The organism is Mycobacterium sp. Panama NTM2 (genome assembly GCF_054355555.1).
Genome location: NZ_CM135953.1, coordinates 2446909 through 2503406 on the forward strand (window position 1 = coordinate 2446909; position 56498 = coordinate 2503406).

The 56498-nt window shown below is 69.3% G+C and carries 54 protein-coding genes and 1 pseudogene (1 of these 55 running past the window's edge); 37 read left to right on the forward strand and 18 right to left on the reverse strand.

Annotation, left to right across the window (positions count from 1 at the left end):
* Positions 1-255 carry the 3' end of an esterase/beta-lactamase LipL gene (lipL, locus tag ACXYX3_RS11730; RefSeq protein ID WP_458611784.1) on the forward strand. Its footprint begins 1014 nt before the window's first position, so 255 of the gene's 1269 nt are visible here — the last part of the coding sequence; its start codon lies beyond the left edge, outside the window; it ends in the stop codon at positions 253-255.
* A gap of 308 nt (positions 256-563) precedes the next feature.
* Positions 564-1715 carry an MEDS domain-containing protein gene (locus ACXYX3_RS11735; protein ID WP_458611785.1) on the forward strand — a complete coding sequence of 384 codons (1152 nt, stop codon included), beginning with the start codon at positions 564-566 and terminating at the stop codon, positions 1713-1715.
* Here ACXYX3_RS11735 and ACXYX3_RS11740 read toward each other — a convergent pair.
* Both ACXYX3_RS11740 and ACXYX3_RS11745 read right to left on the reverse strand, forming a co-directional pair.
* The gene (locus ACXYX3_RS11740) at positions 1696-2430 is read right to left on the reverse strand and encodes a hypothetical protein (protein ID WP_458611786.1); all 735 of its coding nucleotides are present in this window, start codon (positions 2428-2430) and stop codon (positions 1696-1698) included. The genes ACXYX3_RS11735 and ACXYX3_RS11740 overlap by 20 nt on opposite strands.
* A gap of 12 nt (positions 2431-2442) precedes the next feature.
* Positions 2443-2814, reverse strand: a complete 372-nt coding sequence (locus ACXYX3_RS11745) for an XRE family transcriptional regulator (protein WP_458611787.1) — start codon at positions 2812-2814, stop codon at positions 2443-2445.
* Positions 2815-2950: 136 nt separating this feature from the next.
* Here ACXYX3_RS11745 and ACXYX3_RS11750 point away from each other — a divergent pair, with 136 nt between their 5' ends.
* A complete protein-coding gene (locus ACXYX3_RS11750) occupies positions 2951-3559 on the forward strand; it encodes a hypothetical protein (protein ID WP_458611788.1) in 609 nt (202 codons plus the stop codon).
* Positions 3560-3777: 218 nt separating this feature from the next.
* Positions 3778-6894 carry an isoleucine--tRNA ligase gene (gene ileS, locus ACXYX3_RS11755; protein ID WP_458611789.1) on the forward strand — a complete coding sequence of 1039 codons (3117 nt, stop codon included), beginning with the start codon at positions 3778-3780 and terminating at the stop codon, positions 6892-6894.
* A gap of 3 nt (positions 6895-6897) precedes the next feature.
* Here ileS and ACXYX3_RS11760 read toward each other — a convergent pair whose 3' ends face one another.
* On the reverse strand, positions 6898-7104 hold the full coding sequence (locus ACXYX3_RS11760) for an RNA-binding S4 domain-containing protein (protein WP_241203684.1): 207 nt from the start codon (positions 7102-7104) through the stop codon (positions 6898-6900).
* A 32-nt stretch (positions 7105-7136) separates the two neighbouring features.
* Between ACXYX3_RS11760 and ACXYX3_RS11765 the strand changes: the two genes are divergently transcribed.
* Positions 7137-8525 (forward strand): DNA polymerase IV, encoded by a 1389-nt coding sequence (locus ACXYX3_RS11765; RefSeq protein WP_458611790.1) that lies wholly within the window; start codon positions 7137-7139, stop codon positions 8523-8525.
* Here ACXYX3_RS11765 and ACXYX3_RS11770 read toward each other — a convergent pair.
* A complete protein-coding gene (locus ACXYX3_RS11770) occupies positions 8490-9374 on the reverse strand; it encodes an asparaginase (protein WP_458611791.1) in 885 nt (294 codons plus the stop codon). The genes ACXYX3_RS11765 and ACXYX3_RS11770 overlap by 36 nt on opposite strands.
* Positions 9375-9407: 33 nt before the next feature.
* Here ACXYX3_RS11770 and lspA point away from each other — a divergent pair, with 33 nt between their 5' ends.
* From lspA to dnaE, 5 genes are all read left to right on the forward strand, one after another.
* Positions 9408-10004, forward strand: a complete 597-nt coding sequence (lspA, locus tag ACXYX3_RS11775; protein WP_374238318.1) for a signal peptidase II — start codon at positions 9408-9410, stop codon at positions 10002-10004.
* Positions 10001-10930, forward strand: a complete 930-nt coding sequence (locus tag ACXYX3_RS11780) for an RluA family pseudouridine synthase (protein ID WP_458611792.1) — start codon at positions 10001-10003, stop codon at positions 10928-10930. Before lspA ends, ACXYX3_RS11780 begins: the two co-directional genes overlap by 4 nt.
* A complete protein-coding gene (gene rarD, locus ACXYX3_RS11785; protein ID WP_241203679.1) occupies positions 10927-11817 on the forward strand; it encodes an EamA family transporter RarD in 891 nt (296 codons plus the stop codon). The genes ACXYX3_RS11780 and rarD overlap by 4 nt, the downstream gene beginning before the upstream one ends.
* Before the next feature lie 52 nt (positions 11818-11869).
* On the forward strand, positions 11870-12493 hold the full coding sequence (locus ACXYX3_RS11790; RefSeq protein ID WP_458611793.1) for a TetR/AcrR family transcriptional regulator: 624 nt from the start codon (positions 11870-11872) through the stop codon (positions 12491-12493).
* A 92-nt stretch (positions 12494-12585) separates the two neighbouring features.
* Positions 12586-16122 (forward strand): DNA polymerase III subunit alpha, encoded by a 3537-nt coding sequence (gene dnaE, locus ACXYX3_RS11795; protein WP_458611794.1) that lies wholly within the window; start codon positions 12586-12588, stop codon positions 16120-16122.
* 19 nt (positions 16123-16141) lie between these two features.
* Here the strand turns inward: dnaE and ACXYX3_RS11800 are convergent, their stop codons facing one another.
* Entirely contained in the window at positions 16142-16372 is a 231-nt protein-coding gene (locus tag ACXYX3_RS11800; RefSeq protein WP_458611795.1) for a hypothetical protein, read from the reverse strand.
* 79 nt (positions 16373-16451) lie between these two features.
* Between ACXYX3_RS11800 and ACXYX3_RS11805 the strand changes: the two genes are divergently transcribed.
* The gene (locus ACXYX3_RS11805; protein WP_458611796.1) at positions 16452-17432 is read left to right on the forward strand and encodes a GlxA family transcriptional regulator; all 981 of its coding nucleotides are present in this window, start codon (positions 16452-16454) and stop codon (positions 17430-17432) included.
* On the opposite strand, the gene ACXYX3_RS11810 is transcribed toward ACXYX3_RS11805, so the two are convergent.
* The 3 genes from ACXYX3_RS11810 to ACXYX3_RS11820 are packed head-to-tail and all read right to left on the reverse strand — an operon-like array spanning position 17407 to position 19434.
* Positions 17407-17799, reverse strand: a complete 393-nt coding sequence (locus ACXYX3_RS11810) for a cupin domain-containing protein (protein ID WP_458611797.1) — start codon at positions 17797-17799, stop codon at positions 17407-17409. The two genes, ACXYX3_RS11805 and ACXYX3_RS11810, sit on opposite strands and share 26 nt — an antisense overlap.
* A 29-nt stretch (positions 17800-17828) precedes the next feature.
* Positions 17829-18746 (reverse strand): NADP-dependent oxidoreductase, encoded by a 918-nt coding sequence (locus ACXYX3_RS11815; RefSeq protein ID WP_458612058.1) that lies wholly within the window; start codon positions 18744-18746, stop codon positions 17829-17831.
* Positions 18747-18795: 49 nt separating this feature from the next.
* Complete coding sequence (locus ACXYX3_RS11820) at positions 18796-19434, reverse strand: HD domain-containing protein (protein WP_458611798.1); 639 nt, start codon at positions 19432-19434, stop codon at positions 18796-18798.
* A 173-nt stretch (positions 19435-19607) separates the two neighbouring features.
* Between ACXYX3_RS11820 and ilvA the strand changes: the two genes are divergently transcribed.
* On the forward strand, positions 19608-20900 hold the full coding sequence (gene ilvA, locus ACXYX3_RS11825) for a threonine ammonia-lyase IlvA (RefSeq protein WP_241203864.1): 1293 nt from the start codon (positions 19608-19610) through the stop codon (positions 20898-20900).
* On the opposite strand, the gene treZ is transcribed toward ilvA, so the two are convergent.
* The 4 genes from treZ to ACXYX3_RS11845 are packed head-to-tail and all read right to left on the reverse strand — an operon-like array spanning position 20888 to position 29208.
* Positions 20888-22621 (reverse strand): malto-oligosyltrehalose trehalohydrolase, encoded by a 1734-nt coding sequence (treZ, locus tag ACXYX3_RS11830; RefSeq protein ID WP_458611799.1) that lies wholly within the window; start codon positions 22619-22621, stop codon positions 20888-20890. The genes ilvA and treZ overlap by 13 nt on opposite strands.
* Entirely contained in the window at positions 22614-24908 is a 2295-nt protein-coding gene (gene treY / locus ACXYX3_RS11835) for a malto-oligosyltrehalose synthase (RefSeq protein WP_458611800.1), read from the reverse strand. Before treY ends, treZ begins: the two co-directional genes overlap by 8 nt.
* Positions 24908-27049: a glycogen debranching protein GlgX gene (gene glgX, locus ACXYX3_RS11840; protein WP_458611801.1), complete on the reverse strand. Its 2142-nt coding sequence runs from the start codon at positions 27047-27049 to the stop codon at positions 24908-24910. Before glgX ends, treY begins: the two co-directional genes overlap by 1 nt.
* On the reverse strand, positions 27031-29208 hold the full coding sequence (locus ACXYX3_RS11845; RefSeq protein WP_458611802.1) for an acyltransferase family protein: 2178 nt from the start codon (positions 29206-29208) through the stop codon (positions 27031-27033). The genes glgX and ACXYX3_RS11845 overlap by 19 nt, the downstream gene beginning before the upstream one ends.
* 32 nt (positions 29209-29240) lie before the next feature.
* Here ACXYX3_RS11845 and ACXYX3_RS11850 point away from each other — a divergent pair, with 32 nt between their 5' ends.
* From ACXYX3_RS11850 to ACXYX3_RS11865, 4 genes are read left to right on the forward strand one after another with little or no spacing between them, the layout of a single operon-like run.
* Positions 29241-30533: an adenosylmethionine--8-amino-7-oxononanoate transaminase gene (locus ACXYX3_RS11850; protein WP_458611803.1), complete on the forward strand. Its 1293-nt coding sequence runs from the start codon at positions 29241-29243 to the stop codon at positions 30531-30533.
* 35 nt (positions 30534-30568) lie between these two features.
* Positions 30569-31711, forward strand: a complete 1143-nt coding sequence (locus ACXYX3_RS11855; protein ID WP_458611804.1) for an 8-amino-7-oxononanoate synthase — start codon at positions 30569-30571, stop codon at positions 31709-31711.
* On the forward strand, positions 31708-32385 hold the full coding sequence (gene bioD / locus ACXYX3_RS11860; RefSeq protein WP_241203666.1) for a dethiobiotin synthase: 678 nt from the start codon (positions 31708-31710) through the stop codon (positions 32383-32385). Before ACXYX3_RS11855 ends, bioD begins: the two co-directional genes overlap by 4 nt.
* Entirely contained in the window at positions 32385-32906 is a 522-nt protein-coding gene (locus tag ACXYX3_RS11865; protein ID WP_458611805.1) for a 2'-5' RNA ligase family protein, read from the forward strand. The genes bioD and ACXYX3_RS11865 overlap by 1 nt, the downstream gene beginning before the upstream one ends.
* On the opposite strand, the gene ACXYX3_RS11870 is transcribed toward ACXYX3_RS11865, so the two are convergent.
* Entirely contained in the window at positions 32903-33478 is a 576-nt protein-coding gene (locus ACXYX3_RS11870) for a TetR/AcrR family transcriptional regulator (RefSeq protein WP_458611806.1), read from the reverse strand. The two genes, ACXYX3_RS11865 and ACXYX3_RS11870, sit on opposite strands and share 4 nt — an antisense overlap.
* A 76-nt stretch (positions 33479-33554) precedes the next feature.
* Here ACXYX3_RS11870 and bioB point away from each other — a divergent pair, with 76 nt between their 5' ends.
* Genes bioB through ACXYX3_RS11885 form a run of 3 tightly spaced genes read left to right on the forward strand, consistent with a single transcriptional unit; the run spans position 33555 to position 35400 of the window.
* Positions 33555-34550, forward strand: a complete 996-nt coding sequence (bioB, locus tag ACXYX3_RS11875; RefSeq protein ID WP_458611807.1) for a biotin synthase BioB — start codon at positions 33555-33557, stop codon at positions 34548-34550.
* Entirely contained in the window at positions 34550-34777 is a 228-nt protein-coding gene (gene bsaP / locus ACXYX3_RS11880; RefSeq protein ID WP_241203863.1) for a biotin synthase auxiliary protein BsaP, read from the forward strand. The genes bioB and bsaP overlap by 1 nt, the downstream gene beginning before the upstream one ends.
* Positions 34774-35400 carry a DUF2567 domain-containing protein gene (locus tag ACXYX3_RS11885; protein WP_458611809.1) on the forward strand — a complete coding sequence of 209 codons (627 nt, stop codon included), beginning with the start codon at positions 34774-34776 and terminating at the stop codon, positions 35398-35400. Before bsaP ends, ACXYX3_RS11885 begins: the two co-directional genes overlap by 4 nt.
* On the opposite strand, the gene ACXYX3_RS11890 is transcribed toward ACXYX3_RS11885, so the two are convergent.
* Together ACXYX3_RS11890 and ACXYX3_RS11895 are read right to left on the reverse strand one after the other, a co-directional pair.
* On the reverse strand, positions 35336-36688 hold the full coding sequence (locus ACXYX3_RS11890) for a lipase family protein (RefSeq protein ID WP_458611810.1): 1353 nt from the start codon (positions 36686-36688) through the stop codon (positions 35336-35338). The two genes, ACXYX3_RS11885 and ACXYX3_RS11890, sit on opposite strands and share 65 nt — an antisense overlap.
* A 42-nt stretch (positions 36689-36730) precedes the next feature.
* A complete protein-coding gene (locus ACXYX3_RS11895) occupies positions 36731-37408 on the reverse strand; it encodes an NUDIX hydrolase (protein WP_458611811.1) in 678 nt (225 codons plus the stop codon).
* A 47-nt stretch (positions 37409-37455) separates the two neighbouring features.
* Between ACXYX3_RS11895 and nadA the strand changes: the two genes are divergently transcribed.
* From nadA to ACXYX3_RS11915, 4 genes are read left to right on the forward strand one after another with little or no spacing between them, the layout of a single operon-like run.
* The gene (nadA, locus tag ACXYX3_RS11900) at positions 37456-38487 is read left to right on the forward strand and encodes a quinolinate synthase NadA (protein WP_458611812.1); all 1032 of its coding nucleotides are present in this window, start codon (positions 37456-37458) and stop codon (positions 38485-38487) included.
* A complete protein-coding gene (locus ACXYX3_RS11905; RefSeq protein ID WP_458611813.1) occupies positions 38484-40061 on the forward strand; it encodes an L-aspartate oxidase in 1578 nt (525 codons plus the stop codon). Before nadA ends, ACXYX3_RS11905 begins: the two co-directional genes overlap by 4 nt.
* Positions 40061-40924 (forward strand): carboxylating nicotinate-nucleotide diphosphorylase, encoded by an 864-nt coding sequence (nadC, locus tag ACXYX3_RS11910; RefSeq protein ID WP_241203657.1) that lies wholly within the window; start codon positions 40061-40063, stop codon positions 40922-40924. Before ACXYX3_RS11905 ends, nadC begins: the two co-directional genes overlap by 1 nt.
* A gap of 3 nt (positions 40925-40927) precedes the next feature.
* Positions 40928-41377, forward strand: a complete 450-nt coding sequence (locus ACXYX3_RS11915; RefSeq protein WP_458611814.1) for a hypothetical protein — start codon at positions 40928-40930, stop codon at positions 41375-41377.
* Positions 41378-41380: 3 nt separating this feature from the next.
* Here the strand turns inward: ACXYX3_RS11915 and ACXYX3_RS11920 are convergent, their stop codons facing one another.
* Complete coding sequence (locus ACXYX3_RS11920; protein WP_241203655.1) at positions 41381-42019, reverse strand: LysE family transporter; 639 nt, start codon at positions 42017-42019, stop codon at positions 41381-41383.
* On the reverse strand, positions 42016-42441 hold the full coding sequence (locus tag ACXYX3_RS11925) for a nitroreductase family deazaflavin-dependent oxidoreductase (RefSeq protein ID WP_458611815.1): 426 nt from the start codon (positions 42439-42441) through the stop codon (positions 42016-42018). Before ACXYX3_RS11925 ends, ACXYX3_RS11920 begins: the two co-directional genes overlap by 4 nt.
* Positions 42442-42504: 63 nt before the next feature.
* Here ACXYX3_RS11925 and hisD point away from each other — a divergent pair, with 63 nt between their 5' ends.
* The 8 genes from hisD to hisI are packed head-to-tail and all read left to right on the forward strand — an operon-like array spanning position 42505 to position 48859.
* Complete coding sequence (hisD, locus tag ACXYX3_RS11930; protein ID WP_458612059.1) at positions 42505-43821, forward strand: histidinol dehydrogenase; 1317 nt, start codon at positions 42505-42507, stop codon at positions 43819-43821.
* Positions 43818-44924 carry a histidinol-phosphate transaminase gene (locus ACXYX3_RS11935; protein ID WP_458611816.1) on the forward strand — a complete coding sequence of 369 codons (1107 nt, stop codon included), beginning with the start codon at positions 43818-43820 and terminating at the stop codon, positions 44922-44924. Before hisD ends, ACXYX3_RS11935 begins: the two co-directional genes overlap by 4 nt.
* Positions 44921-45538: an imidazoleglycerol-phosphate dehydratase HisB gene (gene hisB, locus ACXYX3_RS11940; protein ID WP_241203652.1), complete on the forward strand. Its 618-nt coding sequence runs from the start codon at positions 44921-44923 to the stop codon at positions 45536-45538. Before ACXYX3_RS11935 ends, hisB begins: the two co-directional genes overlap by 4 nt.
* Positions 45539-45548: 10 nt before the next feature.
* Positions 45549-46169 carry an imidazole glycerol phosphate synthase subunit HisH gene (hisH, locus tag ACXYX3_RS11945; protein WP_458611817.1) on the forward strand — a complete coding sequence of 207 codons (621 nt, stop codon included), beginning with the start codon at positions 45549-45551 and terminating at the stop codon, positions 46167-46169.
* A 20-nt stretch (positions 46170-46189) separates the two neighbouring features.
* Entirely contained in the window at positions 46190-46918 is a 729-nt protein-coding gene (gene priA, locus ACXYX3_RS11950) for a bifunctional 1-(5-phosphoribosyl)-5-((5-phosphoribosylamino)methylideneamino)imidazole-4-carboxamide isomerase/phosphoribosylanthranilate isomerase PriA (RefSeq protein WP_241203861.1), read from the forward strand.
* The gene (locus ACXYX3_RS11955) at positions 46915-47733 is read left to right on the forward strand and encodes an inositol monophosphatase family protein (protein ID WP_458611818.1); all 819 of its coding nucleotides are present in this window, start codon (positions 46915-46917) and stop codon (positions 47731-47733) included. The genes priA and ACXYX3_RS11955 overlap by 4 nt, the downstream gene beginning before the upstream one ends.
* On the forward strand, positions 47730-48515 hold the full coding sequence (gene hisF, locus ACXYX3_RS11960) for an imidazole glycerol phosphate synthase subunit HisF (protein ID WP_458611819.1): 786 nt from the start codon (positions 47730-47732) through the stop codon (positions 48513-48515). Before ACXYX3_RS11955 ends, hisF begins: the two co-directional genes overlap by 4 nt.
* The gene (gene hisI, locus ACXYX3_RS11965; RefSeq protein ID WP_458611820.1) at positions 48512-48859 is read left to right on the forward strand and encodes a phosphoribosyl-AMP cyclohydrolase; all 348 of its coding nucleotides are present in this window, start codon (positions 48512-48514) and stop codon (positions 48857-48859) included. The genes hisF and hisI overlap by 4 nt, the downstream gene beginning before the upstream one ends.
* On the opposite strand, the gene ACXYX3_RS11970 is transcribed toward hisI, so the two are convergent.
* Entirely contained in the window at positions 48847-49320 is a 474-nt protein-coding gene (locus ACXYX3_RS11970) for a peroxiredoxin (protein ID WP_458611821.1), read from the reverse strand. The genes hisI and ACXYX3_RS11970 overlap by 13 nt on opposite strands.
* Positions 49321-49352: 32 nt before the next feature.
* Between ACXYX3_RS11970 and ACXYX3_RS11975 the strand changes: the two genes are divergently transcribed.
* The 6 genes and pseudogenes from ACXYX3_RS11975 to lgt all read left to right on the forward strand — a co-directional run.
* Positions 49353-50879 carry an anthranilate synthase component I gene (locus ACXYX3_RS11975; protein ID WP_458611822.1) on the forward strand — a complete coding sequence of 509 codons (1527 nt, stop codon included), beginning with the start codon at positions 49353-49355 and terminating at the stop codon, positions 50877-50879.
* Positions 50876-51454: a TIGR02234 family membrane protein gene (locus ACXYX3_RS11980; RefSeq protein WP_241203646.1), complete on the forward strand. Its 579-nt coding sequence runs from the start codon at positions 50876-50878 to the stop codon at positions 51452-51454. The genes ACXYX3_RS11975 and ACXYX3_RS11980 overlap by 4 nt, the downstream gene beginning before the upstream one ends.
* Positions 51455-51526: 72 nt before the next feature.
* The gene (trpC, locus tag ACXYX3_RS11985) at positions 51527-52345 is read left to right on the forward strand and encodes an indole-3-glycerol phosphate synthase TrpC (protein WP_458611823.1); all 819 of its coding nucleotides are present in this window, start codon (positions 51527-51529) and stop codon (positions 52343-52345) included.
* Entirely contained in the window at positions 52346-53608 is a 1263-nt protein-coding gene (trpB, locus tag ACXYX3_RS11990; protein WP_458611824.1) for a tryptophan synthase subunit beta, read from the forward strand. It begins immediately after the preceding gene.
* Positions 53605-54393, forward strand: a complete 789-nt coding sequence (gene trpA / locus ACXYX3_RS11995) for a tryptophan synthase subunit alpha (protein ID WP_241203643.1) — start codon at positions 53605-53607, stop codon at positions 54391-54393. Before trpB ends, trpA begins: the two co-directional genes overlap by 4 nt.
* A gap of 8 nt (positions 54394-54401) precedes the next feature.
* A pseudogene (gene lgt / locus ACXYX3_RS12000) lies at positions 54402-55250 on the forward strand (prolipoprotein diacylglyceryl transferase); the annotation flags it as partial.
* Positions 55251-56498 lie beyond the last annotated feature (1248 nt).

Here is a 56498-nt window from a genome sequence, read left to right on the forward strand (position 1 = left end):
CTGTTCGGCATCCTGCCCGGATTCGGCCACGTGGGTCTGGGCGGCTCACTGGGCTGGGCGGACCCGGAGCGGGGGCTGGCGTTCGGCTTCGTCCACAACCGGCTGCTCACCCCGTTCGTGGTCAGCGACCAGGCCGGCTTCGTGACCACGGCGGCCCTGATCCGGCGGGGTGCGGCGGTGGCCCGAACCAGGGGGTACCGGCCCGTGCCGGACTTCGGGGCACCTTTCGAGGACGTGACTGCGACGGCCGTCTGAGTTTCGTCGCTGGGGTGGCGACTCGGGTCAGTGCTGTTTGCTGAACACTGCAATCGCGGTCCACGTCGTCGCCGGGCGGCGGAGCAGAAGCGACCATTCCCCGTCCGGCGCCCGAGCCATGGTATCGCTGGTTTCGCTCAGCGGATAGAGGACAGGCCGGTGCAAGCGTCATTTTTGACGTTACCGTCGCGATTTGCCGACACATGGCGCGGCTCGCACATGGCTGCCTCCACGGTCGCCGAATGGGGAAGGGGGGCCCAGGGGGCGGGCGTAGGGTTTCCCCTGGATCGCGCGAATGGGGTGAGGTGATGACCAGCCGGCTTCACGGTGTCGTCGGGTCAGCGGCCGGCCTGCTCCCGTTCGGTCACCTCGGCTGGGGATATCGCGACCGGCGCGACTTCCATCACCGCGCCGCGGAGTACCTCACCGACGGGATACGGCAGGGCCAGTTGGTGGTGTTCGTCGGCGGCGGGAGCTCCCGATCGCTGACCGCAGAACTGGCCGCGGTGCGAAACACCATGAGTACAGACGTCGCCGACGCACCCGTGACCGTCATCCCCGCAGACCGGTTCTACAGCTTCGTTCCCGGCACCGACATGGTCGACCCTGAGACGTCGGTAGCCGAGCGGGTGGCCGCGACCCAACGGGCCGTCGCCGACGGTCACACCGGCTTCCGAGCGGTGGTGGACGCCACCCCGGTCGCACGCACCGAAACCCAGCGTCGGGCGTTCGCACGTTTCGAGATTCTGGTGGACCAACAGATGGCGCGCTTTCCCGTCTCTGCGTTGTGCGCCTACGACCTGTCTGGACTGGACGGCGCGGCTGACCTGGTGTGCTTGCATCCCTTCGTCAATCACGACGGTGGCGCCTACCGTGTTTTCGCCGCCCCGGACGCCGATGTCGCGGTCGCCGGTGTGGTGGACGCCGAGCACGCCACCGCCGTCGTCGACGCGGTGCGGACGGCTTTGCCGCCGCCGAGTTCGACGTCGGTGACCGTGGACGCCGGTGGTGCGGACCACCTGTCCGCCGAGTTCGTGTCGGGTCTGGACCGCGCCGCTCGGTGCGACGGCCGGTCGATCACCCTGCTGGTCCGGGCGTCGGCGGTCGAATCGATCGATGACCGTCTGTCGCACGTGCGCATCGGGCCGGTGGTGGTGCCGGGTCCCGATCCCGTGGTGATCGCCGAACTGCAGGCCAAGATGAGTCAGCTGAACAACCGGTTGGCCAGCCAGCCGGCCATCGAGCAGTGCAAGGGCATGCTGATGTCGGCCTTCGGACTGACCGCCGACGACGCATTCGAACTGATGAAGTCGTTGTCCCAGAACGGCAACTTGAAGCTGCGCGAGGTCGCTCACGCGATAGTCGACGAATGGCGTACTGACGGGCCGCGGCCCGACTACGACAAGACGACCGAGTTCCTGCTCCGTGCCCGTGACGCCGTCAGGCGCCCGCGCGGGTGAACCACTTCGTACGCAGGCGCCACGAGTGTGCCGACGTCAGCGCGAAACCGGCACCGCAGGCGCACGCGAAGAACCACACCAGCGTGCTGCCCTGGACCGTCTGAAGGTCGGGGACGAGCGCGGTCACGATCCGTACCAGGCACGCGATGATCCCCATCGCCGAGGCGAACAGGTAGATGTTGGCGATGTGGCGGGATCGCGGATCGCTGCGCAGGATCAGGAGTGCGCGCGACCCGTAGCTCAGCAGGTAGATCAGCATTCCGCACAGCAGCAGCCAGTACAGGTTCAGCCACAGGTCGGTGGGCACCTCGAAGAAGTCCGGGCGGTAGATCGCCGCACCGTTCCCGAGCCAGAACGCGGCGAGCAGCAATGGAATGCACAGCGTCGCGGGCCGCTCGACGAACTGCTTGAACCTCTGGTGCATGGCGTGGTCGGTCTCGAGCCGGCCGAGCGTGTTGTAGACCACCGCGGATGCGGCCACGATGTAGGCATCGTGGCCGAGGTAATCCTCCAGGTTCCACTTGCCGGTCAGTGAATACAGCCAGTGGCCGACCGTTTCGGAGGCCCACGGCGACATCAGTACCACCGCGATGCCTTGCAGCGCGATGTTCAGCGTCGCGGCCACCTCCCAGCGGCACGACCACGTGACACGCCGTATCCACAAGCTCCATGCGATACACAGCAGCGTGATCGCGATGAGGGACGCCAGGGCCATCGGGACCGTCTCTTACAGGGGCGGGGCGTCGAGCCGCGGCGTCAGCTCCGACAACCGAGGCCGACGCGGGGTCTGCGCAGCCACCGCCGGTGCCGAGGTCTGGCGGGTCGCCACCGAGGCGCGGGCCGACTCGACGTAGGTGAACACTTCTTGCCGGGTCATCAGACCGAACTGGATCTGCAGATCCGGATAGCTGAGGTCGAAGCGATCGGCGACCCGGCGGAGCTCTTCGGCGTTCGGGTAGTCGTGCTCCTTGATGCGTCGGTAATACGTGCTGCTGGACGTGCCGAGGGCGTCGTAGATGTCCTTCGCGTCGATCTCCCCGTCGAGCAGGTAGTCGAGCAACGCCTTGAGCTGTCTGCCGTTCTCGTCGGTCCTGGGCACCTGAACACTGTAAACCGGGAACGGCCGCCAGGTCAGCCCTGGCGGCAAACAGATCAGACTTTTCTTAATTGACACGGCCGTCACAGTTTTGGGAGCAGTCTCCCAATTCTGGGACATCCGCGCTACGGTTAGCTGCATGGTCGCTCCCTTCCTGCCTGACGAGGTCAAGCACGCCTTGGCCATTGCGGCGCCGATAGCGTTGGACATCTTCGACCGGGGGGCGGCGCCGTCGGCCCCTGCCCAGTTGGTCACCCACGCGAGCGCTGCATCGAGCGAACTCGCCGCCGAACTCGACGGAGCGGCGGAGTGGCTCGGTGTACGGGCTGAGGAGATCCTGCTCGCCGCCCTCGGGCGCACGCTGGGCCGCACCCGCGGGGACGGCGCTGTCGCGGTGGCCGTCCGCAGCAAGGCCTTCGGATCGCCTCGTGCGGTGACGCTGCTGTGCGCGGCCGGCATGCCGATGGGGCCCAGTGAGATGCTGCAGGGGGCGCACAATGCACTCTCTGACGCCCTGTCTGAGGCCGTCTCCGATGCACCCGCCGACATCGCTCTGTTGCTCGACGGAGCCGTCGACGCCTCGGACACCGCCGCCCTGCAGATCCACGTCCGACGCACGGCTGACGCCCTGCAGGTCGACTGGACCTATGACGCCGCCCGGTTCGACGCCTACTCGGTCGAGGAGCTGGCCGAACAGTTCGGCCTCGCGCTGATCGAGATCACCTCCGACGCCGGCGCGCCGCTGTAACCGTCCCCGCTAGACTGGCGGCACTGGCGTCGATCCGGCCATCACCGGGGAGCCTTCGGAAGAACGGCGCGCCGAGCGCTCACTAGACCCGAACGGGTGGGCCCGTCACAGCCTGCGAACGAGCGGCGCACCGCAGGTGCGCAAGCGGGGTGGTACCGCGGCGCTCGCGCACCGCGCGACGTCGTCCCCGTGCCTGGAAGTGGCACAGGAGACAGACGGTGAGTGCGTACCCCAAGCCGGCGAGTGGATCGCCCGACTTCCCGAGCCTGGAACTCGGCGTCCTCGACTACTGGGACCGTGACGACACGTTCCGTGCGAGCATCGCCCAGCGCGACGATGCGCCGGAGTACGTGTTCTACGACGGGCCGCCCTTCGCCAACGGTCTGCCGCACTACGGTCATCTGCTCACCGGCTACGTCAAGGACATCGTGCCGCGCTATCGGACGATGCGCGGCTACAAGGTCGAGCGGCGGTTCGGCTGGGACACCCACGGCCTGCCCGCCGAACTGGAGGTGCAGCGTCAGCTGGGCATCACCAGCAAGGCGCAGATCGAGGAACTCGGCATCGAGAAGTTCAACGACGCCTGCCGCGCGTCCGTGCTGAAGTACACCGACGAGTGGCGCAGCTATGTCACCCGCCAGGCCCGCTGGGTCGACTTCGACAACGACTACAAGACCCTGGATCTGGGGTTCATGGAGTCCGTGCTGTGGGCGTTCAAGCAGCTGTGGGACAAGGGGCTGGCCTACGAGGGCTACCGGGTACTGCCGTACTGCTGGAATGACGAGACCCCGCTGTCGAGCCACGAGCTGCGAATGGACGACGACGTCTACCAGAGCCGGCAGGACCCGGCGCTGACCGTCGGCTTCCGCATCACCGGGGGTCCCCAGCCGGACCTGATCGGCGCCCATCTGCTGATCTGGACCACCACGCCGTGGACCCTGCCGTCGAACCAGGCCGTGGCGGTCAACCCCGACGTGACCTACGTCGTCGTCGAGCAGGACGGACGGCGCTACGTGATCGCCGAAGCCCGGCTCGGCTCCTACGCGCGGGAGCTGGGCGAGGAGCCCACGGTGGTCGCCACCTACGCCGGTCGCGACCTTCTCGAGGTCACCTACGCCCCGCCGTTCCCGTATTTCATGACCTCGCCCAATGCCTTTCGCGTATTGCCCGCCGATTTCGTCAGCACCGAGGACGGCACCGGCCTGGTGCACATGTCACCGGCCTACGGCGAGGACGACATGACGACCGCGTCGGCCGGCGGGATCGAGGCCGTCACCCCCGTCGACGCGCGGGGCCGCTTCGACGCGACCGTGCCCGACTACCAGGGTCAGCACGTCTTCGAGGCGAACCCGCACATCATCCGCGACCTGAAGAACGGCACCGGCCCGGCGGCTGCCAACGGGGCGGTGCTGCTGCGTCACGACACCTATGAGCACTCCTATCCGCACTGCTGGCGGTGCCGCAATCCGCTGATCTACCGCGCGGTGTCGTCGTGGTTCATCAAGGTCACCGAAATCCGGGATCGGATGGTCGAGCTCAACCAGGAGATCACCTGGTATCCCGAGCACGTCAAGGACGGGCAGTTCGGCAAGTGGTTGGCCGGCGCCCGCGACTGGTCCATCTCTCGAAATCGCTACTGGGGCAGTCCGATTCCGGTCTGGAAGTCCGACGACCCGGCCTATCCTCGAGTCGACGTCTACGGCAGCCTCGACGAACTCGAACGTGACTTCGGGGTACGCCCGGACAACCTGCACCGGCCCTACATCGACGAGCTGACCCGGCCCAATCCCGACGATCCGACCGGCCGTTCGACGATGCGGCGCATCGAGGACGTCTTCGACGTGTGGTTCGACTCGGGCTCGATGCCCTACGGGCAGGTGCACTATCCGTTCGAGAACCAGCAGTGGTTCGAGTCGCACTTCCCCGGCGACTTCATCGTCGAGTACATCGGTCAGACCCGCGGCTGGTTCTACACGCTGCACGTGCTGGCCACCGCCCTGTTCGACCGCCCGGCGTTCCGCACGTGCGTGAGCCACGGCATCGTGCTGGGCAACGACGGGCAGAAGATGAGCAAGTCGCTGCGCAACTATCCCGATGTCACCGAGGTGTTCGACCGGGACGGCTCCGATGCGATGCGCTGGTTCCTGATGGCATCGCCGATCCTGCGCGGCGGCAACCTGGTGGTCACCGAGCAGGGCATCCGCGAAGGCGTGCGGCAGGTGCTCCTCCCGCTGTGGAACGCGTACTCCTTCCTTGCGCTCTACGCCCCGCAGAAAGGGACCTGGCGCACCGACTCCACCCATGTGCTGGACCGCTACATCCTGGCCAAGCTCGCGGTGCTGCGTGACGAGCTGACGGAGTCGATGGACGTCTGCGACATCTCGATGGCCTGCGACCAGCTCCGCCAGTTCACCGAGGCGCTGACGAACTGGTATGTGCGGCGGTCGCGTTCGCGGTTCTGGGAGGAGGACCGCGACGCCATCGACACCCTGCACACCGTGCTGGAGGTGACGTGCCGGCTCGCCGCGCCGCTGCTGCCCCTGGCCACCGAGCGGATCTGGCGCGACCTCACCGGCGAACGATCGGTGCATTTGACCGACTGGCCGGAACCCGACACCCTGCCCGCCGATCCCCAGCTGGTCGCCGACATGGACCTGGTGCGCGAGGTGGCCTCGGTGGGCTCGTCGCTACGTAAGGCCAAGAAGCTGCGGGTGCGCCTACCTCTACCGAAACTCGTTGTTGCCGTTGATGATCCGAATCGGTTGACGGCGTATCGAGAGTTGCTGGCCGACGAGCTCAACGTCAAGGCGGTCGAGCTGACCGACGACATCGCCGCGCACGGCCGGTTCGAGCTGGCCGTCAACGCCCGTGCGGCCGGCCCGCGGATCGGCAAGGACGTGCAGGCCGCGATCAAGGCGGTCAAGGCGGGGGAGGGCGTGCTCAACGCCGATGGCACCTTGACCGCCGGACCCGCGGTGCTGCTGCCCGAGGAATTCACGTCCCGGCTGGTCGCGGCCGATCCGCAGTGGACCGCGGCGCTGCCCGACGGTGCCGGTCTGGTGGTGCTCGACGGCACGCTGACCCCGGAACTGGAGGCCGAAGGCTGGGCCAAGGACCGCGTCCGTGAGCTGCAGGAGTTGCGAAAGACCTCGGGACTCGACGTCTCCGATCGCATCCGGGTCGTGATGTCCGTACCCGCCGACAAACAGCCGTGGGCGCATGCGCACGCCGGGCTGATCGCGGGGGAGATCCTCGCGACGGACTTCTCGTTCGGCGAGCCCGTCGACGGTGCCGAGATCGGTGACGGGGTCCGGGTCAGCCTCCAGAAGGTCTGACGGTCAGCCGACCCGCGCGCTCTGTCCGCCGAAGCTGACGACGTCCCCGGCCCTGAGTTGACGGCCGCGCCGCGTCTCGACGACGTCGTTGACGGCGACCAGTCCGTCGGAGATCACGCCCTTGGCGTCGGCGCCGCTGTCGATCAGGTTCGCCAGCTTCAGGAACTGGCCGAGGCGGATCGTCTCGTCGCGGATCGGTACGTCGTGCACGCCGCCCACGCTAGCCGCCTACAGTCAGCGGTGTGGGCGCGCGATGGGTCCTGCACCTGGACATGGACGCGTTCTTCGCGTCGGTGGAGCAGCTGACGCGGCCCACGCTGCGTGGCAGGCCGGTGCTCGTCGGCGGTCTGGGTGGCCGGGGCGTGGTGGCTGGGGCCAGCTACGAGGCACGCCGGTTCGGGGCGCGGTCGGCGATGCCGATGCACCAGGCACGTCGTCTGGTGGGCGCCGGCGCGGTGGTACTGCCGCCCCGCGGCGTGGTCTACGGGCTGGCCAGCCGCCGGGTCTTCGACACGGTGCGGGCGAGAGTGCCGGTGCTCGAACAGCTTTCCTACGACGAAGCCTTCGAGGAACCGGTCGAGCTGGCGGGTGCGAGTGCCGGCGAGGTCGAGGCGTTCTGCGAGCGGTTACGGGCCGACGTGCGGGAGGCGACCGGCCTGGTGGCCTCGGTGGGAGCCGGGTCGGGCAAGCAGATCGCCAAGATCGCGTCGGGCCTGGCCAAGCCCGACGGCGTGCGGGTGGTCGACCGTGACGAGGAGGTGCCGCTGCTGGCCGGTCTGCCCGTCCGGCGGCTGTGGGGGATCGGCCCGGTGGCCGAGGACAGGCTGCACCGGCTCGGCATCGAGACGATCGGCGCGCTGGCCGCGCTCACCGAAGCGGAGGTGGCCGACGTCCTGGGCGCCACGGTCGGACCGGCACTGCACCGGCTGGCCCGCGGTGTCGACGACCGGCCGGTCGCCGAGAACGCCCCGGCCAAGCAGATCAGCGCCGAGTCGACGTTCGCCGAGGACCTGATCACGCTGGCGCAGCTGCGCGAGGCGATCGGGCCGATCGGCGATCACGCGCACCGCCGGCTGGAGAAGGACGGCCGCGGGGCGCGCACCATCACGGTCAAGCTCAAGCGCTCGGACATGAGCACGCTGACCCGGTCGGCCACGTTGCCGTACGCGACCACCGAGGCGGCGACGCTCATCGGCACCGCGCGCAAGCTGCTGCTCGACCCGGTGGAGATCGGCCCGGTTCGTCTTGTCGGCGTGGGGTTCTCGGGGCTGACCGAGGTGCGGCAGGAGCCGTTGTTCGCCGATCCCGGGCTCATCGCCGCGTCCCAGACCTCCGACGCGGGGGTGCCGGACACGGTGACCGACGTCGCGGCGACCGCACCGGCCTGGCGGATCGGCGACGACGTGGCCCATACCGGGTACGGGCACGGCTGGGTGCAGGGCGCCGGGCACGGCGTGCTGACGGTGCGGTTCGAGACCCGGGCACACGGCCCCGGCATCGCCCGCACGTTCTCCGGCGACGACCCTGCGCTGTCACGGGCCAATCCCGTCGACAGCCTGGATTGGCCGGAGTTCGTCGATCAGCTCGGCGCGGAGTCAACCCCAGCGGGCGAAGACATCGTCGACCGGTGAGCCGGCGGCCAGCGCCGCCATCAGCAGCACGCGTGCCTGCGGCGGCCGCACCGTGGGCACCAGCACCGCACCCGCGGTCACCAGGTCATGGCCGGGGCCGTAGCCGGCGGTGACCCGGCCGCCGGGCACCCGCGTCGACACCACCACCGCGACGCCGGCCGCGCAGTGCCGCCGCACCCCCTCGATCAGCGCGGTGCCCACGTTGCCGGCGCCCATCGCCTCGACCACGACACCGCGGGCCCCGGCCGCTGCGCAGGCGTCCAGCGCGGCGCTGTCCGCGCCGGGATACGCGGCGACGATGTCGACCCGCGGTGCGTCGGCCGCACGCAGCGCACCGAGGTGCGGGCGTCCTCCGGGCGTGCGCCCCGCGAAGCTCTGGTCGCTGTCCGTACTCACCTTGGTGAGCCCGAGCGCTGCGAAAACCTCACCGGCGAACGCCACCACCACATTGCCGCACATCGTCGGATCGGCCGCCACGGCGAGCGCGTGGCGCAGATTGGCCGGGCCGTCGGCGTCCGGGGCATCCGCGCTGCGCTGCGCACCGGTCAGCACCACCGGCACCGCTCCCGAGTATGTGAGCGCCAGCCAGAGCGCGGTCTCCTCGAGGGAGTCGGTGCCGTGGGTGACGACGATCCCGTCGGCACTCTCGGCCGCCTCGTGCACGGCGGCGGCGATGACGTCCCAGTCGGCGGGCACCAGCTGGGAGCTGTCGGTGCGCAAGGCTTCGACGACCTCGACGTCGAGACCGGCGGTCAGCTCGGCACCCGACCGGGTGGGACGCTTGACGCCGTCGGCATCGGCACTGGTGGAGATGGTGCCGCCGGTGGCGATCACGACGAGGCGGGCCATGGCTGGATTCTTCCCCATCGCCGCTTTGCGATGATGGACGGCGTGACTGACGAATCCTCCAGCCCGGCCGAACCGGCGACCGGCGATGCCGCGGACCCGCCGGCAGCCGATTCCGGGGCCGAGACCCCGCGCCGGCGGCTGCGCCTGCTCCTGGGGGTCGCCGCCGTGGTGCTGGTGGTCGACATCGTCACCAAGATCCTCGCGGTCGAACTGCTGACCCCCGGACAGCCCGTCTCCATCATCGGCGACACCGTGACGTGGACGCTGGTCCGCAACTCCGGGGCGGCGTTCTCGATGGCGACCGGTTACACCTGGGTGCTGACCTTGGTGGCCATCGGCGTGGTGGTGGGCATCATCTGGATGGGGCGCCGGCTCGTCTCGCCGTGGTGGGCGCTCGGGCTGGGCATGATCCTGGGCGGCGCGATGGGCAATCTCGTGGACCGGTTCTTCCGCTCGCCCGGCCCGCTGCGCGGCCACGTCGTCGACTTCCTGTCGATCGGATGGTGGCCCGTCTTCAACGTCGCGGACCCGTCGGTGGTGGGCGGGGCGATCCTGCTGGTGGCCCTCTCGCTGTTCGGGTTCGACTTCGACAGGCCCGGCCGGCGCCGCGCCGGCGACACCGAGCAATGACCACACGGTCCATGCCGGTGCCCGAGGGCCTCGCGGGCATGCGGGTCGACGCGGGTCTCGCGCGGCTGCTGGGGCTGTCCCGGACGGCGGCCGCGACGCTGGCCGAAGAGGGCGGGGTGGAACTCGACGGGGCGCCGGCGGGCAAGTCCGACAAGCTCATCGCGGGCGCATGGCTCGAGGTGCGGCTGCCCGAGGCGCCGCCGCCGGTCGAGAACGTGCCCGAGGACATCGAGGGCATGGCCATCCTGTACTCCGACGACGACATCGTCGCCGTCGACAAACCCCCGGGGGTGGCCGCACACGCGACCGTCGGCTGGCACGGCCCGACGGTGCTCGGGGGACTGGCCGCCGCCGGATTCCGGATCAGCACCTCGGGCATCCATGAACGACAGGGCATCGTGCACCGGCTCGACGTCGGCACGTCCGGTGTGATGGTGGTGGCGCTGTCCGAACGTGCCTATACGGTGCTCAAGCGGGCCTTCAAGCAGCGCACGGTCGACAAGCGCTACCACGCGCTGGTGCAGGGCCACCCCGATCCGTCCAGCGGCACGATCGACGCGCCGATCGGGCGTCACCGCGGTCACGACTGGAAGTTCGCGGTGGTCGAGGGCGGCCGCAACAGCGTCACCCACTACGACACGCTCGAAGCCCACCAGGCCGCCAGCCTGCTCGACATCCACCTCGAGACCGGCCGTACCCACCAGATCCGCGTGCATTTCGCCGCGCTGCACCACCCCTGCTGCGGGGACCTGACCTACGGCGCGGATCCGACGCTGGCTGCCCGCCTGGGGCTGACCCGGCAGTGGCTGCACGCCCGCTCGCTGGCGTTCGCCCATCCCGCCGACGGCAGGCAGATCGAGATCACCAGCCCGTACCCCGCCGATCTGCAGCACGCCCTGGACGTCTTGCGCGGTCCCGGACGGTGAGATCGGGCCTGCTGTTCGGCGCCGGCGCCTACGGCATGTGGGGACTGTTCCCCGCGTTCTTTCCGCTGCTCAAGCCGGCCGGCGCGGTGGAGGTGCTGGCGCACCGCATCATCTGGAGCTTCCTGCTGATGGTGGTGGTGGTCGCCGTCGTGCGCCGCCTCGGCGATCTCCGGCGGATCACCGGACGGGTGTGGCTGCTGCTGACCGCCGCGGCCGCGCTGATCTCGATGAACTGGCTGATCTATGTCTACGCGGTCAACAACGGACACGTCGTCGACGCCGCACTCGGGTACTTCATCAACCCACTGGTGTCCATCGCGCTGGGGATGCTCATCTTCCGGGAACGGCTGAACCGCTGGCAGATCGGGGCGCTGACGATCGCGGTGGTCGCGGTCGTGGTGTTGACCGTCGAGGTCGGTTCGCCGCCGCTGATCGGGCTGGGGCTGGCGCTGTCGTTCGGCCTCTACGGCGCGGTGAAGAAGCTGGTGCCGACCGATCCCCGCGTCAGCGTGGGGGTGGAAGCCGGGCTGGCGACGCCGTTCGCGCTGGCGTACGTGGTCGTGCTGACCCTGTCCGGTCATGCGACGTTCGGCGATCACGGAGCGCCGCACGCGTTGCTGCTGGTGCTCTCGGGTCTGCTGACGGCGCTGCCGTTGCTGCTGTTCGCCGCCGCCGCCCAACGGCTGCCGATGGTGACGCTGGGGCTGTTGTTCTATCTGACACCGGCGATGCAGCTGTCCTGGGGGGTGCTCGTCGGCCACGAACCGATGCCGCCGGCACGCTGGTTGGGCTTCGCGTTGATCTGGGTGGCGCTCGCGGTGTTCACCCTCGACGCGGTGCGGCGCGCCCGCGCCGAACGCCGGGTCCAGGATCCGTGTGCCGCCTAGTTTTGCCGGTTTACTGATTGACCCGCTGGCAGCAATGTCCTAACGTTTGCTCGTGGACTCCGCGACCAGCACGAGGGGCCGCGGCCGCCCCGTGGGTGCGGATTCCGAGCGGACCCGGCAGACCATTGTGCGGGCCGCGCGGGACGTCATCACCGAGTGTGGTTATCCCGCGGCGACGTTCCAGCAGATCGCGGTGCGAGCCGGGGTCAGCAGACCCACGCTCCACTACTACTTCCAGACCCGCGACCAGGTCTACGAGACGCTGGTCCAGGCCCTGCACGCGCAGATCACGGCCTGTATCGCGCACGCTCGGCAGCGGTCGGATCCCCGCGGGCAACTCGTCGCGTTCACCGAAGAGGTCGTGCGCCTCTGCGGGGAGGACCCCGGCGCGCTGCGTTTCCTGGTGACAGTGCAGGTCGAGCAGCGTCGAGGCGTGCACCGCAGCCCGACCGCCGAGTCGGTGATCGCGGCGATTCACGGGTTCTACGACTCGCTTGCTGCTGCCGTGTCGGACGACGGCGCCCGCGGGCTTGCCGATCTGCTCGCGTCGGTGTTCTGGGGGATCGCGTTCCACGCGGGATTCGTGGCCCGCGACGGAAAGGGTCCAATGGTTGCCAGGCAACTGTTGAATGCCTTTGATGACCAATTGCTGACGGCGCAGTCTGGCGGGCGCTGACGCACCCTTCGAGACCTCCTCGAGACACGCACGGGAACACGCCCGGCGACACGCCCGACGGTGTCGGTGCGCGGCCATAGACTGGCCTGCCTATGAGCGGGTCATTCGTGCATCTCCACAACCACACCGAGTACTCGATGCTGGACGGCGCCGCGAAGGTCAAGCCGATGCTCGCCGAGGCCCAGCGTCTCGAGATGCCCGCGATCGGCATGACCGACCACGGAAACATGTTCGGCGCCAGCGAGTTCTACAACGCGGCGACCGATGCCGGCATCACGCCGATCATCGGTATCGAGGCCTACATCGCGCCGGCCTCCCGTTTCGACACCAAGCGCGTGCTGTGGGGCGATCCGAGCCAGAAATCCGACGACGTCTCGGGCAGCGGTTCCTACACGCACATGACGATGGTCGCGGAGAACGCGACGGGGCTGCGCAACCTGTTCAAGCTGTCATCGCTGGCGTCGTTCGAGGGCCAGCTCGGCAAGTGGTCCCGGATGGATGCCGAGATCATCGCCGAACACGCCGAGGGCATCATCGCCACCACCGGCTGTCCGTCGGGGGAGGTGCAGACCCGGCTGCGGCTGGGGCATCAGAAAGAAGCGCTCGAGGCGGCGGCCAAGTGGCGGGAGATCTTCGGTCCCGAGAACTTCTTCCTCGAGCTGATGGACCACGGCCTCGACATCGAGCGCCGCGTCCGCGAGGGCCTGCTGGAGATCGGCAGGAAGCTCGACATCCGTCCCCTGGCCACCAATGACTGCCACTACGTCACCCGGGACGCCTCGCAGAACCACGAGGCGCTGCTGTGCATCCAGACCGGCAAGACCCTCTCGGATCCGAACCGGTTCAAGTTCGACGGGGACGGTTACTACCTGAAGTCGGCCGCCGAGATGCGGGCGCTCTGGGACGACCAGGTGCCGGGCGCCTGCGACTCGACGCTGCTCATCGCCGAACGCGTCCAGCCCTACACCGACGTCTGGGCACCCAAGGACCGGATGCCGGTGTTCCCGGTGCCCGACGGCCACGACCAAGGGTCCTGGCTCACCCATGAGGTCATGACCGGACTGGCGGAGCGACGGTTCCACGGCGCGCCCGTTCCGCAGGAGTACCTCGACCGTGCCGAGTACGAGATCAAGGTCATCTGCGACAAGGGCTTCCCGGCGTACTTCCTCATCGTCGCCGACCTGATCAACTACGCCCGCTCCGTGGGCATCCGCGTCGGCCCGGGCCGCGGTTCGGCCGCGGGTTCGCTGGTGGCCTACGCGATGGGCATCACCAACATCGACCCCATTCCGCACGGCCTGCTGTTCGAACGGTTCCTCAACCCCGAGCGTCCGTCGGCCCCCGACATCGACATCGACTTCGACGACCGTCGGCGCGGCGAGATGCTGCGCTACGCGGCGAACAAGTGGGGAAGCGACCGGGTTGCCCAGGTCATCACGTTCGGCACGATCAAGACCAAAGCTGCGCTGAAGGATTCGGCGCGGGTGCACTACGGTCAGCCCGGTTTCGCAATCGCCGACCGGATCACCAAGGCGCTGCCGCCGCCCATCATGGCCAAGGACATCCCGGTGTCCGGCATCACCGATCCGACTCACGAGCGGTACAAGGAAGCCGCCGAAGTCCGCGCGCTGATCGACACCGACCCCGACGTCCGGACGATCTACGAGACCGCGCGGGGGCTCGAGGGCCTCGTCCGCAACGCCGGCGTCCATGCCTGCGCGGTGATCATGAGCTCCGAGCCGCTGATGGAGGCCATCCCACTGTGGAAGCGTCCGCAGGACGGTGCGGTCATCACCGGCTGGGATTACCCGTCGTGTGAGGCCATCGGCCTGCTGAAGATGGACTTCCTCGGGCTGCGCAACCTGACGATCATCGGCGACTGCATCGACAACATCAAGGCCAACCGCGGCGAGGACGTCGACCTCGAATCGCTCGCTCTCGACGACCCGAAGGCTTACGAACTACTGGGGCGCGGTGACACGCTCGGGGTGTTCCAGCTCGACGGCGGGCCGATGCGCGACCTGCTGCGTCGCATGCAGCCCACGGAGTTCAACGACATCGTCGCCGTGTTGGCGCTGTACCGGCCCGGCCCGATGGGCATGAACGCCCACAACGACTACGCCGACCGCAAGAACGGGCGCCAGGCGATCAAGCCCATCCACCCCGAACTCGAGGAACCGCTCAAGGAGATCCTGGCCGAGACCTACGGTCTGATCGTCTACCAAGAGCAGATCATGTTCATCGCGCAGAAGGTCGCCGGCTACTCGATGGGCAAGGCCGATGCGCTGCGCAAGGCCATGGGCAAGAAGAAGCTCGAGGTCCTCGAAGCCGAGTACAAGGGCTTCCTGGAGGGCATGACGGCCAACGGATTCTCCGCCGCCGCGGTGAAAGCGTTGTGGGACACCATCCTTCCGTTCGCCGGATACGCGTTCAACAAATCGCACGCCGCCGGGTACGGGCTGGTGTCTTATTGGACGGCCTACCTGAAGGCGAACTATCCCGCCGAGTACATGGCCGGTCTGCTCACCTCGGTCGGCGACGACAAGGACAAGGCCGCGGTGTACCTGGCCGACTGCCGGCGCCTCGGCATCACGGTGCTGCCGCCGGACGTCAACGAGTCGGTGCAGAATTTCGCCTCGGTGGGCGACGACATCCGCTTCGGGCTCGGTGCGGTGCGCAACGTGGGCGCCAATGTGGTTGCTTCCCTTGTCAATACGCGTGCCGAGAAGGGCAAGTACGCCGACTTCTCGGACTACCTCAACAAGATCGACATCACCGCCTGCAACAAGAAGGTGACGGAGTCGCTGATCAAGGCCGGGGCCTTCGACTCGCTGGGGCATCCGCGCAAGGGTTTGTTCCTCGTGCACACCGACGCGGTCGACTCGGTGCTCGGCACCAAGAAGGCCGAGGCGATGGGGCAGTTCGACCTCTTCGGGGGCGGTGATTCCGAGACGGAATCGGTGTTCACGATCAAGGTGCCCGACGATGAGTGGGAGGACAAGCACAAGCTCGCACTGGAGCGCGAGATGCTGGGCCTCTACGTGTCCGGGCATCCGCTCAACGGGATCGCGCACCTGTTGGCCGCGCAGGTCGACACCCAGATCCCGGCGATTCTGGAAGGCGATATCGCCAACGACACCCAGGTCCGCGTCGGCGGCATCCTGGCCTCGGTCAACCGGCGGGTGAACAAGAACGGCCTGCCCTGGGCGTCGGCACAGATCGAGGACCTCTCCGGCGGTATCGAGGTGCTGTTCTTCCCGCAGACGTACTCGATGTTCGGCGCCGAGATTGCCGATGACGTGGTGGTGCTGATCGGCGCCAAGGTGGCCAAGCGCGACGACCGGATCTCGCTGATCGCCAACGAGCTGATCGTCCCCGACTTCTCCAGCGCGCAGGTCAACCGGCCGGTCGCGGTGAGCCTTCCGACGCGGCAGTGCACGGTCGACAAGGTCAGTGCGCTCAAGCAGGTGCTGGCGCGGCATCCCGGAACCGCTCAGGTGCATCTGCGCCTGATCAGCGGGGAGCGCATCACCACGCTGGAACTGGATCAATCCCTTCGCGTGACGCCGTCGTCGGCGCTGATGGGAGACCTCAAGGAGTTGCTAGGGCCGGGTTGCCTCGGCGGGTGAACGCGCCGGGCCGGGGCGGTCAGCTCTCGGAAGAGCCCAGCAGACCCGCGGTGAGCCACACCACGGTTGCCGCGCCCGCGCCGCTGAGCACCGCCGCAGCGGCTGTCGACGTCACCACGGCCACGGCGGCGAAGACGATCAGACCGACGACCAACGCCACCACCTTGTAGGTGGGCCACAGCACGCCGGCGATCGAGACCGTGCCGGCGGGCCGGCTCACGGCATCGCCGAATTCCTGCGCGGTGGTCATGTGGTCCACGATAGCCCGTAGATGAGGTTTCGGCTAGCCGAAACTGTGATGTGGCGTCCGTTCAGCAGATAATCGGGCGATGGTCGTGCGCTCCGTCGCGATCCTGGTGTACGACGGCGTGAGTCTCCTCGACGTCGCCGGACCGGGCGAGGTCTTCACCGAGGCGACCCGTCTCGGCGCTCCGTATGCACTGACGTTGGTGTCACCCCACGGCACTGACGTGACGTCCAACCAGGGCGTGAGGGTGGCCGTCGACGCGGCCGTCGCCGACATCGCCGAACCCGATATCTACGTGGTGCCCGGCTCCGACCTCTATCCGAGCACCCGCGTACCCGCCGACCTGGTCGTTGCGGCGGCTCGGCCGGCCGCGGGCGCGCGTCGGATCGTGTCGATCTGTACCGGGGCCTTTCTCCTGGCCGCCGCGGGTCTGCTCGACGGCAAGCGGGCGACCACACACTGGAAGGTCGCCCACCAGCTGGCTGCGCAGTGCCCGACGTGCCGGGTGGAGCCCGACGCCATCTACGTGCGCGACGGTCGCGTCTACACCTCTGCAGGGGTGACGGCGGGCATAGATCTCGCGCTGGCGCTGGTGGAGGAGGACCACGGGGCAGATCTCACCCGCCAGGTGGCCCGGCTCCTGGTTGTCTACTTGCAGCGCTCGGGCGGCCAGTCGCAGTTCTCCGCGCCGCTTCAGGTGCCACCCCCGCAGTCACCCGATGTGCGGACGATCACCGACCGGGTCACCGCGGACCCGTCCGGCGACCATTCGCTGCACGCGCTCGCCGAGTACCTGCACGTCAGCTCACGTCACCTCACGCGGCTGTTCCGGGAGGAACTGGCCACCACGCCGGCGCGCTACGTCGAAAGCGTCCGCTTCGACCTGGCCAGGGCGCTGCTCGATCGGGGCCACACCGCGACCGAGGCGGCGACGGGCGCCGGCTTCGGAAGCTACGAGAGCATGCGCCGCGTCTTCGCTCGGGAGCTGGGGTTGAGCCCCACCGCCTATCGGCGCCGGTTCAGCACCGCGCAGCGCGTCAGTGGCCGGGATCGTCGCTCTTGAGCGCAGCCCCGGTGGGCGCGACGAAGACCACGAGCAGCCTCGCTTCCTCGGTGGCACTGACGTTCTCGGTCAGCACGTGGTGCGCGCCCGGCGGTTCGGACCAGTTCTCGCCGCGGTGGAAGACCTGCGGTGGCTGCCCGTCGAGCTGGCTGCGCACCGACCCGTCGAGAACATAGGCGTAGACGAACGCGTCGCCGTGGCGGTGCGGCGCAGCGCGCGCCTTCGCGGGGAAGCTCACCAGCATCGACGTGAGCGTCTCGCCCGGAATGTCCGGCAGCGGCGCGGAGAACAGCGGCAAGACCGTCTCGCGGGGGACGTCAGCGTGGGCGGCGGGGGAGCAACCGGCGACCAGCGCTGCCGCGGTCATGACGGTCACCGTCACTGCGCCCGGCCGCCTCATGACCGCTCTCCGCTCACCGTGATGATCGTCTTGCCCGGAACCCGCCGGGGTGCGCTGAACGCGTCGGCAGCCTCAGCCAGCGGCCGGATCTCACCGACGAGTGGCCGCAGCCGTCCCGACCGCACCCGCTGGACGATCTCGGCGAGCTGGGTCCGGTCGGGTTCGACGACGAAGAACACCGTCCGGACACCGTCGGGTGCCGCGCGCACCGGTTCGGCGATCGACACCAGCGAGCCACCGGGGCGCAGCGAGGCCCCGGATCGCAGGGCGATGTCCCCGCCGAAGACGTCGAGCACCATGTCGACCGGACCGAGTGTGTCCCATGGGTCGTCGTCGAGAGCGGCGAACACGTCGGCGCCCAACCCGGACACGACATCGCGGTCGCGGGTGCGGCCGGTGCCGATCACGCGGGCACCGGCCTCGCGCGCGAGTTGAACGGCGATCGATCCGACGCCGCCCGCGGCCCCGTGCACCAGCACGGTCCGACCGGGCTCGATCCGGCCGTGGACGAACAGCGCCTGCCAGGCGGTGAGCCCGGAGACGGGCAGTGCCGCGGCCACGGTGTGCTCGATGTCCGCGGGCAGCGGGGCGAGATTGCGTGCCTCGACGGCCACGTACTCGGCCAGGGTGCCGTTACGGGCCCAGTCGGTGAGCCCGAACACCCGCTGTCCGACGGACAGACCCGTTGTGCCGTAACCCAATTCGACGACCACACCGGACACTTCGTGGCCGGGTACGGATGGTGCGCGGTTCCGGCCGGCCCGGTCGGTCCACGTCGTCGGCCACTCCAGCTCGCCGGGTGTGAACCCAGCGGCGTGGACAGCCACCACGACGTCGTTCTCCGCGGCGTGCGGGTAGGGAGCGGTGGTCAGTGTCAGGCCGTTGTGCCGGCCCTCGGCTGTCAGCGCGTGCATCTCGGCGTGCATCTCAGTGTGCATCACAGTGTGCATCTCGGGCCCTTCATCAGCTCGGCCAGCCGGCGCCCAGCACGCGGTCGACCATCGTGACGCGCCGGAAGTCGGGCTGAAAGTGTTCCAGCACATCGGAGTTCACGGTGCCGTTGGTTGTCTCGGGCCGGTTCTTGATGCCGTCGAAGTAGGCGCGCAGGAATGCGTTCTTGAAGTCGCCGCGCGGGTGTTGGGCGAGCACGAGGTCGACCTGAGCGGGGTCGAGGCGGTCGAGCCCGGCCCCGATGACGTCGGTGAGTACGCCGAGGTGGGTGGCGGCGATCTCGGCTCCCATGCGGTCCGGGATTCCGGGGGTGGTGTGCAGGGCGATCGCCGTCCACACCGTGTCGGCCTGGGCGGAGGTGAAGCCGTGGTCGAGCAGGAACGCGCGGGCGTGGTCGGCGCCGTCGACCTCGAAGCGCTGCTCCTTCGCGGAGTACGGGGTTGCGAGCCCGGTGTCGTGGAACAGCGCGGCCAGGTAGAGCAGCTCGGGATCGGGGTGCAGTCCTTGCAGCCGGGCGTGCATCTGGCCGAAGAAGTAGACACGGCGGGAGTGGTGGTAGATCAAGGGGCCGGCCATGTCGCGGACCAGACGGGTCGCCTGAGCCACGGCGGGGGTGTCCGGAACGCTCAGTTCGGTAGTGAGGACGTCCATGGTGGGTACCTTTCTCGTCAGTGCGTCGGCTTCTGTGCCCTCCATGCTCGTTCTCACCGGTGCCGCTGCGCCGCCCTCTTCGGGCCGTGAATCCCTCGGATGTGGACATGGCATCGGGTGTGTCGAAGTCCGGCATTTCCGCTGCAGGAGCATCCGGTGGCACCATGGTCGGCGTGTCCACCGAGCTGAGCCAGAGCCCACGATTCGATTTGGCCGGCGCGCCGCTGCGCGCCGCCGACATCGACGAGGCCGCTCAGCGAATTTCGGGTGTGGTGTCGAAGACCCCGCTGCAGTACAGCGACCGGCTCTCGGCGCTGACCGGCGCGCAGGTGTACCTGAAGCGCGAGGATCTGCAGGCCGTGCGCTCGTACAAGCTGCGCGGCGCCTACAACCTGCTGATGCAGCTGAGCGCGGAGGAGAAGGCTGCCGGCGTGGTGTGTTCGTCGGCGGGCAACCACGCGCAGGGGTTCGCGCTGGCCTGCCGGTCGATGGGCGTGCACGGCCGGGTGTACGTGCCGGCCAAGACACCGAAGCAGAAGCGCAACCGCATCCGCTATCACGGCGGGGAGTTCATCGAGCTCATCGTCGGCGGCAAGACCTATGACCTGGCCGCCGAGGCCGCCCGCGACGACGTCGCCCGAACCGGGGCGACGCTGGTGCCGCCCTACGACGATCTGCGCACGATGGCCGGGCAGGGCACGATCGCGGTCGAGATCCTCGAGCAGTTGGGTACGGAGCCAGACCTGATGATCGTGCCGGTCGGTGGCGGTGGCTGCATCAGCGGCGTGACCACGTATCTGGCCGAGCGCACGGCGACGACGTCGGTGCTGGGCGTCGAGCCGGCCGGTGCGGCGGCGCTGGTGGCCGCGCTGGCCACCGGGGAGCCGGTGACGTTGACCGACGTCGATCAGTTCGTCGACGGCGCCGCGGTGGCCCGGGTCGGCACGCTCCCGTTCGCCGCGCTCTCTGCTGCGGGCGACATGGTGTCGATCACCACGGTCGACGAGGGTGCGGTGTGCACCGCGATGCTCGATCTGTACCAGAACGAGGGCATCATCGCCGAGCCCGCGGGTGCGCTGTCGGTGGCCGCGCTTGTGGAGGCCGATATCGAGCCGGGCGCGACGGTGGTGTGCCTGATCTCGGGCGGCAACAACGATGTGTCCCGCTACGGCGAGGTGCTCGAGCGGTCGCTGGTGCATCTGGGGCTCAAGCACTACTTCCTGGTCGACTTCCCGCAGGAGCCGGGCGCGCTGCGCCGTTTCCTCGACGAGGTACTGGGCCCCAACGACGACATCACGTTGTTCGAGTACGTCAAGCGCAACAACCGGGAGACCGGCGAAGCGCTGGTCGGCATCGAGATGGGCTCAGCGTCCGACCTCGAGGGGTTGCTGTCGCGGATGAACACCTCGGAGTGCCATGTTGAGCTGCTCGAGCCTGGTTCGCCGACGTACCGCTACCTGACCTGACGCAGCACCGCGACGGCGTGCCCACCCATGCGGGTGGCGTCCGTGCCGACCTCCGCGTCGCCGAACGTGAGCACCGCGTCACCGGTGACCGGCACGTCAACGTCGCTGTCCCCGAGGGTGCAGACCACGGCGAAGGCACCCCGGTGCATCACGAACCAGCGCGCATCCTCGTCGTAGTCGATGCGGAGATGGTCGAGCCACGGATCGGCCAGATCGGGTTCGGATCTGCGCAGCGCGATCAGGCTCTGATAGAACGCCCGCAGCCGGCCGTGGTCACCCTCGTCGACCTCGTCCCATTTCAGCTTGGACCGCTCGAACGTCGCCGGATCCTGCGGATCGGGGATCTCGTCGGCGTCCCATCCGTGGTCGGCGAACTCCTTCTTGCGCCCCTCGGCGGTCGCCCGCGCCAGATCAGGCTCGGGGTGGCTGCTGAAGAACTGGAACGGTGACGACGACGCCCACTCCTCACCCATGAACAGCATCGCGGTGTAGGGGGAACCCAGTGCGAGCGCCGCCTTGACGGCCAGCTGACCGGTGGTCAGGTTCTGCGACGGGCGGTCACCGATGGCCCGGTTGCCCACCTGGTCGTGGGTGAGCGTGTAGGCGAGCAGGCGGGTCGCCGGGATCGTGGCCGTGTCCAGCGGTCTGCCGTGGCGGCGTTGCCGGAACGATGAGAACGTGCCGGCGTGGAAGTAGCCGTGTCGCAGCGTCTGCGCGAGCGTCTCCAAAGTGCCGAAGTCGCCGTAGTAGCCCTGCCGCTCACCGGAGACGGCGGTGTGGATCGCGTGATGGATGTCGTCGTCCCACTGCGCGGTCATGCCCAGCCCGCCCTGGTCGCGCGGGGTGATCAGACGCGGGTCGTTGAGGTCGCTCTCGGCGATCAACGACAGCGGCCTGCCCAGATCGACTGCCAGAGAATCGGTTTCGGCCGACATCTCTTCGAGGATGTGGATCGCGGTGGTGTCGACCAATGCGTGCACGGCATCGAGGCGCAGACCGTCGGCATGGAAGTCACGCATCCAGCGCAGCGCACAGTCGAGGATGTAGCGGCGCACCTGATCAGCACCCGCGTCACCGATGTTGATCGACTCGCCCCACGGGTTGGAGCCCGAGGAGAGGTACGGGCCGAACTCGGGCAGATAGTTGCCCGAGGGGCCCAGGTGGTTGAACACCGCGTCGATGAGCACACCGAGCCCGCGCCGGTGGCAGGCGTCGACGAAGCGAATCAGGGCATCGGGGCCGCCGTACGGTTCGTGCACGGCGTACCAGAGGACGCCGTCATAGCCCCAGCCGTGGGTGCCGCCAAAGGCGTTGACCGGCATGACTTCCACGAAGTCCACGCCGAGGTCGACGAGGTAGTCCAGCTTGTCGATCGCGGCGTCCAGGGTGCCGGCCGGGGTGAAGGTGCCGATGTGCAGCTCGTAGATCACCGCACCTTCGATCGACCGCCCGGCCCACTCGCTGTCGGACCACGCGTCGGCTGCGGGTTCCCACAGCTGCGAGCGTTCGTGCACGCCTTCGGGCTGACGCGGCGATCGGGGATCGGGCAGCACCTTCGGGTTGTCGTCGAGGACGAATCCGTAGCGCGCATCCGGTGCGGCCTCCACCCTCGCCCGCCACCATCCGTCGTCGCTGCGCTCCATCGGGTGCAGCGTGCCCTCGAGGTCGAGGCGCACCCGGTCGGGCCGCGGCGCCCACACTGCGAACTCGTGCTCAGGCATCGGCGCGCACCAACAGTGCGACCGGGAGGTCACCGAACAACTCGGCGGCCGGCACGGTGCCGGAATGCGTACGACCGCTCAGCCGGTCGGTCCACGTTCCCTCGGCGAGTGTCACTGTCGTGTCCCCCCATTCGGTGAGCCGCGTGGTCCATCTGCTGACGGCCACCACGACGTCCTGGCCCCGGCCGAACGCGACCAGGTGCTCGGCGCGGGTGCCGTCGGCGGGCACCGGGCGGTAGCCGCCGGCCAGGAACGTCTCGGGGCGTTCCCTACGCAACCGCAGCGCCTCGGTGACCACCCGCATCTTCGGGTGGCCGCCGTCGCTCAACGCGGCGCGCCGCGCCGGGTAGTCGATGGCGCGCCGGTTGTCGGGATCGACCAGGCTGTCTTCCCACAGCTCGGTGCCCTGGTACACATCGGGCACCGCGGGGCCGGTGAGGGCGATGAGCTTCTGGCCCAACGCATCTCCGCGCGCGTGCTGGTCCAGCCGCTTCACCAGCGCGGTCAGTTCGGTGGCGACGGGCCCGTCCAGCACGCTGTCGAGCCAGCTGTGCACCGCGGTCTCGAACTCGGTGTCGGGATCGTTCCACGTCGTGTGCAGCGCCGCCTCGCGGATGGCCTTCTCGGTGTAGGCGTGCAGCCGCTCCCGCAGCTCGTCCGTCACGGTTCCATCGACCGGCCAGACACCGAAGATGTTCTGCCACAGGAAGAGTCCGGTCAAACGATCGGGGGAGGGCGTGGAGCGCTCCCAGCCCTGCACCATCTCCGTCCACAGCGAGGGCACCTGCGAGAGCACACCGATCCGGGCCCGGACGTCCTCGCCGCGCTTGGTGTCATGGGTGGACAGCGTGGTCATCGCCGACGGCCACAGTGCCGCGCGTGCCTGCGCCCGGGCGTGGAACTCCGCGGCACTGACCCCGAAATGCTCGGGCTCTCCGCCGACCTCGTTGAGCGAGACGAGCCGGGCGTCGCGGTAGAACAGGCAGTCCTCCATCGACTTCGCGGTCGCCGCGCCGCACAGCTGCTGCAGCCGCACACCGACTTCCGAACCGGGCGTCACCGCTGCGGTCAGCAGCGTCAACGGTTCCGCCAGATCAGGGCGCGCCGCCGTGGTCTCGGCGAGCGCGGCCGGCAGTACCAGCGACAGGGTCAGGTAGTCGGAGCGGTACACCCCGATGTGGCTGAGCAGTTCGGCGATCGCCTCGGGCAGCAGCTCGTGGTCACGTCCGGTGCTGGCCACGACGGCTCGGCGCAGCCGCGCCAGTTCGCTGGCGAGCGTGACGGTCACGGCGTCGACCTTGAGTCGGCGCGCCTCGTCGGCCATGCCGGCGTAGTCCAGACCGGCCGAGGAGACCAGCTCGGTCAGCGACGGCTCACCGGTGGGGTCGACGAAGACGCCGCCCGCCTCGCGCAGCGCGTCGTAGCCGGTGGTGCCTGCGACGGGCAGGCTCGGGTCCAGCGGCTCGTCGACGGCGAGGATCTTCTCGATCACGATCCACGCCTGCGGTCCCGCGAGTTCCCGCAGCCAGCCCAGATAGCCTGTGGGATCGGACAATCCGTCCGGGTGGTCGATCCGGATACCGTCGACCAGGCCCTCGTCGAACCAGCGTTTCACCTCGACGTGCGTGGCGTCGAACACCGCGCGGTCTTCCTGTCGCAGCCCGGCCAGCGAAGTGATGGAGAAGAACCGGCGGTATCCGCAGATGCCGTGGCGCCAGCCGATCAGCTTGTAGTGCTGCCGGTCGTGCACCTGCGCACCGGAGGCGCCGTCGTCGGCCGTCCCCGGGGCGATGGGATACACCAGATCACCGAGCCGCAACGTGTCGCCGTCCACGGTCAGGTTCGCAACGTCGTCGTCGGAGCCGAGCACCGGGAGCACGATTCTGCCGTCGGGATCCAACGTCCAGTCGATGTCGAAGTACGACGCGTACGACGACTCGCGGCCGTGGGTGAGCAGGTCCCACCACCAGGCGTTCTGCCGGGGCACGTCGACGCCGACGTGGTTGGGCACGATGTCGACGATCACACCGAGGCCCGCCGCGCGGGCGGTCGACACCAGGCGGGAAAACCCTTCTGCACCGCCGAGTTCGGCGGAGATCGTGGTCGGATCGGTGACGTCGTAGCCGTGCGTCGAGCCTTCCGCGGCGGTCAGGATCGGGGAGAGATACAGGTGCGACACCCCGAGTTCGGCCAGGTAGTCGACCAGCTTCTCGGCGTCGGCGAACGTGAAGGCCTCACCGCTGGCCGCGCCGCGCATCTGCAGGCGGTAGGTGGACAGGACGGCCATCAGGCGGTCTTACGCAACACGAGCAGGGACCGGGGCGCGAGCGTGATCTTCTCGCCGGCAGCCACCGTCACCCCGGCGGCACCGCGAGGGTCGGCGGTGTCCAGGTCGGCCACCCACTCCTTGGCGTAATCGTCTTGAGGCGCAACGAAGTCCTGCTCCTCACCATGGGCGTTGAAGCACAGCAGGAAGGAGTCGTCGATGATCCGCTCACCGCGTGCGCCGGGCGCGGGAATCGCCTCACCGTTGAGGAAGACCGCCACGCACTGGCCCAGGCCGGTCTCCCAGTCGGCGTAGTCCATCTCCTTTCCCGACGGGGTGAGCCAGGCGATGTCGCGAACCTGGTCTCCGGTGCGGATCGGTTTGCCCTCGAAGAAACGGCGCCGGCGGAACACGGGGTGCTCGGCGCGGAATCTGATCACCTTGCGGGTGAATTCGAGCAGATCGGCGTTCGTCTCACACAGCGACCAGTCCATCCACGACAGCTCGGAGTCCTGGCAGTAGACGTTGTTGTTGCCCTTCTGGGTGCGGCCGATCTCGTCGCCGTGGGCGATCATCGGGGTGCCCTGGGAGAGCATCAGCGTGCCCATGATGTTGCGCATCTGCTGGCCCCGCAGCGCGACGATCTCGGGGTCGTCGGTGGGTCCTTCGACACCGCAGTTCCACGACCGGTTGTGGCTCTCACCGTCCCGGTTGTCCTCGCCGTTGGCCTCGTTGTGCTTCTCGTTGTAGGAGACCAGGTCGTTCAGGGTGAACCCGTCATGGCAGGTGACGAAGTTGATGCTGGCACTCGGCCGACGGCCGGTTGCCTCGTAGAGGTCGGACGACCCGGTCAGCCGGGACGCAAATTCACCAAGGGTTGCGGGCTCGCCCCGCCAGTAGTCGCGCACAGTGTCGCGATACTTCCCGTTCCATTCCGTCCACAAACCTGGGAAATTACCGACCTGGTAACCGCCTTCGCCGATGTCCCACGGCTCGGCGATCAGCTTCACCTGGCTGACCACCGGATCCTGTTGGACGAGGTCGAAGAACGCCGAGAGCCGATCGACGTCGTAGAACTCGCGCGCCAGCGTCGCGGCCAGGTCGAAGCGGAAGCCGTCGACGTGCATTTCGAGGACCCAGTAGCGCAGTGAGTCCATGATCAGCTGCAGCGTGTGGGGGTGGCGGGCGTTGAGGCTGTTGCCGGTGCCGGTGAAGTCCTTGTAATACCTGCGGTCTTCGTCGAGCAGTCGGTAGTAGGCGGCGTTGTCGATCCCGCGGAAGTTGACGGTGGGCCCGAGGTGATTGCCTTCGGCGGTGTGGTTGTAGACCACGTCCAGGATGACCTCGATACCCGCCTCGTGGAAGGACCGCACCATCGTCTTGAATTCGGAGACGGCACCGCCGGCGTGGGTGGCGGCGGCGTATTGGTGATGCGGGGCGAAGAAGCCGAACGTGTTGTAGCCCCAGTAGTTTCGCAATCCGAGGTCGAGCAGCCGGTGGTCGTGCATGAACTGGTGGACGGGCATCAGTTCGATCGCGGTCACGTTGAGCGACCTGAGGTGGTCGATGATCGCGGGGTGGCCCAACCCGGCGTAGGTGCCGCGCAGCTCCTCGGGGATGCCCGGATGCTGCTGCGTCATGCCCTTGACGTGCGCCTCGTAGATCACGGTCTCGTGGTACGGGGTGCGCGGAGCTCGATCGGAGCCCCAGTGGAAGAACGGGTTGATCACGACGCTGGTCATCGTGTGGCCCAGCGAGTCGACGCGCGGCGGTACACCGCCGCCGGCCAGGTCGTCGGCGTCGAGGTCGTAGGAATAGAGCGCCTGAGAGAACGCGAAATCGCCGTGGAACGCCTTGCCGTACGGGTCGAGCAGCAACTTGCTGGCATCGCAGCGGTGGCCGGAGGCGGGGTCCCAGGGACCGTGCACGCGGAACCCGTAGCGCTGCCCCGGATTGACCCCGGGCAGGTAGGCGTGCCAGACGTAGCTGTCGACCTCGTCGAGCTCGACCCGCGTCTCGGTGCCGTCCTTGGCGATCAGGCACAGCTCGACCCGCTCGGCGACCTCGGAGAACAGCGAGAAGTTCGTGCCTCCGCCGTCGTAGGTGGCACCCAGGGGATAGGGCGCGCCGGGCCAGACGGTGGTCATCCGACGGGCCACCATCCGGTCGCGGCGCCCAGCTGCCGGCCCAGTTCGCCGGTCATGGTGCGCATGTAGGTCGCCGAGATGTGATGAGCGTCGTGGTAGATCAGCACGTTCCCCTCCACGGCTCGGCAGTAATCCGGACGGCACACCGCATCGCTCATGTCGAGCGGCTTGAGCAACGGGAACCGGGCGAGGTAGTCCAGCGTCGGGTTATGGTCCGACAGTACTTCGGATCGCTTGATTCCGCAGGAGATGGCATCACCTCCGTCGGCGAGACAGTCCGACGGGAAGAACGGTTCGCCGTCGCGCACCATCCAGGGTGTGTCGCGCATGCCGAGAATCGGAATGTCGTTGTCGGACAATTCTTTCCAGATGCCGAGGTAGTTGGACGGCATGACGTCGCCGGGTTTGATGTTCCACGGCCGCGTGGAGGTGGTGAACACGAAGTCGGGTTTGTCGGCGATCAGCTTGGCCATCACCCGCTGGTTCCACTGGTGGCACTTGGGGTAGGGGTCGTTGTTGCCCATCACCAGCGGGACCTTCTCGGTCGTCAGCGGGCAACCCATCTTCAGGTAGGTGACGACCTTGAAGTGGTGCGTCCTGCCGAGCTGGTCGAGGGCGGTGATCCAGTGTTCGGCATGGGAGCCGCCGGCGAGCGCGATGGTGCGGGTGGCGGCTTTGTCGCCGTAGGTGCAGTTGATGACGTCGACGTTGTCGAAGTCGCTGATGCAGCCGTCGGTGGTGGATTCGGGGACGTCGTTCTTGGCTTCGAGTGCCGTGGGGCGGAACGGCAGCTTGGGTACGCGGACGTGGTTGATCAGTGCGCGCGCGCCGGGGTAGTCGCGCGGGGACAGCCCCAGGAGCTCCTGACCGTTGGCCCGCAGCACGGTGACGTGCTCGCGCCAGGTGAACGAGGTCGCGGTCAGGGCGACGCCCAGCAGGGCGACGGTCGAGCCCAGCACGATCGTCGGGCGCCGTAACCGGGTGCGCAGCGGCAACCGCGGCGCTTTGGGCCGCGCGGGCTGGCTCCGCCCGCTGCGCAGTGGCTCCTCCACATACCGCGTGGTCAGCCAGGCCAGCACACCCGACACCAGCAGCACGCCGGCACCCTCGACGACGTTCACCGACGGGCGTCCGGTGTAGGCGAGGTAGAAGATCAGCAGCGGCCAGTGCCACAGGTACAGCGAGTAGGCCATGGCGCCGAGCGCGACGAACGGGGCGCTGGCCAGCAGGCGGTTCGGCGCGGGGATGCGGCCGTCGGTGTGCGGGTCGGCGTAGCGGTTGGCGGCCGAAAGGATGAACAGTAGGGCGGCGCCCACCGGCGCCAGCGTCCACGGGCCGGGGAATTCCTTCACCCCGTCGATCAGCGCCCCGCATGCCAGGATCGTGCCGAGCCCCACCACTGCGGCCAGGGTGCGCAACCACATCGGGCAGCGCAGCGACGGCACGACGGCTCCGACGAGGGCGCCGAGCAACAGCTCCCAGGCTCTGGCGAAGCTGTTGTAGTACGCGGTGGACTGGTCGGCGTCGTGCGCGATGATCGCGTAGACGAACGATGCGATCGCGCAGACGCTCAGCAGCACGACGAACGCGGCCCGCATGTGCCGGCCCTGTGATCGTCGGAACACGCGCCGGAACAGCAGGGCCGAGCCGAGGATCAGCGCGAGGAACGCGATGTAGAACTGGCCCTGCACCGACATCGACCAGATGTGCTGTAGCGGGCTGACCGCCTCGCCTGCGCGCAGGTAGTTCGACGCGGTCGCCGCCAGTTCCCAGTTCTGGTAGTAACCCAGGCTCGCCAGGCTCTGATCGGCGAAGGTCTCCCAGCGGGTCTCGGGCTGGATCAGGATCGTCAGCACCGCCGAGGCCGCGAGGACCACGACGAGTGCGGGCAGCAGCCGCCGGATCAGCCGGGTGATCTCGGGCACCGGGCGCGGGATCGGCCCGGGGCTGAGCACGCCGCGCAGCAGCCGGCCGCCGAAGAAGAATCCGGACAGCACCAGGAACACGTCGACGCCGCCGGAAACCCGCCCGAACCACACGTGGAACACCGCGACCAACGCGATCGCGACACCGCGCAGCCCGTCGAGGTCGTGGCGATAGAACCCGGAGCTCCGCGTCCCCATCTGGGTCACCGGAGCCGTCACAGCGGGCCGGGCGGAGGAGAGGGTCTTCATGATCGACGGCTAATCTACCGAAGGTGCCTGCGATGACGCCTATCGAGATCAGCGCCGTCGACGCGGCTCACATCTGGCATCCGTACAGCCCGATCGGCGCCGATGCGATGACGCCGATGGTGGCGACGGCGGCGCGGGGTGCCTGGCTCACGCTCGACCGCGGCGGCCGTCCGGTCGAGGTGCTCGATGCGATGGCCTCGTGGTGGACCGCGGTGCACGGCCACGGCCACCCCGCCCTGGACGCCGCGCTGACCCGTCAACTCGCAACGATGAACCACGTCATGTTCGGCGGCCTGACCCACGAGCCGGCGGCCCGACTGGCGCGGCTGCTCGTCGAGATGAGTCCGGCAGGGCTGGAGACCGTGTTCTACAGCGATTCGGGCTCGGTGTCGGTGGAGGTCGCCGTGAAGATGGCGCTGCAGTACTGGCGCAGCAGCGATCGCCCCGGCAAGAGCCGGCTGATGACCTGGCGCGGCGGCTACCACGGCGACACGTTCACCCCGATGAGCGTCTGCGATCCCGACGGCGGCATGCACACGTTGTGGACCGGGGCGCACTCCCTGCTCGCCGACCAGGTCTTCGCGCCGGCGGTGCCGCGCGAGTACGACCCCGCCTACAGCGCAGCCTTCGCCGAGCAGCTCGCCCGCCACGCCGACGAACTCGCCGCGGTGATCGTCGAACCCGTCGTGCAGGGCGCGGGCGGCATGCGATTCCACGACCCGCGCTACGTGGCCGACCTGCGCCGCATCTGCGACGAGCACGATGTGCTGCTGATCTTCGACGAGATCGCCACCGGGTTCGGCCGCACCGGCGCATTGTTCGCGGCCGACCACGCCGGGGTCAGCCCCGACATCATGTGCGTGGGCAAGGCCCTGACCGGCGGCTACCTGACGCTCGCGGCGACGCTGTGCACCCGCGAGGTGGCGCAGACGATCAGTGAACGTCCGCCCGGGGCGCTGATGCACGGCCCGACGTTCATGGCCAACGCGCTGGCCTGCGCCGTCAGCGTCGCGTCCCTGGAGTTGCTGGGCACCGGCGACTGGCGGGCCCAGGTGCGGGGCATCGAGGCGGGGTTGCGATCCGGTCTGGCGCCCGCGGCCGAGCTGCCGAACGTGGTCGACGTACGGGTGGTGGGTGCGATCGGTGTGCTGGAACTCGACCGCGACGTCGATCTGCGCGTCGCGACACCGGTGGCCGTCGAGCACGGGGTGTGGCTGCGGCCGTTCCGGAATCTGGTCTACGTGATGCCTCCCTACATCTGCACCGCCGGCGAGATCGACCAGATCACCACCGCGATGATCGAGGTCGCGCGTGCACTAACCTGAACGGTGTTCAAGTAGCCCCGTCAGGAGGAGTGCCCGTGACACGCGTGGGTCTGGATCCCCTGGCCTGGCTCGACGATGTCGCGACCCAGCGGCGCGACGCCGGCCTGCGTCGCACGCTGCGCGCCCGCCCGCCCGTCGTCGCCGAGCTCGACCTGGCCTCCAACGATTACCTCGGCCTCGCCCAGCACCCCCGGGTGCTCGACGGCGGTGTGGCTGCGCTGCGCACCTGGGGTGCGGGCGCCACGGGGTCCCGGCTGGTCACCGGCAACACCGAGCTCCACGAAGCCTTCGAGCGCGATCTCGCCGCGTTCGTGGGCGCGGAGTCCGCGCTGGTCTTCTCGTCCGGCTACACCGCCAATCTCGGTGCGGTGGTCGCTCTTTCGGGCCCGGGCACGCTTCTGGTGTCGGATGCGCTGACCCACGCCTCACTGGTGGACGCCTGCCGCCTGTCCCGGGCCCGGGTGGTCGTCACCCCGCACGGCGACGTCGCCGCCGTCGAGTCCGCACTCGCCGGACGTGCGGAGGCCCGGGCGGTCGTGATCACCGACTCGGTGTTCTCCGCCGACGGTGTGCTGGCCCCGCTGACCGCGCTGCACGACGCGTGCCGCGCCCACGGCGCGCTGCTGATCGTCGACGAGGCACACGGGCTCGGGGTGCGCGGGGAAGGTGGCCGCGGCCTGCTGCACGAGGTCGGGTTGGCCGGAGCGCCCGATGTGGTGATGACGACGACGCTGTCCAAGGCGCTGGGCAGCCAGGGCGGTGCGGTCCTCGGCCCGGCCGCGGTGCGTGAGCATCTGGTGGACGCCGCGCGACCGTTCATCTTCGACACCGGACTGGCGCCCGCCGCCGTCGGCGCGGCGCATGCGGCTCTCGGCGTGCTGATCGACGAGCCCTGGCGGGCTCGCCGCGTGCTCGACCACGCCGCGGCGCTGGCCGAGATCTGCGATGTGGCCGAGGTGCCGACCTCGGCCGTCGTCTCGGTGATCCTCGGCGAACCGGAGGTGGCGTTGGCGGCGGCCACGGCGTGCCTCGAGCAGGGTGTGCGGGTCGGCTGCTTCCGGCCGCCGAGCGTGCCTGCCGGTACCTCGCGGCTGCGGCTGACCGCGCGGGCGTCGCTGTCCGAGCACGAGATGGCCCTGGCCCGCCGGGTGCTGACCGATGTCTTGGCGGCGCGATGAGCGTGCTCGTCATCACCGGCACCGGGACCGGGGTCGGCAAGACCATCGCGACCGCGGCGCTCGCCTGCCACGTCCGGCTCGCCGGTCACGACGTGGCGGTGTGCAAGCCCGTGCAGACCGGCACCGACGACGGTGACGACGATCTGGCCGAGATCGGCAGGCAGGCCGGGGTGACGCAGCTGTTCGCAGGGTGGCGGTACCCCGAGCCGCTGGCGCCGGTGGCTGCGGCACAGCGGGCCGGTGCCGCGCTGCCCACGGGTGCCGAACTCGTCGACCTGGTGCGGCGCGCGGATGCCCCCGACCGGCTGACCCTGGTGGAGGGTGCCGGCGGGCTGCTCGTGGAGCTGGGTGCCGGCGGGGTGACGCTGCGGGATCTGGCCGCCGAGCTCGCTGCGCCGGTGCTGATCGTGGTGGCAGCGGGGCTGGGGACCCTCAATCACACGGCGCTGACGCTGGAAGCGCTTGCTGCACGCAACATCCCGTGTGCGGGTTTGGTCATCGGTTCCTGGCCGGCGCAGCCCGGCGTCGCCGAGATCGACAACCGGGACGCGCTGGCGCGGTTGGCTCCGGTGCGGGCGGCGCTGCCCGCGGGCCTCGGCACGCTCGGTGCCTCCGACTTCGCGCAGATCAGTGCCCGGGCGTTCGACCCGGCGTGGGTCGCCGGGCTGCGCTAGTGGTGCACTCGGTCGAGGCACTGTTCGATGCCGGCACCGAGGCGTCGGTGCGGGGGCTGTGGGACGGCCTGGCCGTCGCCGGCGTGCCGAGCCAGGCCGGGCACACCGCCCCGAGTAACCGGCCGCACCTGACGATCACGGTCACCGAGCTGATCGATGACGCCGTCGACCAGGCGCTGCAACCACTCCTCGAGCTGTTGCCCCTGCCCTGCGTGATCGGCGCGCCCATGCTCTTCGGGGGCGGACGCACCGTCACGCTGGTGCGCCTGGTCGTGCCGTCGGCCGACCTGCTCGCCCTGCACACCGCTGTCCACGCCACCTGCCGGCCACACATGGCCAAAGGCGTTCTGCCACATGCCGACCCGGGCCGGTGGACGCCGCATGTCACGCTCGGTCGCCGGATCCGGCCCGATCTCGTGCCGCTCGCGCTGGCGGTACCCGACATCGCCCGCGACATCGAGGGCGAGATCACCGCACTACGGCACTGGGACGGCGACGCCAAACAGGAGCACTGGATCTAGACGGGCTGTTCGCGGCGTGCCAGGATGCCGTCGATCAGCAGTCGCACCCCGAAGTCGAACCGGGTGTCCTGATCGTCGGCCAGCAACGACGCGTCGGGCAGGTCCGCGCCGGCCGCGTCCCACTGCCGGCGCGACTGCTCGTCGACGGTGAAACCCAGGACGTAATAGACGAGGGTGCGGGCGGTCAGCTCGGCGTTGGCCGCCGGCACGCCGGCCTGGACGGCGGCGTCGGTCAAGTGACCCACCACGTCGGTCATGACCGCGGACTGCCCGGCGGCGAAGCTCGCCGAGACCAGCTCGGCACCGTCGGTGTGGGACAGCAGCGCATCGCGCACCTGACGGCACAGCGTCACCACGCGGGTGTGCCAGTCACCCGCGGGCCCCGTCACCGGCGCCAGAACGTGGTCGGCGACCGCTCCGAGCAGTTGCTGCTTGTTCGCGAAGTGCCAGTAGAGCGCGCCCGGTGACACCTCGAGCTCCCGAGCGAGCCGTCGCATCGACAGGTCGGCCAGGCCGTAGTCGTCGAGCAGCGACGTCGCCGCGGCGACCACGTCGCGTTTGTGGAGCTGCACGCCAGTACCCTAACCTGAACACCGTTCAATTGTCGGCTCCGCCGACGGTGTTCAACAGCGGAGAGAAGAGGTATCGATGAGCGACATTCTGGCGGTGGCACGCGAACAGGTGCTCGAGCGGGGTGTCGGCCTCGACCAGGACCAGACGCTGCAGGTGCTGCAGCTGCCCGATGATCGCCTCGATGACCTGCTCGCGCTGGCCCACGAGGTCCGGATGGCGCATTGCGGCCCCGACGTCGAGGTCGAGGGCATCATCAGCCTCAAGACCGGCGGCTGCCCCGAGGATTGCCACTTCTGTTCGCAGTCAGGACTTTTCGCCTCTCCGGTGCGCAGCGCCTGGCTCGACGTGCCGAGTTTGGTGGAGGCCGCCAAACAGACCGCCAAGACCGGTGCCACCGAGTTCTGCATCGTGGCCGCCGTCCGCGGACCCGACGAGCGGCTCCTGGCCCAGGTGGCCGCGGGCATCGAAGCGATCCGCAACGAGGTGGACATCCAGATCGCCTGCTCGCTGGGCATGCTCACCCAGGAGCAGGTGGACCGCCTGCGGGACATGGGTGTGCACCGCTACAACCACAACCTCGAGACCGCGCAGTCGTTCTTCACGAATGTGGTGACCACCCACACCTGGGAGGAGCGCTGGGAGACACTGCAGATGGTGCGTGAGGCCGGCATGGAGGTGTGCTGCGGCGGCATCCTCGGGATGGGGGAGACGCTCGAGCAACGCGCCGAGTTCGCGGCCAATCTGGCCGAGTTGGACCCGCACGAGGTTCCGCTGAACTTCCTCAACCCCCGCCCCGGCACCCCGTTCGGCGAGCTCGATGTGCTGCCCGCGGCCGAGGCACTCAAGGCCGTCGCCGCGTTCCGGCTCGCACTGCCCCGGACCATGTTGCGCTTCGCCGGCGGCCGGGAGATCACGCTCGGCGACCTCGGTGCCAAGAAGGGCATTCTCGGCGGCATCAACGCCGTGATCGTCGGCAACTACCTGACCACGCTGGGCCGGCCCGCCGAAGCCGACCTCGAACTGCTCGAGGATCTGCAGATGCCGATCAAGGCACTCAACGCCAGCCTGTGATGGTGCACGAGCTGCCCGCGCCGGTCGGCGCCGGGATCTACAACGTCTACACCGGCGAACCCGCGGGGTCGACGGTGCCCACCGCGGCTGCGCTCGGTCTGGAGCCGCCGCGGTTCTGCGCCGACTGCGGCAGGCGGATGGTCGTGCAGGTCCGTCCGGACGGCTGGTGGGCCACCTGTTCCCGGCACGGTCAGGTGGATTCGAAGGATCTGGAGCAGTACAGGTGACCGGGTCGCGGGTGAACGCCGTTCTGCGGGTCGTCGTCGGGCTCGCGGTCGCCGGCGCACTGTGTGGAGCGCTGTGGGCGTGGCTGGCGCCGCCGATCCACGGCGTCGTCGCGCTGACCCGCAGCAACGACCGGGTCAAGGCCTATCTCGGCAACGAGGGCGATCACTTCTTCACCGCGGCGTTCCTGATGGTCGGTTTCCTCTCGGTCCTCGCCGTGATTGCCGCGGTAGCGGTGTGGCAGTGGCGCGCGCAGCGCGGACCGGTGATGATGGCGGCGCTCTGCGTGGGTTCGATCGTGGCGTCGGCCGCCGCGGCCGGGTCCGGGGCGGGGCTCGCGCGGCTGCGATACGGGCATCTCGACATCGCCGCCGTCGACGTCACCGAACAGAACCGGGTGAGCTACGTCGTCGAGGCGCCATCGGTGTTCTTCGGCCACACGCCGCTGCAGGTGGCGCTGACACTGCTGTTTCCCGCCGCGGTCGCGGCGATGGTGTACGTGCTGGGCGCGGTGTCGACCACCCGTGACGATCTCGGCGGCTGGCCGCCCAGAGACCCTGCTACCGGTCGAACCGCGACAGCGGCTGACGTTCCACCTGTCGCCCCGTCAGCACCTTCACCGTGATCTTGCCCAGCGTGAACATGCCGCGGTAGGTCGACGGGTTCAGCAACGTCGGCCACTTGGTGCGCTTGATGTTCTCGCGCAGCGGCCGTCCCGCGAACCGGTCGCGCAGCCAGCGCAGCGTCATCGGCGCGGACATCGGGTGCAGCAGAAGGTGCTCGCTGAACAGGTCGCGGTGGTAGGTGACGCGGGCGCCGCCGCGCACATAGGTGTGGGCCAGTTCGTCGATGTCGTCGACCGAGATGATGCGGTCGTGGACGGCCTGCACGATCAGCACCGGGACCGACGGCGCCGCGGTGCCCAGCTTGATGCTGTCGAACACGTGCTGCACCTCGGGGCTGAGCAGGATCTCCTCGAGCGGCCGGTCGATCATGTCGGCCATGTCGCGGCCGGCGCAGGTCACCATCGCCTGCGCGGTCGTCATCGTCTGGATGCGGTCGAGCAGTTTCCTGCCCTCGGGGGTGGCGTGCTCGGAGATGATGCGGTCCAGGTCCGGGTAGATGTGGCTCAGCGCGGCGACCACCAGGGCGGGCAGGCCCGAGTAGATGCTGCCGTTGAGGCGCCGGAACGTGTGCCCGAGGTCGCCCACCGGAGAGCCGAGGACCGCGCCGACGACGTTGAGTTCGGGCGCGTAGGCGGCTTGCACCTCCGCGGCCCAGGCCGAGGCGAGCCCGCCGCCGGAGTACCCCCACAGTCCCACCGGGGAGTCGGCGGCCAGCCGGAACGCCGGGTGGTTGAGCGCGGCCCGGATGCCGTCGAGGATGTGGTAGCCGGGCTCGTAGGGGGCGCCCCACATCCCGGTCGAGCCCTCGTGATCAGGTACCGACACCGCCCATCCTTCGGCCAGTGCGGCGGCGATCAGCAAGAACTCGAACTGGGCGAAGGCGCCGACGGCCTTGGCGCCGCGGCGCATCGCGTAGGAGGGGAAACAGCGGCTGGACACCGCGTCGATGGCGCACTGGTAGGACATCACCGGAAGCGGCCGCTCAGGATCGCGCTCGGTCGGGATCAGCACCGTCGTGACGCCGGCCTGCGGATCGCCCTGGAAGTCGGTGGTGCGGTAGAGCAGCTGGACGGCGCTGAACTTCTGCGGCACCAGACCGAGAAAGGCGAGCTCGACCTCGCGGGAGCGCAGCACCGTGCCGGGGCGGGCGTGCTCGTAACCCTCGGGCGGTTCGTAGAAGGCGTCCTCGGACGGCAACACCGGGCGCTGCCTGGGGCGGAGCGCCTCGTGGTGTGGTTGACCGATCCACTCGGCCCCTGCCGCCCGCGCCGCGCTGCCCACGTCCATCCAGGCATTCTTACTTAAGAATGCGTTAAGAAGCCAGCCGACTCACCCGGGCGGTCGCAATGCAGCGAATTCGTCGGTGACGCGATAGCGGGCGTCGGCGAACCGGTACAGCGCCGCCGGGCGCCCCCCGCTGCGTCCCGAGCGCGCTGTGGTGCCGGTCCGTGTGATCACGTGGCGACGCTCGAGGACGCGCTGCAGGTTGGTCGCGTCGACCGGGTGCCCGAGGGCAGCGCTGTAGATGTCACGCAGCGTCGAGAGCGCGAATTCGTCTGGTGCAAGCGCGAATCCGATGTTCGTGTAGGAGAGCTTCGCGACCAGTCGGGTGCGTGCGTGGTCGACCATCGGGCCGTGGTCGAAGGCCATCGGGGGCAGGTCGCCGACCGGGTGCCAGCGGGTGTCGGGCGGCAGTTCGGGGGTTGCGGGGGAGGGCACCAGGCCCAGGAAGGTCGAGGCAATGGTGCGCTCGCCGGGCACCCGATCCGGTTCGGAGAACACGGCCAACTGCTCGAGATGGGCGAGTTCCCGCAAATCGACCTTCTCCGCGAGCTGGCGGCGCACCGAGTCGGTCAGGGTCTCGTCGTGGCCGAGGCGACCGCCGGGGAGCGCCCAGCGGTCGCGTTGCGGGTCCAGCGCGCGCTGCCAGAGCAGCACGTGCAGCGTGTTGTCGCGAACCTGAAACACCACGGCCAGGACTTCGTGCTGGGTGCTACGATGTGGCATGTTTTCGATTGTAAGTCGAAAACCTCGATCGAGGTAAGGAGACGGCGATGACCGTGCTCGCAACCGACAGTGCCGACCGCATCGTCGACGGTCCCGACGGTTACACCGGCGTCGACGGTGACGCCGCCTGGGCCACCGAGGTGCGGCGACTGCTCGACCTTCGCGGCGCCACGCTGCTGGCCCACAACTACCAGCTGCCCGCGATACAGGACGTCGCCGACCATGTCGGGGATTCGCTGGCCCTCTCGCGCATCGCCGCCGAGGCGCCCGAGGACACGATCGTGTTCGCCGGCGTCCACTTCATGGCCGAGACGGCCAAGATCCTGTCGCCGGACAAGACGGTGCTCATCCCCGATCAGCGGGCCGGCTGCTCGCTCGCGGACTCCATCACCGCCGACGAACTGCGGGCCTGGAAAGCCGAGCACCCCGGCGCGGTCGTCGTCTCCTACGTCAACACCACGGCCGCGGTGAAGGCCGAGACCGACATCTGCTGCACGTCGTCGAACGCGGTCGAGGTGGTCGCTTCGATCCCCGCCGACCGGGAGGTGCTGTTCTGCCCGGATCAGTTCCTCGGCGCCCACGTGCGGCGCATGACCGGCCGACAGAACCTGCACGTCTGGGCCGGCGAATGCCACGTGCACGCAGGCATCAACGGTGACGAGCTCGCCGAGCAGGCGCGCACGCACCCCGACGCCGAACTGTTCGTGCACCCCGAGTGTGGCTGCGCCACATCGGCTCTCTACCTCGCAGGCGAAGGGGCCTATCCGGTCGACCGGGTGAAGATCCTGTCCACCGGCGGGATGCTCGACGCCGCGCGCGAGACCGGCGCACGGCAGGTCCTGGTCGCCACCGAGATCGGCATGCTGCACCAGTTGCGCCGTGCCGCACCCGATGTCGACTTCCAGGCCGTCAACGACCGCGCATCCTGCCGGTACATGAAGATGATCACTCCCGCGGCCATGCTGCGCTGCCTGGTCGAGGGTGCCGACGAAGTGCATGTCGATCCCGACACCGCCGCGCGGGCGCGAGCCAGCGTCACGCGGATGATCGAGATCGGGCAGCCCGGCGGCGGGGAATGACCGCCGGCACCGGGATCAGCCCGGGCTGCGGCGGCTCGGGCGGCTGGCGCCTGCGGGCCGACGTCGTCGTCGTCGGGACCGGGGTCGCCGGTCTGGCTGCGGCGTTGGCCGCGAAGCGGCGCGGCCGCTCCGTGATCCTGCTGAGCAAGGCGGCCGAGACCGCCACGTTCTACGCCCAGGGCGGGATCGCCGTCGTGCTGCCCGATGGCATCAGGGGTCCCGACGACTCCGTCGATGCGCACGTGGCTGACACACTCGCCGCGGGCGCCGGGCTGTGCGACCCCGCCGCGGTGCGCTCGATCGTGGCCGACGGTGCCCGCGCAGTGTCCGAATTGATCGGTGCAGGAGCCCGTTTCGACGAGTCGGCGCCGGGTCGGTGGGCACTGACCCGAGAGGGCGGGCACACACGGCGGCGCATCATCCACGCCGGGGGTGACGCCACGGGTGCCGAGGTGCAGCGCGCGCTGGACCACGCCGGAGCCTCGCTCGACATCCGCCGCAACCACGTCGCGCTCGAACTGCTGATCGACGGCGGCGCCGTCGCCGGGGTCTCGGTCCTCAGCGACGACGGCCCCGGCGCCATCTACGCGCCGTCGGTCATCCTCGCCACCGGCGGGGTCGGGCACCTCTACCGGGCCACCACCAACCCGGAAGGCTCCACGGGAGACGGTGTCGCGCTGGCGATCTGGGCCGGGGTGCCGGTCTCCGACGTGGAGTTCGTCCAGTTCCATCCGACGATGCTCTACACCGGCTCGGTTGCCGGCCGACGCCCGTTGATCACCGAGGCGCTGCGCGGCGAGGGTGCGACACTGATCGATCGGCACGGCGATCCGGTGACGGCCGGGGTGCACCCGATGGGTGATCTGGCCCCGCGCGACGTCGTGGCAGCGGCCATCGAGGCACGCCTGGCGGCCTCCGGTGATGCGTGTGTCTACCTCGACGCCCGAAAGGTGGCCGGCGTGGCGCGCCGGTTCCCCACCGTCACGGCCGCATGCCGCGCCGCGGGTATCGACCTTGCGCGGCAACCGATTCCGGTGGTTCCCGGCGCTCACTACAGCTGCGGCGGAGTCGTCACCGACGTGCACGGGCGCACCGCGATCGACGGGTTGTTCGCCGCCGGGGAAGTGGCGCGCACCGGCATGCACGGCGCGAACCGCCTCGCGTCGAACAGTCTGCTCGAAGGCCTGGTCGTCGGCGGGCGCGCCGGCGTCGCCGCTGCAGAGCACGCCGAGGTGGCCGGGCCGCCCCGGGTCGTGGTCGCGGACCCCTCGCTGCGGCCGGTGCTCGCGCGGCCCGCCTTGCAGGAGGCGATGAGCAGGTATGCCTCCGTCGTCCGCGACGACGACGGGCTGGGCCGGTTGGGGGCGCAGCTCGACACAGCAGAGCCGCGAATGATCGCCTCGCGCCGCATGTTCGAAGACGCCGCGCTGACCGCGGTGGCCGGTGTCATGGGCGCGGCGGCCCGGGCGCGCACCGAGACCCGTGACTGCCACCACCGCAGCGATCACCCCGACACCGATCCCGCCCAGGCGGTCAGCATCGTGTGCGGTCCTGTCGCGTCAGGCTGCCGGTGATGGCCGCGGTACTCGCGGCCGGTGAGGAGGCCGAGGCCCGCTCGATCGTCTCCCGCGCCCTCGACGAGGATCTGCGCTACGGCCCCGACGTCACGACGCTGGCCACAGTCGCCGACGACGCCGTCACGACGGCCGCGGTGGTGGCGCGGGAACCGGGCGTCATCGCCGGCGGTGACCTCGCACTGATCGTGTTCGACGAGGTGCTCGGCGCCGGGGGATACCGGGTCATCGAGCAGGTGCCCGACGGCGCACGCCTACAGCCGGGCGATGCTGCTCTTGTGGTCGAGGGTCCGACACGGGGGCTGCTCACCGCCGAGCGCACCATGCTCAACCTGCTCTGCCATCTGTCCGGCATCGCCACGGCGACCGCGGCCTGGGTGGATGCGGTGGCGGGCACCCAGGCCCGGATCCGCGACACCCGCAAGACACTTCCCGGGATGCGAGCGCTGCAGAAGTACGCCGTGCGCGTCGGCGGCGGCGTCAACCACCGCATGGGGCTCGGTGACGCGGCGTTGATCAAGGACAACCACGTGGCCGCCGCGGGCTCGGTGGTGGAGGCGCTGCGCAGAGTCCGCGAGGTCGCGCCCGATCTGCCGTGCGAGGTCGAGGTCGATTCGCTCGAGCAGCTCGACGATGTGCTGGCCGAGGGCGTCGAGCTGGTGCTGCTGGACAACTTCCCGGTGTGGCAGACGCAGATCGCGGTGCAGCGCCGGGCCACCCGATCGCCGCACACGATGCTGGAATCCTCGGGCGGGTTGTCGTTGGAGTCCGCGGCCGACTACGCGGGTACCGGCGTCGACTACCTGGCCGTCGGCGCGCTCACGCATTCTGTGCGGGTGCTCGACCTCGGCCTGGATCTGTAGCCGATGCGCGTCTCACCATCCCTGGCGCTCGCCGTGGCGTTGCTGTCGACGGGTCTGTCGGCGGCGGCGCTGGTGCGCACGCTCGACCGCGGTCCCGACTACACCGACGCGCAGCGCTCCGCGGCGACGGCGCGGATCTGCACGGCGTTCGACACCGTGCGCACCGGCGTCGCCACCAACACGAACGTGACCGCACCCGGCGACATCAGTGGGTCGCTCGCGGCCGCCGCCAACGCCCGCCTGGCTTTGTCCGACGGTGGTTTGTACCTGCTGGCGCGGCTGGACCCTGCTACGCCAGAGGACCTCGCCGAGGCCGTTCACACCTTCGCGGACGCGCTGCTCGACATCGGTGCAGCCGCCACGGCGGGCGTGCCGAACACCGATCCGGCGCAGGCCAAGCGGCTGGAGTCAGCGGAGTCGACCAGCGCGGCAGTCAGCAACCGCTGTCGCTGAGGTTCAGGCCGGCATCGGCCCGCGCCGCAGCAGCGAGAGCACCACCGCGGCGGCGGCGAACAGGCCGGCGAACACGCGGTTGAGCACGGTCTGCTGCCGCGGGGTCCGCAACCACGTCAGCAGCCGCACCGCCAGGCCGGTGTAGAGCCCCATCACCACCAGGTCGACGGCGACCATCGTGATCCCGATCGCGAGGTACTGCGGCAGCAGCGGCGCGGTCGGCACCACGAACTGCGGCATCACCGCGAGGAAGAACAGCAGGCCCTTCGGGTTGGTGGCGTTGACCAGGAAGCCGCGGACGACCAGCGCCCGGCGGCTGCCGGGGACCACCTGATCGACCTGGGCGCGCAGATCCACGCCGACGCTGCGCCACTGCCGGAACGCCAGATAAGCCAGGTACGCGACACCCAGCCATTTGATGATCGTGAACGCCAGGATCGAGTTCGCGACCGCGGCACCCAGCCCGACCGCCACGAGCGTCAGCTGCAGCATCAGCCCGATCTCCAGACCAAGGATGCTCCAATATCCGCGGCGCACCCCGTGGGTCAGGCCCGTGGCCATCGATTGGATGGCGCCGGCGCCGGGGGAGATCGCGATCAGAATGGCCGCGCCGAAGAACGCGAGCCACATCTGCAATGTCACGAGGCGATGTCCGCGACGAACACCCCGGATCGTTTGGCGACCATCTGTGCCATCCGGGGCAGCGACGGGTCGCTGGTGCCGGCAGGCAGCACCCGCGGCCGCACGAGGTGAAGCGTCTCGCTGCCGATCGTGATGTCGGCCTCACCGGCGGCCAGCACGTTCTTGACCCAGTTCGTCTTCCCGTGCGCCAGCCCGATCGCCAACACCGAGCCCTTGCGGTACGGCGTGACGATCGTCTCGTACTCGGTGCCGGAGGTGCGGCCGCGGTGGCGGATCACCGCCAGACCCGGCATCCGCCGGGAGAGGGGCCGCAGCAGCGGATTGATGTACTTGATCTGCAGCTTTTCGAACCACGGCGGGAAGATCATCGGCACGCCGGGCGCGTTGTTGGGGTGGCTGCTCCTGCTCGGCCGGTCCGGCATGACGCCTCCGATTCTGATTTGTGCTGCTCTGGGACAATAGACAGCGTGAATGTATCGCCACCGCTGCTGCGGCGCATCGACCTGCGTGGCGCGACGCTGTCGGCCGCCCGTCTGCGGACCGCCCTGCCCCGGGGTGGCGTCGACGTCGACGCGGTGCTGCCCAAGGTCCGGCCGATCGTCGACGCGGTCGCCGAGCGCGGCGCCGACGCCGCGCTCGAGTACGGCGCCTCCTTCGACGGGGTGCGGCCGGACCGGGTCCGGGTCCCCGGCGAGACGCTGGCCGCGGCTCTCGATGCACTCGACGCCGACATCCGGACCGCGCTCGAGGTCGCCATCCAGCGCGCTCGCGCCGTACACGCCGACCAGCGCCGCACCGACACCACCACCACGCTCGCCCCGGGGGCCACCGTCACCGAACGCTGGGTGCCCGTCGAGCGGGTCGGCCTCTATGTCCCGGGCGGCAACGCTGTCTATCCCTCGAGTGTGGTGATGAACGTCGTGCCGGCGCAGACGGCCGGCGTCGAGTCGCTCGTGATCGCGAGCCCGCCGCAGGCGGCGCATGGCGGTCTCCCGCACCCGACGATCCTGGCCGCCGCGGCACTGCTCGGCGTCGACGAGGTGTGGGCAGTCGGCGGGGCCCAATCCGTCGCGCTGCTCGCCTACGGCGGCACCGACACCGACGGCGCCGAACTCGCTCCCGTCGACATGATCACCGGGCCCGGCAACATCTACGTCACCGCCGCCAAACGGATCTGCCGATCGCGGGTCGGCATCGACTCCGAGGCCGGACCCACCGAGATCGCGATCCTGGCCGACCACACCGCCGACCCGGTGCACGTCGCCGCGGATCTGATCAGCCAGGCCGAGCACGACGAGATGGCCGCCAGCGTGCTGGTCACCGACAGCAGCGAACTGGCCGAGGCCGCCGACGCCGAGCTGACCCGCCAATTGGAGACGACGGTGCACCGCGAGCGGGTGAGCACGGCGCTGGGCGGTCAGCAGTCGGCGATCGTGCTGGTCGACGACGTGGACGCCGGCCTGCGCGTGGTCAACGCCTACGCTGCCGAGCATCTGGAGATCCAGACCGTCGACGCGGCGGGCGTCGCGGCGCGGGTCCGCTCCGCGGGCGCGATCTTCGTCGGGGCGTGGTCCCCGGTGAGTCTGGGTGACTACTGCGCCGGCTCCAACCACGTCCTGCCCACGGCGGGGTGTGCCCGGCACTCCAGCGGGCTGTCGGTGCAGACGTTCCTGCGTGGAATCCACGTCGTCGACTACACCGAGGCGGCACTCAAAGACGTTGCCGGACATGTCATCACGCTGGCCAATGCAGAGAACCTGCCCAGCCACGGGGAAGCGGTGCGGCGGAGGTTCGAGAGGTGAACCCCGGTCAGAACGTCACGCTCGGGGAGCTGCCGCTGCGCGAGGATCTGCGCGGCAAGTCGCCGTACGGGGCGCCGCAGCTCGCGGTGCCGGTGCGGCTGAACACGAACGAGAACCCACACCCGCCGACACAGGCGCTCGTCGACGACGTCGCCGCGTCGGTACGCGAGGCCGCCGCCGAGCTGCACCGCTACCCCGATCGTGACGCCGTGGCGTTGCGTACCGACCTCGCCGCGTATCTGAGTGCGCAGACCGGCGTCCTGGTCGGCGTGGAAAACGTGTGGGCCGCAAACGGTTCCAACGAAATCCTGCAACAGCTCCTGCAGGCGTTCGGCGGACCCGGCCGCAGCGCCATCGGTTTCGTGCCGTCGTACTCGATGCACCCGATCATCTCCGACGGCACCCAGACACAGTGGCTGGCCGCGCACCGCGCCGACGACTTCGGCCTGGACGCCGCGGTCGCCGCCACCGCCATCAAGGAGCACAACCCCGACGTCGTGTTCGTCACCAGCCCCAACAATCCGTCGGGGCAGAGTGTGTCGCTCGACGACCTGCGGCTGCTGCTCGACGCGATGGCCGGCGGCGTGATGATCGTCGACGAGGCCTACGGCGAGTTCTCCTCGCAGCCCAGCGCGCTCGCGCTGATCGACGAGTACCCGGCGCGGGTCGTCGTCTCGCGCACCATGAGCAAGGCGTTCGCGTTCGCCGGTGGTCGGCTGGGCTACCTGGTGGCGGCCCCGGCCGTCGTCGACGCGATGTTGCTGGTGCGTCTGCCGTATCACCTGTCGTCGCTGACCCAGGCCGCCGCCCGGGCCGCGTTGCGGCACGCCGACGACACCCTCGGCAGCGTCGCGACGCTGATCAGTGAACGGGAACGGGTCGCGAATGGTCTGTCCGACATGGGTTTTCGGGTGATCCCCAGTGACGCGAACTTCCTGCTGTTCGGGGAGTTCGCCGATGCCGCCGCGACGTGGCGGGCCTATCTGGACGCCGGGGTGTTGATCCGCGACGTCGGCATCCCCGGCTACCTGCGCACCACGATCGGCCTCGCCGATGAGAACGACGCGCTGCTGAGCGCCAGCGCCCGACAAGGAGTGAAGTGACCCGTCCCCACAGGTACGCCAAGGTCGAACGCAAGACCAAGGAATCCGACATCGTCGTCGAGCTCGACCTCGACGGCACCGGTCAGGTGAACATCGACACCGGCGTACCGTTCTTCGACCACATGCTGACCTCGCTGGGCAGCCACGCTCGGTTCGACCTGACGGTGAAAGCCGTGGGAGACATCGAGATCGAGGGCCACCACACGATCGAGGACACCGCGATCGTGCTGGGTCAGGCGCTGGGACAGGCGCTGGGCGACAAGAGCGGTATCCGCCGGTTCGGCGACGCGTTCATCCCGATGGACGAGTCGCTGGCGCACGCCGCGGTCGACGTGTCGGGCCGGCCGTACTTCGTGCACACCGGGGAGCCGGAGTTCATGGTGAGCTTCACGATCGCGGGATCGCAGGCGCCGTACCACACCGTGGTCAACAAGCACGTCTTCGAGTCACTGGCCTTCAATGCGCGCATCGCGCTGCACGTGCGCACGCTGTACGGCCGCGATCCGCACCACATCACCGAAGCGCAGTACAAGGCCGTGGCACGCGCACTGCGCGAGGCCGTCGAGTACGACGAGCGGGTCAGCGGCGTGCCGTCGACCAAAGGGACCTTGTGAGAGTGATGTTGTGACAAGCAAACTCGTGGTGCTCGACTACGGGTCGGGAAACCTGCGGTCGGCTCAGCGGGCACTCGAGCGGGTCGGTGCGCAGGTCGAGGTGACCTCTGATCACGGCGCCGCCATGGCAGCCGACGGTCTGGTCGTGCCGGGGGTCGGCGCGTTCGAGGCCTGCATGACGGGACTGCGTGCGGTCGGCGGCGAGAAGGTCATCGCCGAGCGCGTGGCCGCCGGGCGGCCCGTACTCGGTGTGTGCGTCGGCATGCAGATCCTGTTCTCCCGCGGCGTCGAGTTCGGGGTCGAGACGGCCGGCTGCGGGCAGTGGCCGGGTTCGGTTGTCCGCCTGGACGCACCCGTGATCCCGCACATGGGGTGGAACGTCGTCGACGCCCCCGCCGACAGTGTGCTGTTCCGCGGCATCGATCCGGCCACCCGCTTCTACTTCGTGCACTCCTATGCCGCCCAGCAGTGGGAGGGCGACCCCGCCGCGGTGCTCACGTGGGCCAGCCATCACGTCCCCTTCCTGGCGGCTGTCGAGGCGGGCCCGTTGTCGGCGACGCAGTTCCACCCGGAGAAGAGTGGGGACGCCGGTGCCGAATTGCTGTCCAACTGGATCGGGGCGCTAAGTTGACCGGCGTGAATGCACCGAACCTGGTCCTGTTGCCCGCCGTCGACGTGGTGGACGGCCGCGCCGTTCGCCTGGTGCAGGGGCAGGCCGGCAGCGAGACCGAATACGGGTCGGCGCTGGACGCGGCGATGACGTGGCAGCGTGACGGCGCCGAGTGGATCCATCTGGTGGATCTGGACGCCGCGTTCGGCCGGGGGTCCAACCGGGAGTTGCTGGCCGAGGTGGTCGGCACGCTCGATGTGGCCGTGGAGCTCTCCGGCGGTATCCGCGACGACGAGTCGCTCGCGGCGGCGCTGGCCACCGGCTGCGCCCGCGTCAACCTGGGCACCGCGGCGCTGGAGAACCCGCAGTGGTGCGCCCGCGTGGTCGCCGAGCACGGCGACAAGGTCGCGGTGGGGCTCGACGTGTTGATCGCCGACGGGGAGCACCGGCTGCGCGGACGCGGCTGGGAGACCGACGGTGGCGATCTGTGGGCGGTGCTCGAGCGGCTCGACCGCGAGGGATGCTCGCGGTTCGTCGTCACCGACGTCACCAAGGACGGCACGCTCAACGGGCCGAACCTGGAGCTGCTCTCGTCGGTGTGCGAGCGCACCGAGGCGCCGGTGATCGCGTCCGGCGGGGTGTCCAGCCTGGATGATCTGCGCGCGATCGCCACGCTGACCGGAGAAGGCGTCGAGGGTGCAATCGTCGGAAAAGCTCTCTACGCCGGTCGATTCACGCTGCCTGAGGCGTTGGCCGCGGTCGGCACGTGACCCTCGACGCGCGCCAGCTCACCGAGCTGCTGGACACCGCCGCAGGCATCCTCGACGGCGCCTCCGCACAGTTCATCGCCGGCCACGGCGCCGATTCCGCGGTCGCCAAGAAGGGCAACGACTTCGCCACCGAGGTGGATCTGGCGATCGAGCGCCGCGTGGTCGCCGAATTGCAGCGGCTCACCGGGATCGGGGTGCACGGCGAGGAGTTCGGTGGGGAGTCCATCGATTCCGAGCTCGTCTGGGTCCTCGACCCGATCGACGGAACGTTCAACTACGCGGCCGGCTCGCCGATGGCCGCGATCCTGCTGGGTCTGCTCGTCGACGGTGAACCGGCGCTGGGCCTGACGTGGCTGCCCTTCATGGGGCAGCGCTACACCGCGGTGGTCGGCGGTCCGCTGCGCTGCAACGGCGGCGAACTGCCCCGACTGGATCGCGCGGATCTCGACAATGCGATCGTCGGCACGGGCACGTTCAACATCGATTCACGCGGCCGCTATCCGGGCGCCTACCGGGCGACGATCCTGGCCAATCTCAGCAGACACTGCTCGCGGATGCGGATGCACGGCGCCACCGGCATCGACCTCGCCTACGTCGCGGCGGGAATCCTCGGGGGTGCCATCAGTTTCGGGCACCACATCTGGGATCACGCAGCCGGCGTGGCGCTGGTCCGTGCCGCGGGCGGCGTCGTCACCGACCTGGCGGGGGAGCCGTGGACGGTGACATCCCCCTCGGCTCTGGTGGCCGCGCCCGGCGTGCACGCGGAGATGCTCGACCTCATCGCCGCGGCCGGTGATCCGAAGGACTACCTGTGAGCACCGGTGGTGACGTCGCGACCCGCGTCATTCCGTGCCTGGACGTCGACGCCGGCCGCGTCGTCAAGGGGGTCAACTTCGAGAACCTGCGCGACGCAGGCGATCCCGTGGAGCTGGCCGCGGTCTACGACGCCGAGGGTGCGGACGAGCTGACGTTCCTCGACGTCACCGCGTCGTCGTCGGGACGCTCGACGATGCTCGAGGTGGTGCGCCGCACCGCCGAGCAGGTCTTCATCCCGCTGACCGTCGGCGGTGGAGTGCAGTCGGTCGCCGACGTGGACATGCTGCTGCGCGCCGGTGCGGACAAGGTGTCGGTCAACACCGCCGCACTCGCGCGCCCGGAGCTGCTCTCGCAGCTGTCGCGGCAATTCGGTTCGCAGTGCATCGTGCTGTCGGTCGACGCCCGCACGGTGCCCGAGGGATCCGAGCCCACCCCGTCGGGCTGGGAGGTCACCACGCACGGCGGGCGGCGCGGCACGGGCATCGACGCGGTCGAGTGGGCCAGCCGTGGCGCCGAACTGGGTGTGGGGGAGATCCTGCTGAACTCGATGGACTTCGACGGCACCAAGGCCGGCTTCGATCTGCGGATGCTGCGGGCGGTGCGCGGTGCGGTGTCGGTGCCGGTGATCGCGAGCGGCGGCGCGGGTGCGGTGGAACATTTCGCGCCCGCCGTCGTTGCAGGAGCCGATGCCGTGCTGGCGGCCAGCGTATTCCACTTTAAGCAGCTGACCATCGGGCAGGTCAAGGCGGCGATGAGGGCGGAAGGGTTGACGGTCCGATGAGTCTGGACCCCGAGATCGCCGGGCGGCTCAAGCGCAACGCCGACGGTCTGTTCGCCGCGGTGGTGCAGGAGCGCGGCACCGGTCAGGTGTTGATGGTCGCGTGGATGGACGACGACGCTCTGGCCCGCACACTGGAAACCCGTGAGGCGACGTACTTTTCGCGCTCGCGTGGCGAGCAGTGGATCAAGGGTGCGACGTCCGGTCACACGCAACGGGTGCACTCGGTGCGGCTGGACTGCGACGGCGACACCGTGCTGCTGGAGGTCGACCAGGTCGGTGCCGCCTGCCACACCGGCGATCACTCGTGCTTCGACGCCGATCTGCTGCTGGGTCAGGCCGACTGACGTTTGCGCAGCGCCTGCAGCGCCTTGTCGGCGTGGCTGTCCATGCTGATCTCGCTGGCGATGACGTCGAGCACGGTGCGGTCGGTGTCGATGACGAACGTCGTGCGTTTCACCGGCAGGAACTTGCCCAGCAGGCCCCGCTTGACCCCGAACTGCTCGGCGACCGTGCCGTCGGTGTCGGACAGCAGCGGGTAGTCGAACTTCTGCTGGTCGGCGAACTGTGCCTGCTTGTCGACCGCGTCGGCGCTGATGCCGACGCGGGTGGCGCCCACGGCGGCGAATTCGGCGGCCAGGTCCCGGAAGTGGCATGCCTCCTTGGTGCAGCCGGGCGTCATGGCGGCGGGGTAGAAGAACAGGACGATCGGCCCGTCGGCGAGCAGCTCGGTCAGCGACCGCGTCGTGCCGGTCTGGTCGGGCAGGGAGAACTCGGCCACGGTGTCTCCCGCTTTGACTGGATTCATGGTTTTCAACCTACGTCTGGGAGAATGCCCACGTGCAGTCCACCGCCAGTCTCACCGTGACGACATCGCGTGAGGACTTCCGGGCGTTGGCCGCCGAGCACCGCGTGGTGCCGGTGACCCGCAAGGTGCTCGCCGACAGTGAGACGCCGCTCTCGGCGTACCGCAAGCTCGCCGCGAACCGACCCGGAACGTTCCTCCTGGAGTCCGCGGAGAACGGGCGGTCGTGGTCGCGGTGGTCGTTCATCGGCGCCGGCGCGCCGTCGGCGCTGACGGTCCGGGACGGGCAGGCCGCATGGCTGGGGGTGACGCCGCGGGATGCCCCGTCGGGCGGTGATCCGCTTGCGGCGCTGCGAGAGACGCTGACGCTGCTGCAGACTGCGCCACTACCTGGTCTGCCCCCGCTGTCCTCGGGGCTGGTCGGCTACTTCGCCTACGACTTCGTGCGCCGACTCGAGCGCCTGCCCGAACTCGCCGTCGACGATCTGGGCCTACCCGACATGGTGCTGCTGTTGGCCACCGACATCGCGGCCGTCGACCACCACGAGGGCACCATCACGCTGATCGCCAACGCGGTGAACTGGAACGGCACCGACGAGCGGGTGGACTGGGCCTACGACGACGCTGTTGCTCGGCTGGACGTGATGACCGCGGCGCTGGCGGAACCGCTCGCCTCCACGGTGGCCACGTTCTCCCGGCCCGCTCCGCTGCACCGCTCTCAGCGCACCGTCGAGGAGTACACGGCGATCGTCGACAAGCTGGTCGGTGACATCGAGGCGGGCGAGGCGTTCCAGGTGGTGCCGTCGCAGCGCTTCGAGATGGACACCGATGCCGACCCTTTGGACGTCTACCGGATGCTGCGGGTGTCCAATCCGAGCCCGTACATGTATCTGCTCAACGTGCCCGACGCCTACGGTGGGTTGGACTTCTCGATCGTCGGGTCCAGCCCCGAAGCGCTGGTGACGGTCAAGGACGGCCGGGCCACCACCCATCCGATCGCCGGGACCCGGTGGCGCGGTGACACCGAAGAGGAGGACGTCCTCCTCGAAAAGGAACTCCTCGCCGACGAGAAGGAACGCGCCGAGCATCTGATGCTCGTGGACCTCGGCCGCAACGATCTGGGCCGGGTGTGCCGGCCGGGCACGGTCAAGGTGGAGGACTACAGCCACGTCGAGCGCTACAGCCACGTGATGCACCTGGTGTCGACGGTGACCGGCTTGTTGGCCGACGGCAGGACCGCCCTCGACGCGGTGACGGCGTGTTTTCCTGCGGGCACCCTGTCGGGCGCGCCGAAGGTCCGCGCGATGGAGCTGATCGAAGAAGTCGAGAAGACGCGCCGTGGTCTCTACGGCGGCGTGCTGGGGTACCTCGACTTCGCCGGCGACGCCGATTTCGCGATCGCGATCCGGACCGCGCTGATGCGGCGCGGCACCGCCTACGTCCAAGCCGGTGGTGGAGTGGTCGCCGACTCCAACGGCCCGTACGAGTACAACGAGGCCGCGAACAAGGCCCGCGCGGTGCTGAACGCGGTCGCCGCCGCCGAGACGTTGAGCGAGCCATGACGCGGCTCGGGCAGTTGGCGCTGGTCCTCGCCGCGGCAGCGCTGTGGGGTGCGTCGCGACTGACGTGGGTGCAGGTGTCGTCGTTCGATGGGCTGACTCATCCGAGGACCGACGACCTGACGGGCGCGACCTGGTCGACTGCTCTGGTCCCGCTCGCTCTGGTGGTGCTCGCGGCCGCGGTCGCGGCGCTCGCAGTGCGGGGCTGGCCGATGCGCATCCTCGCGGTACTGGTCGCGGGGGCCAGCGCGGCGATGGGTTACCTCGCGGTCAGCCTGTGGGTCGTGCCCGATGTCGGGGCACGGGCGGCGCGCCTGGCCGAGGTGCCGATCACCGACCTCGTCGGCACCGAACGGCACTCGGTGGGTGCGGTGCTCACGCTGGTGGCGGCGGGTCTGTCGCTGCTCGGGGCGGTGCTGCTGCTGCGGTCGGCGACCCGGGCGGGCGCCGATACGACGCGCTACGCGCGACGGCCCGCCGAGCCGACGGACACCGGCGGCGCGATGTCGGAGCGGATGATCTGGGATGCGCTCGACGCCGGTAACGACCCGACCACGACGGACAAGAAGGGGCGGTGACGGGCTGTGGTGTCATGGCGACTACCCTTCATCAAGAATCAAACGGCCGTCAGGGGAAGGGAAACGACAGCTATGGGTTCGGCGACCGTCCTCGACTCCATCCTCGACGGAGTTCGTGCTGACGTCGCCGCTCGTGAAGCCGTCGTCAGCCTGGCCGAGGTCAAGGAACAGGCCAAGAAGGCACCCGCGCCTCTCGACGTGATGGCGGCGCTGCGAGCGCCGGGCATCGGGGTGATCGCCGAGGTGAAGCGTGCTAGCCCGTCTCGCGGTCCGTTGGCGTCGATCGCGGACCCCGCCGAGTTGGCGCGGGCCTACGAAGACGGCGGCGCCCGGGTGATCAGCGTGCTGACTGAGCAGCGGCGGTTCCACGGCTCGCTCGACGATCTCGACGCGGTCCGGGCGGCGGTGTCGATCCCCGTGTTGCGCAAGGACTTCATCGTGCGCCCGTACCAGATCCACGAGGCCCGCGCCCACGGCGCCGATCTGCTGTTGCTGATCGTCGCCGCACTCGAGCAGCCGGCTCTGGAGTCGCTGCTCGAACGTACCGAGTCCTTGGGGATGACGGCGCTCGTCGAGGTGCACACCGAGGAGGAGGCCGACCGCGCGCTGCAGGCCGGCGCCTCCCTGATCGGTGTCAACGCACGTGACCTCAAGACCCTCGAGGTCGACCGGGACTGCTTCGCGCGCATCGCGCCGGGGCTGCCGAGCCATGTCATCCGCGTCGCCGAGTCGGGGGTTCGCGGCACTGCGGACCTGTTGGCCTACGCCGGCGCCGGCGCCGACGCCGTGCTCGTCGGCGAGGGCCTGGTGACCAGTGGAGATCCCCGCAGTGCCGTCGCTGACCTCGTCACCGCCGGTACGCATCCGTCGTGCCCGAAACCAGCGCGATAAGTGACCACGCATCTGGAACCGGAACTGCCGCGCGCCAGCGCCGCAGTTGCCGAACCGACGTCCCATGATCCCGATGCGCGCGGCCATTTCGGCGTGTACGGCGGCAGGTTCGTCCCCGAGGCCCTGATGGCCGTCATCGAAGAGGTGACTGCCGCCTACGAGAAGGCGCGCGGAGACCAGGCGTTCCTCGACGAGCTGGACCGGTTGCAACGGCACTACACCGGTCGGCCGTCACCGGTGTACGAGGCGGAGCGGTTAGCCGAGCATGCCGGCGGCGCACGGATCTTCCTGAAGCGAGAAGACCTGAACCACACCGGTTCTCACAAGATCAACAATGTGCTCGGACAGGCCCTGCTGGCTCAGCAGATGGGCAAGACGCGGGTCATCGCCGAGACGGGCGCCGGCCAGCACGGGGTGGCCACGGCGACGGCGTGCGCACTGCTGGGCCTGGAGTGCGTGATCTACATGGGCGCGGTCGACACGGCCCGCCAGGCGCTGAACGTGGCGCGGATGCGGCTGCTCGGTGCCACGGTGGTGGCGGTCGAGTCGGGCTCCAAGACGCTGAAGGACGCGATCAACGAGACGTTCCGCGACTGGGTGACGAACGCGGACAGCACCTACTACGCCTTCGGGACGGCAGCGGGTCCGCATCCGTTCCCGATGATGGTGCGCGATTTCCAGCGCGTCATCGGACTGGAGGCACGCGCGCAGATGCTCGACCAGGCCGGGCGGCTGCCCGACGCTGTCGTGGCGTGTGTCGGCGGCGGCTCGAACGCGATCGGCATCTTCCATGCGTTCATCGACGACCCGGCAGTACGTCTGGTCGGATACGAGGCGGCCGGTGACGGTGTCGAAACCGGACGGCACGCGGCGACCTTCACCGGGGGTTCGCCGGGCGCATTCCAGGGGTCCTACTCTTACCTGCTGCAGGACGAGGACGGTCAGACCGTCGAATCCCATTCGATCTCAGCCGGTTTGGACTATCCAGGCGTCGGTCCGGAGCATGCGCTGCTCAAAGACATCGGCCGCGCGCGATACGAGCCGATCACCGACACCGAGGCGATGGACGCGCTGTCGCTGCTGAGCCGCACCGAAGGGATCATCCCGGCGATCGAATCAGCGCATGCGGTGGCGGGCGCGATGAAGCTCGGTCAGGAACTCGGGCCGGGGGCGATCATCCTGGTGAATCTGTCCGGGCGCGGCGACAAGGACGTCGAGACCGCTGCGCGCTGGTTCGGCCTGTTCGAGGACAATCCGACATGAGCCGGCTGGCAACTGTTTTCGAGGCCTGCCGGAGCGAGGGCAGGTCGGCGTTGATCGGCTACCTGCCGACCGGGTTCCCGGACGTGGACACGTCGATCGCGGCGATGGTCGCGCTGGTCGAGGCGGGCTGCGACATCATCGAGGTCGGCATCGCGTACTCCGATCCCGGGATGGACGGTCCGGTGATCGCCGCCGCCACCGAAGTGGCGCTGCGCGGCGGGGTACGGGTGCACGACACGCTGCGGGCCGTCGAGGCGATCAGTGCCGCTGGTGGCCACGCCGTGGTGATGACGTATTGGAACCCGGTGTTGCGCAAGGGCGTGGATGCGTTCAGCCGCGATCTGGCGTCCGCGGGCGGTCTGGGGATGATCACCCCGGATCTGATTCCCGACGAGGCTGACGAGTGGCTGGCCGCGTCGGAAGCGCACGATCTCGACAGGATCTTCGTGGTGGCGCCGTCGTCCACGCCGGAGCGACTCAGCGCGACGGTCGACGCGTCGCGCGGGTTCGTCTACGCGGCGTCCACGATGGGTGTCACAGGTGCCCGCGATGCGGTGTCGAATGCGGCGCCGGAGTTGGTGCGGCGCATCAAGGAACTCTCCGACGTTCCGGTCGGGGTGGGCCTGGGCGTGCGATCGAGGGAGCAGGCCGCACAGATCGGGTCGTACGCCGACGGGGTCATCGTGGGTTCGGCGCTGGTGTCGGCGTTGACCGATGGCGTGCCGGCGATGCGCTCGCTGACAGAAGAATTGGCTGACGGGGTAAGGCAAAGGGTCACTGCGTGACGTCGACGGTGCTGGCATACATCCCGAGTCCGTCGCAGGGGGTGTGGCATCTCGGCCCCTTCCCGCTGCGCGCGTACGCGCTGTTCATCATCGCGGGCATCGTGGCCGCGCTGGTTCTCGGCGATCGGCGGTGGGTGGCGCGCGGCGGGGAGCCGGGTGTCATCTACGACATCGCGCTGTGGGCAGTGCCGTTCGGCCTGATCGGTGGCCGGCTGTACCACGTCATGACGGACTGGCGGACGTACTTCGGCGAGGACGGCGCGGGATTCGCTGCGGCGCTTCGGATCTGGGACGGCGGACTCGGAATCTGGGGTGCGGTGGCCCTGGGTGCGGTCGGGGCGTGGATTGCGTGCCGGCGGCGGAACATACCGCTGCCCGCGTTCGGTGACGCGATCGCTCCGGGCATCATCCTGGCCCAGGCGATCGGACGGCTGGGCAACTACTTCAACCAGGAGCTCTACGGGCGGGAGACGACGCTGCCGTGGGGTCTGGAGATCTACGAGCGGGTGAACTCGGCGGGCGTGCCGGATTCGCTGAACGGTGTGTCGACCGGTCAGCTGATCGAGATCGTTCATCCGACGTTCCTGTACGAGCTGATCTGGAACCTGCTGGTGTTCGCGGCGCTGATCCTCATCGATCGACGGTTCCGCATCGGGCACGGCAGGCTGTTCGCGCTGTATGTCGCCGGCTACTGCGTGGGTCGGTTCTGGGTCGAGCTGATGCGCAGCGATGCCGCGACGCATATTGCAGGCATCCGGATCAACTCGTTCACGTCGACATTCGTTTTCATCGCCGCGGTGGTGTACGTCATGATCGCGCCGAAGGGCCGCGAAGATCCTCTGGCGCTGCGTGGCACGCCGGTGGATGGGGAGTCGCGCGCCGAGGACATGGTCAAGGACGTGGCGTTGGGGGCGTCGACGTCCGGGGTGGTCGCGGCGGCGCTCGTGGCGTCCGAGGACGACGAGAAGTCGGTCGCCGAGAATGCCGAATCCGACGACGACGTCACGGCCGAGCGCGAGGCCGATCTGGAGACGGTCGGCGATGAGGTCGCCGAGGGCGATGACCTCGTTGCACCTGCCGATCCTGCCGATGAGCCTTCTGAGCCGGAGGCGGGTCTCGGATCAGTGGATACCGAGGAAGCTGCCGAGGCGGTCGGTGAGGCTGAGGTCGCTCATGCGGTGGCGGTTGAGGGTGAGGATGCGGCTGAGGCGTTGAGCTCTGATGAGTCCGAATCCGCTGGGCCGGTGGCGGGTCTCGGATCAGTGGATACCGAGGAAGCTGCCGAGGCGGTCGGTGAGGCTGAGGTCGCGCATGCGGTGGCGGTTGAGGGTGAGGATGCGGCTGAGGCGTTGAGCGCTGACGAGCCTGAGGCCGGCGAGCCGGAGGCGGGTCTCGGTTCGGTCGATTCCGAGGAGGTTGGCGAGGCGGTCGGTGAGGCTGAGGTCGCGCATGCGGTGGCGGTTGAGGGTGAGGATGCGGCTGAGGCGTTGAGCGCTGATGAGCCCGAATCCGCTGAGCCCGAAGGTTCTGCTGATGAGCCTGAGTCCGGCGAGCGGGAGGCGGGTCTCGGTTCGGTCGATTCCGAGGAGGTTGGCGAGGCGGTCGGTGAGGCTGAGGTCGCGCATGCGGTGGCGGTTGAGGGCGAGGATGCCGCTGAGGCCTTGACTGCTGACGAGCCTGAGTCCGGCGAGCCGGAGGCGGGTCTCGGATCAGTGGATACCGAGCAAGCTGCCGAGGCGGTCGGTGAGGCTGAGGTCGCGCATGCGGTGGCCGTTGAGGGTGAGGATGCGGCTGAAGCGTTGAGCGCTGATGAGGCCGAGACCGGCGAGCCGGAGGCGGGTCTCGGATCAGTGGATACCGATGAAGCTGCCGAGGCGGTCGGTGAGGCTGAGGTGGCGCATGCGGTCGCGGTTGAGGGAGAGGATGCGGCTGAAGCGTTGAGCGCTGATGAGCCCGAATCCGCTGAGCCGGAGGCGGGTCTCGGATCAGTGGATACCGAGGAAGCTGCCGAGGCGGTCGGTGAGGCTGAGGTCGCGCATGCGGTGGCGGTTGAGGGTGAGGATGCGGCTGAGGCGTTGACTGCCGATGAGTCCAAATCCGCTGAG

Coding starts and splice junctions, on each gene's coding strand:
- ACXYX3_RS11850 (WP_458611803.1), top strand. CDS start 29,241: ATGACGCCTATCGAGATCAGCGCCGTCGACGCGGCTCACATCTGGCAT.
- ACXYX3_RS11845 (WP_458611802.1), bottom strand. CDS start 29,208: ATGAAGACCCTCTCCTCCGCCCGGCCCGCTGTGACGGCTCCGGTGACC.
- hisI (WP_458611820.1), top strand. CDS start 48,512: ATGAGTCTGGACCCCGAGATCGCCGGGCGGCTCAAGCGCAACGCCGAC.
- dnaE (WP_458611794.1), top strand. CDS start 12,586: ATGAGCGGGTCATTCGTGCATCTCCACAACCACACCGAGTACTCGATG.
- ACXYX3_RS11810 (WP_458611797.1), bottom strand. CDS start 17,799: ATGACCGCGGCAGCGCTGGTCGCCGGTTGCTCCCCCGCCGCCCACGCT.
- treZ (WP_458611799.1), bottom strand. CDS start 22,621: ATGCCTGAGCACGAGTTCGCAGTGTGGGCGCCGCGGCCCGACCGGGTG.
- ACXYX3_RS11750 (WP_458611788.1), top strand. CDS start 2,951: ATGGTCGCTCCCTTCCTGCCTGACGAGGTCAAGCACGCCTTGGCCATT.
- treY (WP_458611800.1), bottom strand. CDS start 24,908: ATGGCCGTCCTGTCCACCTACCGCCTGCAGATGCGCGGCGCGGCCAGC.
- ACXYX3_RS11915 (WP_458611814.1), top strand. CDS start 40,928: ATGCGCGTCTCACCATCCCTGGCGCTCGCCGTGGCGTTGCTGTCGACG.
- ACXYX3_RS11740 (WP_458611786.1), bottom strand. CDS start 2,430: ATGGCCCTGGCGTCCCTCATCGCGATCACGCTGCTGTGTATCGCATGG.
- ACXYX3_RS11895 (WP_458611811.1), bottom strand. CDS start 37,408: ATGCCACATCGTAGCACCCAGCACGAAGTCCTGGCCGTGGTGTTTCAG.
- ACXYX3_RS11980 (WP_241203646.1), top strand. CDS start 50,876: ATGACGCGGCTCGGGCAGTTGGCGCTGGTCCTCGCCGCGGCAGCGCTG.
- ACXYX3_RS11820 (WP_458611798.1), bottom strand. CDS start 19,434: ATGGACGTCCTCACTACCGAACTGAGCGTTCCGGACACCCCCGCCGTG.
- ACXYX3_RS11970 (WP_458611821.1), bottom strand. CDS start 49,320: ATGAATCCAGTCAAAGCGGGAGACACCGTGGCCGAGTTCTCCCTGCCC.
- nadA (WP_458611812.1), top strand. CDS start 37,456: ATGACCGTGCTCGCAACCGACAGTGCCGACCGCATCGTCGACGGTCCC.
- lspA (WP_374238318.1), top strand. CDS start 9,408: ATGGACGGCGTGACTGACGAATCCTCCAGCCCGGCCGAACCGGCGACC.
- glgX (WP_458611801.1), bottom strand. CDS start 27,049: ATGGTGGCCCGTCGGATGACCACCGTCTGGCCCGGCGCGCCCTATCCC.
- ACXYX3_RS11925 (WP_458611815.1), bottom strand. CDS start 42,441: ATGCCGGACCGGCCGAGCAGGAGCAGCCACCCCAACAACGCGCCCGGC.
- bioB (WP_458611807.1), top strand. CDS start 33,555: ATGAGCGACATTCTGGCGGTGGCACGCGAACAGGTGCTCGAGCGGGGT.
- bsaP (WP_241203863.1), top strand. CDS start 34,550: ATGGTGCACGAGCTGCCCGCGCCGGTCGGCGCCGGGATCTACAACGTC.
- ACXYX3_RS11815 (WP_458612058.1), bottom strand. CDS start 18,746: ATGCACGCGCTGACAGCCGAGGGCCGGCACAACGGCCTGACACTGACC.
- ACXYX3_RS11780 (WP_458611792.1), top strand. CDS start 10,001: ATGACCACACGGTCCATGCCGGTGCCCGAGGGCCTCGCGGGCATGCGG.
- ACXYX3_RS11770 (WP_458611791.1), bottom strand. CDS start 9,374: ATGGCCCGCCTCGTCGTGATCGCCACCGGCGGCACCATCTCCACCAGT.
- ACXYX3_RS11735 (WP_458611785.1), top strand. CDS start 564: ATGACCAGCCGGCTTCACGGTGTCGTCGGGTCAGCGGCCGGCCTGCTC.
- ACXYX3_RS11800 (WP_458611795.1), bottom strand. CDS start 16,372: ATGACCACCGCGCAGGAATTCGGCGATGCCGTGAGCCGGCCCGCCGGC.
- trpC (WP_458611823.1), top strand. CDS start 51,527: ATGGGTTCGGCGACCGTCCTCGACTCCATCCTCGACGGAGTTCGTGCT.
- trpA (WP_241203643.1), top strand. CDS start 53,605: ATGAGCCGGCTGGCAACTGTTTTCGAGGCCTGCCGGAGCGAGGGCAGG.
- nadC (WP_241203657.1), top strand. CDS start 40,061: ATGGCCGCGGTACTCGCGGCCGGTGAGGAGGCCGAGGCCCGCTCGATC.
- ACXYX3_RS11905 (WP_458611813.1), top strand. CDS start 38,484: ATGACCGCCGGCACCGGGATCAGCCCGGGCTGCGGCGGCTCGGGCGGC.
- ACXYX3_RS11890 (WP_458611810.1), bottom strand. CDS start 36,688: ATGGACGTGGGCAGCGCGGCGCGGGCGGCAGGGGCCGAGTGGATCGGT.
- bioD (WP_241203666.1), top strand. CDS start 31,708: ATGAGCGTGCTCGTCATCACCGGCACCGGGACCGGGGTCGGCAAGACC.
- ACXYX3_RS11805 (WP_458611796.1), top strand. CDS start 16,452: ATGGTCGTGCGCTCCGTCGCGATCCTGGTGTACGACGGCGTGAGTCTC.